Below are 57,671 nucleotides of genomic sequence, written 5' to 3'. Positions count from 1 at the left end.
AGTCGCCCATGCCATCGGAAGCGTGCTGAACATTCCCACACGCCGCGACAAGGGTTGGTTTCCCCACGCGCAGTGCGCTGCCGAACGCGGTTTTGAGCCCGGTTTCAGCAAGCGTGGCGGGCTCATCGTCGAAGTGTTCTTCCAGAGCAACCCCGAGGATCTGCGCAAGTACCTGGAGCGCTACTGGCTGGTGGCCAGTGCCATCGCGAGGGCCATCCAATGACCACGGAGCAGCTCGCCAACGAATTCGACGACGTGATCCGCGAGGCGGCCATCACTGATTCAAACCTGCGCATGGTCGAGCGGCTGGAAGCACTCAAGCAGACCGCGCTTATCAGCCTGGGCTGCCTGCCACCTGTCGGAGAGCGCCTGGAATTCACCCCCATGACCAGACTGGGCTGAACATGACCACGACCATCGTCTACTACCGTGCGGGCTACAGGTATCAGCTTGTTGAGGCATACGAGCAGGACGTTGCCGTCGACGGCATCTTCCCCATTGCACCCGGCGGCAATGAATACGTGCACCTCACGCTGGGCGGCGATCTGTACATCGCCAAAGGCTATGCCTGGGACGGCGCCAGCGGGCCCACCATCAACGACACCAGCTTCGTGCGGCCCTCCCTGGTGCACGACGCGCACTGCCAGTTGTGGAACCTGGGAGTCATCGACGACGCCGGCCGCGCAGCTGCTGACAGGCTGCTGGCCAAGATGCTGCGCACCGACGCGTTGATCATCGCCCGCCGCCAGCGCTGGTATGCCCGCTGGGCCCTCACCTTCATCGCGTACGTGCGCCCCTTGTGGGTTGAAGCAGCTGTGAGTTGGTACAGCCAGCACTTCGCCATGAAGGCACCCGAACAGATCCTTACCGCCCCCTGACCACCACCACCGAAGGAACCTCACCATGAAACGCTTTCGCATCATCCTGGCCGCTGCGGCGGCTTTCGCCTTGTCCGGCTGCGCATCCATCCCGGGCGGCTCTGAAATCGCTGCCGTTGCCACATCAGCGGTTGACGCACTCACCGGGCCAGACACCGATTACAAAAACTACCTGACCCATTGCAGGGCAGAAATCAACGCGCAGCGCTTGGCGATTGAAGCCGATAGCAAGGCCTTGCAGGCGGGCCTGAGCAGCTCGGACGAAAAGATCCAGTTCGGGTCGCTGATCCTGCTGGCCGCCAAGTCCGGCATGAGTGGTCCGCGCGTAGGCTGCTCAGTTGAGAGAAAGCGCGGGTTCACCGAGCTGATGTTCCAGAACTCGAACTTGCTCGATTTCGGACTTCGTCTGTACGAAGTAAACCGGGCAGACCACCGCTTCAAGCGCCAGCTCGATGCGGACAAAGAAATGTCCAGGGACCGTATGGACTTTCAGCGCGACATGGAAGAGCGACGCAACCGCTTGATCACCACGCTCACGGGTGACGAGCTGGAGCTGCGCGAGTCCCAGCAAGACTATGAGCTTGAACGCCGCCGGCTGGACCAGCAGGCCCCGCCCCCCATGCAGTAGATCGCCGTTGTCTCCTGTGGGGCCGCGGCCCCACCTTTGCCCGTCTGCCCTTTGCGGTAGGCGGGCTTTTTGTCGTTGCACCTTGGATCACGAGTTCGGTAGTATGCGTTTGGAGGTCCAAATGGCAACGAGTGCATCGAGTATTGATATATCCAAGCAGATCAACCAGGCGAAGGAAGATTTCCTGCGTGACGTTGACAAACTCCGCGCACTTGAGGCTATGGACCGAGCGCAGCTGGCCGCTGCATTCGAACGTCAGGCAGAGAAACTAATCAGAGAGGAGGTTCAACCGGTTGTTCAGCAAATGCTTGTCGCCATGGCGGTTCAGGCTGCGAGCATCAAGGTGCCACCGCCGGCTCCACCAACCGTTAGCTTCAACCCCGGCGGTGAGGGGGATTTACCCCGCCGGGTGGAGCGACTGGAGGGAAAGGTCGACAAGTTGGACGAGGGTTTGCAGCAAGTCAAGATCAGCATTGCGACCATCTTGGAGAAGCTAAACCACTTGCCTCTCCGGGTTGAGATGTATCTGGCCGGCGGTGCGGCCATGGCGGTACTACTGGGCGTGATGGCGAAAGGTTTTGGCTGGCTGTAGGCCTGGCGTGGCGCCCGGCGGTGGCGGTGCCACCCACCCTGGCGGTTGCGGCCGCCAAAAAGAGCACCCGCGTTCCTGTTGTGATCGCATGTGGGGAGTCTCAAGACACCAGGCGGTTTTGCCCTCAAGGCCAGGCGGCCAGCCTCCAAAGTGCGCGCAGGCGCTGCATGCTCTGTCTGGTGCCCACGCGGGCTGGGTGTTCTGGCTCATGTGTGGAATCTAATGACTGAAGGTTTATACAGTATTTCAGGCAAAAGAAAGCCCGGCAATAGCCGGGCAAAGGAGGTCATTGCGTGTTCAGCGCCCTGACCTCGGGGAGGGCCAGCATGCATCGCACGCCGGCGGCCGCAGTGTACAAGATGAGGTGGTACTTTTTGGAATAGGCGCCCTGCAGGGCGCATGAAACCTAAGCCCTCGCGCCGCATCTTTGGAATTCAAAACCACCCGCCAGACCGCATAAACGCTAGGTTCTGGCTTCGGCCTGTCACGCCGGGGGTCGCGGGTTCGAGCCCCGTCCACTCCGCCAGTAAGGCATCAAGCCGTTGAAGATGAAGAATCTTCAACGGCTTTTTTGTTTCTGACTTGCTGGATGCCCTCGAATCCGGTCAGCCTTCAGGAAGATTCGCGCCATCGATACCCAACTGTCGTCCCTATTGCTGAGGGTATCGCGTTGAATCCAGCCACCGAAGTTTCAGCAATCCCGTGGCCAGCAAGGTGCCGCACAGGATGACGACGCCACAACCCACCATCCAGATCGTGACGGACTCAGCCAGGAAAATCGCACCGTAGAGCAAGGCAAACACGGGGACGAGAAAGGTCACGGTCAGGGCTTTGCTCGGGCCCGCTCTGGCAATGATCCGGAAGAACAGCACGTACGCCAGCGCGGTGCACAGCAGTGCCACGGCCAGCATGGCCGTCCAGGCACTCGTGCTGACAGGCTGCGCTGGCCAGAGCAGGGCGGTTGGCAGCGCGAGCCCCATTGAGGCGCCAATCTGGCTGCCCGTGGCTGTGGCCAGAGGGTGTGCGCCATGAAGATAGCGCTTGGTGAAGCTGGCCGCCATGCCGTAGCAAAAGGTGGCCAGCAGCGCGGCACCCATGGCCAGCAAGGTGAGTGCTGTGTTGTCTGTGGCAGGGCGACCAGAGGCATCAAAGCCGGACTTGCCGAGCACCAGCAGACAGACTCCTGCAAAACCGAGCAGCAAACCTGCCATGCGGGATTTGCTTGGTCGTTCACGCAGCCAGATCCAGGCAACCAGGGCCCCAGAAAGTGGCACGGTTGCATTCAGGATGGAAGTCAGGCCGGTCGTGATGTGCATCACGGCGAATGCAAAAAGCGCGAACGGGAGTGCCGAGTTCAACAAGCCGACGAAAAGGATCGCTCCAGCCCTTTCGCGGAAGTCCGCCCAGACGCCTTTGACCAGAAACGCGGGCAGCAGAAATGCGGCGGCCAGACCCACTCGGAGGCCGGCCGTGGGCAACGGGCCGAATTCCGCGGCGCCCATGCGCATGAACAGAAACGATGCGCCCCACAGAGCGGCCAGCAGGAAAAACTCGGCAATCAACAGCGCAGGCATGTATCAGGCTTCGATCGTCAGTTCAAGCCACATCAAATCAGGGTGCGGCGTTGTTCCAGTTGCAGCAGCGCCTGTTTGCGGTGCAGCCCGCCAGCATAGCCTGTGAGCGAACCGTTGCTGCCTATCACACGGTGGCATGGCACGAAGATACATAGCGGGTTGCGCCCGATGGCAGTGCCGGCGGCCCTCACTGCCGCGGGCTTGCCCATGCGCTGGGCCAGTTCCCCATAGCTGATGGTGCTTCCCCATGCAATCTGCAACAGGGTTGACCACGCCGAGATCTGAAATGCCGTCCCGGCGGTCAGGTCCAGTGGCAAGTCAAATGTCTGGCGATCGCCATGAAAGTAGTTGTTCAGTTGTGTCGCAGCGGCGAGCAGCACCGGGTGTTCAGGCTGTGCCTCCCATTGGGCAATCATTGCGGCTGTCGGTCGGTGTGCCTGTTCGGTGAACCAGGCGCCGCGAAGGCCATTCGGGCTGGCCGCCAGCAGAATCGGGCCCAAGGGTGATGAAACGGTGTGTGTTGCAAGGATGGTCATGGTGTCAGACATTGGATGTGGCGTGCGAGGGGTGGTAGGTGCCGGCCCAGGCCCGGATCACTGCGTAGCTGCGCCAAGGTTGCCAGCGCTCGGCGAGCCGCTCGGCTGCGTGCCGTGCCGCCTGGTTTCGAGGTTTTTCCAGACCAAGCGCTTTGACAAGCGCCACATCGCCTTCCGGCCATGCGTCTGGCCACCTCAGTGCTCTCATGGCGATGTACTGTGCGGTCCATGGGCCGATGCCTGGCAAGCTTTGCAGCACCTGCAGTGTGTCTGGGGTCGTGCTGGAAGGGTTCAAGTCGACCTGGCCTGCCAGCACGGCCTGGGCGAGCGATTTCAGCGCAAGCTGACGTTGTCGCACGATGCCCAGAGTGCCCAGCACGTTCTCGTCTGCCTGTGCCAGCGCTTGCGCCGTTGGAAACAGGCGATTGATGGCTGGGTCGGGCGTGGCAATCGGGTCACCCCACTGCTGGACCACCCGAGCGGCCAAGGTACGCGCCGCGCCCACCGTGACCTGTTGTCCCAGCACCGCGCGGACCGCCAGCTCAAACCCGTCGAAACAGCCTGGCACGCGAAGTCCATTGCCGCTGGGGAAGTCGCGTTGAAGCACGGCATTGATCGGCGCAGGGTCTGCGTCAAGATCGAACAGGGTGCGCACACGTCGGATCACGCTGGGCAGTGCCTTTTGAAGTCCGTCGCTGACTTCAAGCAGCAGCAGGTGTGTGTCGACTTCCCATTTTCCGGCAATCCAGCCGACATGGGTCCGCCCGGCCACCGTCAGGCGAACGGTGCGCTTGAAGCTGCTTTCGGGTGACGTCTGGAAACTCTCGATACCATCGAGCTGGCGATCCTCAAAGAACTTCATCATGTGGCTTGCATCGAGTGGCGGTCGCCATGCAAGACGAACGCTCTGAGTTCCATCGACAGGCGCAATCGAAGTCGCAGGATCGCGGCGCATCTGTGTCGGGTTGATGCGGTAGTGGGCGACAAATGCCGCGTTGAAACGGCGCAAGCTGGCGAAGCCGCTGGCCAGCGCCACATCGCTGACAGGCAGACGCGTGTCGGTCAACAACTGCTTGGCCGCCAGCAAGCGGCAGGTTTGCAGGTATTGATGGGGCGAGACACCCAGATGCATTTCGAAAACCCGCCGCAGGTGTCGGTCGCTCACGCCCAGGCGCGTCGCCACGGCGGCGATTCGTGTTCGCTCTGCTGCCAGGTCCAGCCAGGTGCCTGGGTCATCCAGCAACAGGGTGGCCTGTTGGGCAAGAATCAGTGTGGCATCCGTCGTGGTCCAGTGCCTGTGGCGTGGTGCCAGTTCCGGTCGGCACCGCAGGCACGGACGAAAGCCGGCCTTTTCTGCCTGGGCAGCCAGATCAAAGAAGCGGCAGTTTTCGAGCCTGGGCGTGCGCACCCGGCAAACCGGTCGGCAGTAGATGCCGGTGGAAGTGACGCCCACAAAGAAGCCGCCGTCGAACCGCGCATCCTTCGAGCAAAGTGCCCTGTAGCGGGTGACATCCTGGGTTGGCGAAGGAGCACTCATGCGCCCATGGTACGGTTTCCGCTGACCGTCGGCTGGCCATTTCCGGACGCGTGAGCGGGCCTGCTGCAAGGGGGATCCTGTAAGGCAACCCACCTACAATGCTGGGTTACCACCGCATCGGGAAACCACCATATGCAAGTTGCATCGTCGATCTTCAAGGCCTACGACATTCGGGGCATCGTGCCCTCCACGGTAGACGAATCAGTGGCAGAGGCCTTGGGGCTGGCATTCGGTACCGAAGCCCGCCGACTGGGAGAGCAAACGGTGGCGGTGGGCCGGGACGGGCGCCTCAGCGGACCATCCCTTTCGGCTGCGCTCATCAAAGGGTTGGTTGCGGCCGGCATCGATGTGATCGATATCGGTCTGGCCACGACGCCGATGCTGTACTTTGCGGCGAACACCCTGTGCTCCAGCGGGATCCAGGTGACGGGCAGCCACAACCCGAAGGACTACAACGGCTTCAAGATGGTACTGGCGGGCAGGGCCATCTATGGAGAGACGATTCAGGCACTTCGCCGGTGCATCGAGACCGATGCAGGCCAGCACGCAGAGGGTGGAAAAGTGCGGCTGATCAATGTGGGAGCGGCTTACCGCGACCGCATTGTCGGTGACGTCAAGCTCGCGCGTCCGATGAAGATCGTGGTGGATTGCGGCAACGGTGTGGCTGGCGCATCGGCCCCTGCGCTGTTCCGGGCACTGGGATGCGAGGTGATCGAGCTGTTCAGCGAAGTGGATGGCAACTTCCCGAACCACCACCCTGACCCCAGCAAGCCCGAAAACCTGCGCGATGTGATGCGTGTCCTGCGCGAAACCGATGCCGAACTCGGCCTGGCTTTCGATGGTGACGGTGACCGGCTTGGCATCGTCACCAAGGAAGGCAACAACATCTACCCTGACCGGCAGATGATCCTGTTTGCCCAGGATGTGCTGTCCCGTGTGCCCGGAGGCGATATCGTCTTCGACGTGAAGTGCTCACAGCGCCTGGCCCCGGCCATTGAGGCCGCCGGTGGGGTGCCCCATATCTACAAGACCGGTCATTCGCTGATCAAGGCCCGCATGAAGGAGCTGGACAGCCCCCTGGGCGGCGAGATGAGTGGCCACATTTTCTTCAAGGAACGCTGGTACGGGTTTGATGACGGCACCTATGCCGGAGCTCGCCTGCTGGAAATCCTGAGTCGCAGCCCGGATGGGAATGCGGTGCTCAATGCGCTGCCCACCAGCCACAGCACACCGGAACTCAACGTGGCTTGTGCTGAAGGTGAGCCACATGCGGTTGTCGAGAAGCTCGTGGCGATGGCGCACTTTGAGGCCCCCGCCAAGGTGTCCACCATCGACGGCGTTCGCGTGGACTGGCCTGATGGCTTTGGTTTGATACGTGCATCGAATACCACGCCGGTATTGGTGCTGCGTTTTGAGGGCCACACGCCTGAGGCCTTGCACCGCATCGAATTGGCCATGCTGAGTCTGCTGAAAGCGGCAAAGCCGGACGCCATCGTGGGTGCCAGCGCTCACTGAGGCTTCGGGAAGGTTGTGAGCGATCCGATGCAGTCTCCTGGAGAGGCGGTCAGCGCCCTGGCAGACGTCACGGTGGTGGTGGTCACCCATGAAAGTGCGCATTGCATTGCCGAGCTTGATGGCCTGCTGGGCTCGTGTCCCCACGTGATCGTCTCCGACAACGCAAGCGCCGATGGAACACCGACGCTTGCGCGTCAGCGCTGGCCAAGGGCGCGCGTCCTTGAGCATGAGCGAAACCTCGGATTTGGCGCTGCCAACAACCGTGCGCTGGCCTTGGTGCAAACACCGTTTGCCCTGTTATTGAACCCGGACTGCGAGCTTTCAGCCGAGGGCCTTGGCACACTGCTGATGGCAGCGCGCAACATGGTCGACGCTGCCTTGTTCGCACCACAGTTGGCCAGCCCGACAGGCAAGTTGGAGGTCAACTACCGGTGGCCCAAGACGGTGTGGAATTCGATTGGGCCACCTGCCACTGGCATGACCTGTGTGGGCTTTGTGTGTGGCGCTGCCATGCTCCTGCGGATGGAGCGTTTTCAGCAGATCGGCTTTTTTGACGAGCGTTTTTTTCTCTATTACGAAGACGATGACCTGTGCCTTCGCCTGTTCCAGGCGGGCCTGGCCATGGTGTTGGTGCCGGAGGTCAAGGCGATCCACCGCTCCCGGAGTTCCAGCAAGGGCAGCAGACCTTGGCGGAACGAGTACAGCCGCGGCTTTCATCACGCCCAGTCCAAGTTGACCTTCACGGCCAAACACAGGTCGATCGCAGAGGCACTGCAACTGCGGCGCAAGTTGTTGGTCACCACCAGCGTCGCATTGCCAATTCGCATGCTGGCGTTTGTTCCCCGTTTGGTGGCCAGGATGCTGGGTCGCTGGAGGGGTCTGAAAAGTTGGAAAATCGATGATTGAGTCGCCTGCCAACCGGCTGTGTGTGGGCATTCTGACGCTGAATGAGGAGCGCCGGATCGCCCGGTGTATCGAGAGTGCCAGTTTCGCCGACCAGATTGTCGTGATCGACAGCGGCAGCACAGACGCGACGCGTGACATCGCTTCCCGCATGGGCGCGGAGGTGCATATGTTGCCCGACTGGCAGGGTTTTGCGGTTCAGCGAAACCGGATGCTTCCGTTGGTGCGATGCGACTATTTCTTTTTTCTCGATGCTGACGAGGTCATCACCGATGAGTTGCGTCGCGAAATACAACAAGCGGTGGCCTCGGGCGAGAACGCTGCGTGGAAGGTCTACTGGGACCAGGTTGCGTTTGGCAAGGCACTCAGCCGCATGGCGAAGACCGCCGGCGGCGTCAAACGCCTGTTTCGCACCCACAACGTTCTGGAGTTCAAGGGTGTGGTCCATGAATACGCGCAGCTGAGGGACGAGACGGTTCCCATGCACGTGTTCAAGGGCCGGTTGCTGCATTTTTCGCGCGACACTGTCTACGAGAGCCTGCTCAAGCTCGCTCAATACGCTCAACTGGGTGCGCGGCGCAGGGAGCAAGCAGGCAAAAGAGGGGGTATCTGGCGAGGACTGGGTTCTGCAGCCACCAACTTTGTACGGTTCTATGTACTCAGGCGCGGGTTCCTTTGTGGACCGCAAGGCTTCCTCTTTTGTCTGGTGGTGGCACTGGAGTGCTTCTTCAGGTACGCCATTCTGGAATACGACCCACCCCAAGAGGACACCGCCGTGGTCAAGCGGTAGGGGTGCGTCAGCTTCACGATAGGGGCCAAATGCTTAAGGGATTCCCAGCCCATCGACAGCAGACAAATGGCCGATGTACCGGTTGTTCCAGATATCGAATGGATTTTTGAGAAATGAATTCAGGTTGTCCAGACCAGAGCATGCGAGCGCTGCTGACTATTGCACCGGCGTATTGCCTCGTCTTTGCGTATTTCGCGTTTCCGCTATCGGTGGCCTTGGCCAACACAACGTTGGCGTTGACCGTGCTTTTGGCATGCGTACGGCTGACAGATGCACATGCCCGAGCGGAACTGGTCCAGATGTTGCGGAACCCGGTTGTGCTACCGGCGGCAAGTCTGGTGTTGGTCATGGTCGTGGCGACGCTCTGGTCGCCGGCGGACTGGAGCGAGTTTCGGGACTATCTTCGGAAATATTTCAAACTGGTCCTGCTACCCGTGTTTCTGTTTCTGCTTGCCAGCGCCGAAATGCGTAAGCGCTGTTGGCAGGCGTTTGCTGTCGCCATGCTTTTCACGCTCGCATCGACCTGGTTGAATGTCTGGTTTGAACTGCCTTGGTCGAGCACCAAGAACAAGGGTTTCGGCGTCGATCACACCGTGTTCAAGGATCACATCTCGCAAGGGATCATGATGGCCTTCTTCACTTGCACCGCGCTGTTTTGGGCCGTGAAATCGAAAGCCACTGTTGGCCGCGCGCTCTGGATTGGCGTGGCGGTACTGGCCGCGGCCAGTGTGTTGTTCTTGTCGGTCGGCCGAACCGGCTACCTGAGTCTGGTGCTGTCGGTGGTGGTTTTTGCAATCGTGGCCCTGGCTTGTCGCCCACGCATGCTGGGGGTGGTGCTGGGTGCCGGCTTGCTGATACTGGTTGTGGTCTTTGCCTCTTCGAGCCAGTTCCAGCAACGCACGCTTCAGGCATGGGAAGAAGCCCGAAACAGCAGCCCGTCGAACGTCACTTCGGTGGGCGCTCGAGTGCAGGTGTGGCATTTCTCGGTTCAGCAGATTCGCGAGCACCCATGGTTGGGCTCAGGGACCGGCTCGTATCCTGTATTTGCCGCTGCCCATTTCGAGAGCCCTGAAATGTGCGCCACCATTTGCCCGCATCCGCACAACCAGTTCCTATTCTTTCTGTTTGAACTGGGTCTGCTGGGTTTGCTGGTTTTTGCCTGGTTCTTGTGGGCAATCGTGCGGCAGTCATTTCGACACCCACCTGCACACAGGGCGTTGATGTTGTCCTTTATGGCCGTGATGTTGGTGTCCAACATGACACACAGTTCGTTCTGGCTGTCGACCGAAAGCCATTTTTTCATTCTCTTCACCGCGCTGCTGATGGCGTCAGCCGGGCTTCCAACCGAGCAGAAGCAAGCGGCCTGAATCTCAGGATTCTTGCTTTCTCTTCAAAAACGGCAAGCCCTTCAAGCTATTGTGCAGGTGAGTACCGCTATGGGTAGCGCCACGCGCCTTTAACGGCTTGTCGGACGGGCGCAGCTTCTGCTTCCTGCTCCATGAAAACCCAGTCGACGATATCGCTGTTGGATTCGTAGCCCGCTACCAGCTGTGCCAGCATGCTCTTCATGCGTTCCACATCGTTGGCGTCGAGTGCCGCTTCGAAGCTTCTGAGCTGCACCTGCAAGGTATCCCAGGGGATGAATTCCTCGTGGGCTTTCATGATCAGTGGGTGCGAGGTGGCCTTAGGATTGTCACCGATCAGCAGTTCCTCAAAAAGCTTCTCGCCCGGGCGCAATCCAGTGATCTGAATGGCTATGTCGCCATCTGGATTCTGGTCGTCTTTGAGGGTCAGACCAGAGAGTTCGATCATGCGCGTCGCGAGATCCATGATCCTGACTGGCTCCCCCATGTCCAGCACGAACACGTCGCCCCCTTTGGCCATGGCACCCGCCTGAATCACCAGCTGTGCGGCTTCAGGAATGGTCATGAAGTAGCGGGTGATGTCCGGATGGGTCAGGGTGATCGGACCACCATCCCGCACCTGCTGGCGAAACTTGGGCACCACAGAGCCAGATGATCCGAGCACGTTGCCAAAACGGACCATGGAGAAGCGGGTCTGGGAGCCTTTGTCGGCCAGGGCCTGCAGCGCCATTTCCGCCAGTCTTTTGCTGGCGCCCATGATGTTGGTGGGGCGCACAGCCTTGTCGGTGCTGATCAGCACAAAATCGCCCACATCAAACTCGGCTGCCACCTGTGCCACGGTGATGGTCCCGATGGTGTTGTTCTTGATGCCTTCCAGCGGGTTGTGTTCCACCAGCGGCACGTGCTTGTATGCGGCCGCGTGGTACACCGTGTCTGGCTTCCAGGTCGACATGATCTCGCGCATGCGATCTGCGTCCCGCACTGAAGCCAACAGCGGGACGAGGCGGGCTTGCGAACCGTCCAGGCGGGCATTGAGCTCCTGATGCACTTCGTACAGTGCGAACTCGCTCTGGTCGACCAGGAGCAGAGATGCGGGTTCGACCTTGAGGATCTGGCGACACAGTTCGCTGCCAATGGAACCGCCCGCGCCAGTGACCAGCACCACTTTGCCGGTGATGTTCTTGCCCAGCAGAATGTGGTTCGGACTGACCGGTTCGCGACCCAGCAGGTCGTCGATGTCCAGTTCCCGCAGGTCGGAGACGCTCACCTTGCCTTGCGCCAGCTCGCTCACGCTGGGCAAGGTGCGCACCAGCACATGCACTGGGCGCATCTCTTCAATGATTTCATTGCGACGATGGCGGCTGGCAGATGGCATCGCCAGCAGCACCGTGCTGACCTGCAAGGTGTCGACAAGGCTAGGGAGATCAGCGGGACTGTAGATGGCCAGGCCATTGAGCACATGACCATGGAGACGGTCGTCGTCGTCCATGAAGCCCACCACACGCATTTCGTGGCTGTTGCTCATGGCTGCCGCCAATTGGCGACCAGCATTGCCAGCGCCGTAAATCAGCACCCGTGGAATCGCGGCCAGTTTAAGCTGGTTCTGGTACAGGCCGCCCAGCCAAAATCCTGCAAGCGCCCGGGAGGTGCCAACGCCCAGCAGAAGCAGCATGGGCTGAATGATGCCAATGGTGCGGGGCACGCCAGGCACACCGATGGCTGTGAACAGGGTGGCGTAAAGAATGGCAAAGATGCCGATGGTCTTGACCACGGTGACCATCGCCGACAGGCCGGAATAACGGAAGATGGCGCGGTAAAAGCCGTTGACCACGAACAGGGGCAGGGCAATGGCCAGTGCCGCAAGCACGGCCCAGCCAGGCTGCCAATAGGGATCACCGGACAGCTTGACCCATTCGCCCAGGCGAAGGTAGTACGCCAGCCAGACAGACAGCACGCAAAGTGTGGCGTCCACTGAGAGCACGATCAGGCGTTTTGCCGGGCGTGGCATGCCCAGGATGGGCATGGCAAATTTTCTTAGGAACATGTGAGAGGGGTGTCCACGTGGTACCGGATGATACCCCCATGGATGGCCTGATGGCATCAGTCTTGCTTGGTTTTGACCATGATCCCACCGATCAGTTGAAACACCAGCAGCAGCAGCGCCACCAGCATGATCGGCTGGGTCGGGGCAAAGAATCGGGGCAAGTTCTGTGAAAGCAGGGTGTAGAAAGCCATCATCATGACTGGCAGCATGGTGAATGCCAGCAATCTGACATTGCGTTGAAGCATTCCCCAAACAAAGCATCCCAGCAACGCCAGAACACCCAGTGCGTTGATCACCTCGATGAAACCACTGCGCCAACGGCCTTCGGGCAGCAACGGAATTTGCAGCTGTGGGGGAATGCTCCACATGCCGCGCCAGAACATGAGGATCGACAGCTTCAGATGTGCCAGCGGTTCCTCTTTGAGCATGGGCAGGGCAATGGCTTGCAAGGCACGATCCGCCGCGTAGGTCGGATGGGGGTCGCCAGCCTGTTCCATTTCTCGAGACAGCTTGATGTACATCGCCGACGTCTTGCGGTACAGGGTGACGGCACGATCAGGGTCACCAGCTCCTTGGGCCCGCATGTCGTCGCCAGAAAACTCGGAGCGGCCTGCATACAGCCGGCTGACGCGCCCGGTGCGCAGCTTGGCGTCCTCTGGTGTGATCGCCAGTGAGGTGCCGGCGACCAGGTCTTGGTAGAGCCTGGGGCCAAAGAGCGTGAAGGCGAGCCGGAATTCTTCTGGCGTGATCCGGTTGAGCAAGGCACGCTTGTAAAGCACCCAGCCGCTGCGACCAGAGGAAATTTCGGCGCTGTCAAACAGGAGCTGGTTCCGGATCATCCAGGGTGCCGTGGTGCAGATCAGCCCCAGGGTCATGAAGCCTGCGGCCAGCCAGGGTCGGGCGCGCGCCCCCCGTTGCAAAAGCATCACGGTAGCCAAGACCACAATGGTGACCAGTGAGATGTAGAGGAACGCACTCTTGGTGAGGCACAGCAGACCCAAACCCACGCCGGTGGCCAGCCAGAGTGACCCTTTCTGGCGCCGGCCGGCCAGCAGCATCAAATAGCTCGTGCCCGTCATCAACACACCCGTCACCAGTTCGGTGTAGAGCGAGTCGACGACGTAGGGGTTGTTGAAAAAGAAAATGAAGGCGGAGCCGGCCGCCAGACCGCCCGCCCATCGGCTGGTGGTCAGTTCGTTGAACAGCAGCCAGGTGGCGATCAGACCCAGAAACACCCATCCCAGGTTATGCAGCTTGACAAAGCGCGCGGGCTCGCCGGAACGCAGATTGTCAAGCGTCATGTAGTCGTGGTTTCGCCCCGAAGCCTTTAAATACAAAGCCGTGACCACAATGGGCAAGGGTTCCCTGAAGTTGGTGGGTTGAAAGCCTGCCGTGGAGGCCATGGAAAATTCGCCGTGCTGGTACAGATGAACCGCTATCTGCAGGTTCTGGCCGGCGTCTCCCTTGATGTTGCTCGTGGAAATGTGTTGTCCGGCGAGCAGGCTCCAGTAGCCTGCCAGCAACAGCATCGCCACCCACCAGAAGGGCTGAATGCGTTGCTGAAAGGCCTGCATGAATCTGGCCACGGCCTGGTACGGTTGTGCCTTCGTGAGCATGATGTCAGCGCTTGACCGCGCACGCGTACACGTTTTTGCCGAACCATGGCCAGCACACTCGGTCAAGCAAGCGGCTCACTGGAAATATCCAGCGGTCGTACAGGCGCAGCATGCGGGGGTTGATGTCGCCCTGGCCGCCATCGGCCAGGCGGTAGATCAGGGCAGCCAGAAAACCCACGCTGTCGGCGTAGCGGACCACGTTCAGATCAAAGCCGGCGCGTTCCATCTGCCCACGCAGGCCTGCCATACGGTACCGCCGGTGATGCCCCACCTTGCGATCCATGCTGCTGAACAACACTTTGAATGCTGGTACATAAACCAGCAGTTTGCCCCCCGATGCCAGTTTGCGGTGCCAGAGTGCGAGGATGCCGTCGTCGTCCTCGATGTGCTCCAGCACGTTCAGGCTGTAAATGCCCGCCAGGCTCGCATCTGGCACGGCATCGAGTGCGCCGGCCACGCGCAGCCCCTTTTGCCTCAACAGGTCGGAGAGCACGGGATCGGTTTCTATGCACGACACGTCGAATCCTGCCTGTGCCACCTGCGTCGCGAAGGTGCCGCCACCTGCGCCGAAGTCCACCAGAGGGCCGTCTTTTTTGCTGAACCAGTTCAGAATCAGTTCGGTCAGGTACCGGTTGTAGTTGCGCGCGTCGGTCATGACGTCCAGATTGTCTCGACCGCTGTATTCGATGGTGGTCATGTGTCGTGAAGCTTGAAAACGAGGTGCCGGCTGGCCACATAGTTGAACACCAGCGCGACCAGCGCGGCTGCCGCCAAGGGTAGGGAGGGGACCGCGCGTGATGCCGGGAATGCGGCAATCAGCAGCGTGAACAGGCCGAGGTTGATCATAGCCCCGACGATCTGGATACCGGAATAGCGCACGACCCCACCCCCGGGATGAGGCGCATCGGATGCAAAGGTCCAGGCCTTGTTGAGCAGCCAGGTGGTGGCCACAGCCACCGGAAAAGAAACCAGCCGCGCCGAAAGGGGTGGCCAGCCCACATGCATCAAAGTGGTCAGGATGCCCGCGTCCACCACAAATCCCACCGCACCCACACAGGCGAACCGCGGGAACCGCGATGCGCTGAGCCGCACCCACACCCGGCGCCAGAGGGCCATGGGGGTCGTGGGTGACGCGCTCGGAGACGCACGGATGTTCATGGCCGGTCGTTGAGAAGGTCGCGTTCGTACTGCAGCTTGGACTGGTGGGCCATGGAGTCGAGAATCAGCCCCACCGAAAGCAGCAACCCCGCTTCAATCTGCAGGCCGGTGGCCAGGATGGCCAGCGGCACCTTTTCGATGTAGCGCTGGGCAATGAACTCCGCGATGACCACCCAGCCCGCCGCCAGCCCGAGCAAGGCACACAGGGAAGCGGCGGTGCCAAAAAAGAGCAGTGGGCGGTAGTGCCGCATGATGTTCCAGATGGTGGCCAGCACACGCGCGCCATCCCGGAAGGTGTTGAGTTTGGAGACGCTGCCGGCTGGCCGATCGCGGTAGCGCACGGGCACCTCCAGCACGCGAAAGCGCTTGTCCAGCGCATGCAGGGTCATGTCGGTCTCGATCTCGAATCCCTCCACCAGAATCGGGTAGTGCTTGACGAACTGGCGGCTGAAGGCCCTGTAGCCGCTCATCACATCGGACAGGTCGGCACGAAACATGGTGTTGACCAGGTTGCGCACCAGGCGGTTTCCGAAGCCGTGCAAGGGTCGCTTGTTTTCGGCGGCGTACTGGCCGTCGGTGTGGCGGTCGCCGACCACCATGTCTGCTTCACCCCGGCGCACTGGATCGATCAGCTGGTGTACCTGCTCGGCGGGGTAGGTGCAGTCAGCGTCGCTGAGCACATAGATGTCGGCTTCCACCTCCAGAAAGGCGCGGCGCACCGCATTGCCCTTGCCTGGACGCTTCTCCTGCAGAACGCCTCCCTTGCAACGCAAGGTCTGGAAAGTGCTTTCGGCGATGGCCCGGGTGTTGTCGCTGCAGCGGTTGTCGACCACCCAGATGGCGGCTTCAGGCAATGCCTTGTGGAAATCCTTGATGGTGGCAGCGATCGTTTCCGCTTCGTTGTAGGCCGGCAAAACGACGGCAACTTGTGGCGCTCTTGAAGATCGAGCCTGCCATTCCATGTCACTTTGAAGGCCGATATCGAGCATTTGTGTCGTTGTATTTGTGCGGAAAGGGGGCTGGATGGTTGCGGCTTCTATCGCCGCCAGTGTGTGATGCCGTCCCGCTTCAGCACACTGAAAGCCACCTTGGCCGCCAATTGTAGGTAAAACCCCATGGACAGACGTTGCAAACACTCCACATCGAGCTTCAGCTTGTCCGGATGAGGTGCACATCGCGAGCTCCACGGGGTAACGGCACGACCACGGCAGCCCCCACGAAGCCGTTGGCGCCTGTAACCGCGATCATGATGTGACGCGGCCTGCTTTTGCCGAGCGTGACGGCTACCCCTCCATCACTTTGCAAAGGCCGCTGTCTTGTTCCTCTTGATCGCCATGAACGCCCAGCGAGTGGCGCGATCGGCGATCAACAGGGGCGGAGCGCTCGCTTTTTGGGCAATCCAAGCATCATGTGGATTCTCCTGGTGGCTACATCAGGTCTCGTATGAGCCCAGTCAGCACCGATCTGGCTAGGAATAAGGGGGCACCGTCTGGAGCACAAACAATCACCTGAGCTGCAAAGCAAGAGCAAAGCGTCTCCATTGGATGCAGGCACTAGAATCCTGCTTTCGAAACGGTCTGACCCGCACCATTTAAAGTCGGTCCTTGCGCCCGTTTGTTGTTAACCAGCTTTAAGAAATATGCCTAATGTGAAACAGCTACTAATAATCCTAGGCATTATTCTGGTCTCTGCGGCGGCTGCTGTTGTTTCAGAGCTTTCTTTTTCCAAATGGGAGCGGATGAAAAATGGTGAAGCATTTGCGGGCAACCTCATGCATAACATCAGCTATGTCGAGGGTTTCGAAATAGAAGGGACTGAATCATACAAGTCCCAGAGCGAAGGTGCAAAGCTTGTCCTGAACCTAGATGGTGCTTACCTTGATCACATCTTGCTCCATGTAGGACTGCATGTAAATACGCCCATTGCGTTGAAATTCTATAGCGAAAATAAGCCAGAGGGTGTTACGCTTACAAGACCTTGGCAAGAAAGGCTAAAGACTACTCCTTACAATTTCATGAGAACTGCGGTCTTCAGAGTTGAAGATAGCCCTAAGCAATTGGAGATAACTGCACAAGGAGCCGGCTTGGTCATTGCCGGTATCGTTGCGGTTAAAAAAGAAAAATACAATGTCCGAAGAGGCGGAATGATGGGGTTCGGATACTTCATCTTTCTGGTTGGAATATGGGCGCTTTTTTTCCGCAGTTTGGATGTTGGTAGAGTTCTGGTGTTGGTGCTGCTGGCTGTAAGTGGCTCAATGGCTTTGGGGACGCAATTGAATTTTGTGTCCTGGGATGAATCCATTCACTATCGCAGGGCCAACCTGCAATCCTGGCAGGCGATGGTGCCGCAGACCGTACATGACGTTTTCTCTCGTGCGTATGTTTTGCCATTTTCCTACTCCTACCGTGAGCAGAAACAAATAAATGAATTTTTTAATGCGCAGAAAATACAGCAGACAAGTAATGTGATTTCGCGAAATTCAACAACTGCAGATCATGCAACGGACAGGTGGTTTCACTGGTATCGAGAAATCGGATACATCCCCCCTGCTGTCGGCATGTTTTTCGGAAGACTTTTTGAGTTGCCGAATCATGCTGTTTTTCAAGTGGGGCGCATATCGAATTTGATCTTCTACATAGGCATCATTTTTTTGACTGTCAAGGTTTTGCCTTTCGGTAAAATAACCTTCGCTGCTATCGCTTCATTGCCTACCCCTGTATTCATTGCAGCGCATTACAGCTATGACCCCTGGCTGACCTCACTAAGCTTCTTGAGCTTTGCTTTGTTCTTAAATGCGCTACAAAGCAAAACAGAGAAAATTTCGTTTTTGCAGAAAGTTCTCCTTATCGCTGTTCCTTTTGCTGCGGTCGGGCCGAAAGCTATATACTGTTCAATAATACTGCTTTCCTTGCTCATACCAAATGATAGATTTGGCGGCCTTCGTCAAGCAATAGTGTTCAAGGTGGCCGCATCTTTCGCGTTCTTGTTTGCCTTTGCCTCATTCGCGCTGCCGTTCTTGGTTGATGGGCCAGGCCGCGGAGATAGCAGAGGCGGGGCGGGCGTCAACTCAACCGATCAAGTGGCTTATGTGCTTGCTAACCCAATGGTGTACATCGGCAACCTGTTGGAGTTCATGACGGCATATTTGAATCCACTCAACATGCGTGGGCTCAGCGTAGATTTCTCTGGCTTAGGTCTTATAGATGGGTTTTATATCCTGTTGGCTTTGGTCGCCGTCGCGCTTTGGATGGACTTTACTGAACCGAAGCCTGTGGTTGCTTTGCCAGCGACGACCCGTGTCATTATCTTGATGGGGTGTCTTTTCACCGTAGCCTTGGTTGCTACTGCCCTGTACATATCATATACAGCGGTCGGAAGTCCGCGATTCTCGGGAGTGCAATCCAGATACCTACTCCCGCTGCTTGCCCCTGTTTTGCTTCTGCTTATTCCAATTTCGAGACACCCCAAAGCGGTGCTTAGCACTACTCAAAAGGGCGCGTTGATACTGACGCCAATCGGATTGCTCACAGTTTTTGGTATATGGACAACCACGGCATCAAGTTTTTATTAAATACCGCTAAGGTGAAAGATTCCAAAAAGGATTATGTGCGATTCGGACGATCGGTGAGACCAGATGTCTTTCAGACCCGGTGCGTCGCATGAGTCGTCCTGAGTAAACTTGATTCAGGATGGTTGCCCTTGCATACGGCTTGGCATGCACAACTTAGCAGATAAAAGTAATGCAATCAATTGCGGTCATTATTCCAACATACAAAGCCCGAAATCACATTATGGATGTGATCGATCAGATTGGGCCTGAAGTTTCCCGAATATACGTTGTTGACGATTGCTGTCCTGACAACTCCGGCGATTATGTCGTCACCAATTGTATGGATCATCGCGTCTCCGTGATCAGGCATGAAGAAAACCAGGGGGTTGGCGGTGCCGTGATGACCGGATACCAAGCGGCCATTGAAGACGGGATGGAAATACTGGTCAAAATCGATAGTGATGGGCAAATGGACCCAGCATTGATCATGTATTTTGTGAACCCAATTGCTGAAGGCGACGCCGACTATACAAAAGGCAATCGTTTTTTTGATCTGGAGAAGGTGCATTCAATGCCGAGATCGCGTATCTTCGGTAACGCAATGCTTTCGCTTATGAGTAAGCTTTCTTCCGGTTATTGGAACATTTTTGATCCGACAAACGGCTATACGGCCATTCATGCTGACGTCGCTCATCATCTCCCCTTTAATAAGATTAGCAGGCGGTATTTTTTTGAAACGGACCTCCTTTTCAGGTTAAATACACTCCGTGCGGTCGTGGTTGATGTGCCAATGCATGCAAAATACGGTTCCGAAGTCAGCAATCTTAAGATATCCAGAATAATCTGGGAGTTTTTTGTGAAGCATGTGCGCAATTTTTTCAAACGGATTTTTTACAATTACTATCTTCGTGATATGTCGCTTGCGTCAATAGAGCTGCCTGTTGGCCTGCTTTTACTTGGCTTTGGCTCTTTGTATGGTTTTTATCATTGGATGCATTCAGCGCAGGTAGGTCTTCCCACTTCAGCCGGAACGGTGATGTTGTCAGCACTGCCCATTCTCGGTGGAATTCAATTGTTGTTGGGATTTATTGGTTACGATGTATCATCGGTGCCAATACGTCCAATTCACAGAAGTCTGAAGGCCCCGAGGCGTTACAAATCGGACTCGGTCGCGCGTGTTGAAGTCGATAAGGAACTCTAAAATGACTTTGCTTCAATTTTTGCTCATCTTGTTCACTGTTGTCCTTTTGTCTATAGGACAAATTTTATTCAAGTTGGCGTCTGAAGATGTCGTATTGACGCCTTCTGAAATTCTGCCTTCGCTTGTAAGTGTTAAATTGGTAGCCGCCTTCGTTGTTTATTTTGTTGCTACGATACTCTGGATCATTGCCCTTAAGGGTGTGCATTTGCGTGTTGCGTACCCATTTGCTGCGTTGGCTTTCTTTATAGTTCCTACGCTTGCGCACTTTCTGCTAGGCGAGTCACTCAGCTGGAATACATATGTTGGAGCAGGCATTATTGCGCTGGGTGTATTGGTGTCTGTTGTCAGGTAGGTGAAGTAAATCTATGCATAGTAAATTCTGCCCTGTGTGTAATTGTTCGATGCGCGCTGGGCTTGCAATCTGGCATTTTGAATGTGACGGCTGCGGATATGAAATGGCTCGGTTTCAACCGGCCATTAATGAAGTCTTGGCGCATGAAAAAATAGATGAAACTTCTCGTGCAACGGGGTTGCAAGCGTTACGGGTCGAGAATTTCAATCGGTTATTGGAGGTGATCGTTCAAAGTGGTCCCAGGACTGGGCGACTTCTAGATGTTGGCTGTGCTCACGGCTGGTTTTTGGAGGCTGCGAAAAAACAAGGGTTCGATGCGGTTGGAATAGAGCCTGATCTGAATATTTTCAAGGTGACAACACAACGCGAATTGTCAGTGAGGCAGGGTTATTTTCCGGATGTGCTGGGCGAGGCAGAGCGGTTTGATGTCATTGTTTTTAATGACGTTTTTGAGCATATACCAGACATGATCGCAACCCTAAACGGGTGCAAAGAGCATCTCACACCAAATGGAGTACTTGTTTTAAATCTCCCCAGCAGTTCAGGGTTTTTTTACAGAATAGCTCGTCTGTTGATGAGATTGCATATTAAAAGTTTTTTTGAGCGTCTTTGGCAAAAAGGCCTTCCATCGCCTCACTTGCATTACTTTAGTGCTGCGAATATTCAATTGCTTCTTCATGCCAATGGTTTCGAAGAAGTGGGGAGGGGTCGGCTTGCTAGTATTCGGCTTAAAGGCTTGTTTACCCGCATTTCTTACACCAAAGAACATGCCCTGCCGGTTCGATTGCTGATGTGCTTAATCATTGCGATCATTTTTCCGTTCACATTGGTCATGCCGAGCGATATTATTTATTCGATTTCCAGGAAAAATTGAGATGGCGGTGACTTGAGTCACGCCGGCCATCCACAACTGGTTCATGGTTCTGGCCTCTAACATGGGGGCGGCGCTTGACCACGTCACGGGCTGGTGCCTGACGCTTGGCGCCGTGGGTGGTCACGGTGGACCCTCGTCGCTTGCTGATGCCTTGAATGCTGGCCGCTCGCATAAGGTGCGCCACACGTTGGTGGCAGATGCATTTGACCGATCGCAGGCGCGCCTCAATGCGCGATGCCGTCGCGCCGCAGAACACTCAAGGCAGTACGAACCAGTATTTTGAGATCCAACGCCATGGAGCGGCGCTGCAAATACTCCACATCCAGCTTTACCTTCACCGGTATGGGCAGTTCGTCACGACCATTGATCTGGGCCCAGCCGGTGAGCCCTGGAACCAACTCGTGTACGCCGTGCTGGGTTCGCAGCGCGATCAGGTCGTCCTGATTGAACAGCGCCGGGCGGGGCCCCACCAGACTCATGTCGCCCTTGAGAATGCTCCAGAGCTGCGGCAGTTCGTCCAGACTGCTCTTGCGCAGGAAGGGGCCGATCGGTGTCAGATAGGTGTCTGGATCTTGCAGCAAGTGAGTCGCAACGGCGGGCGTGTCCACCCGCATGGTGCGGAACTTGGGCATCTTGAAGATGCGGTTGTGCTGGCCCACGCGGTCGCTCCAGTAGAGCGCCGGGCCCTTGGAGGTGGCGCGCACCAGCACGGCCAGCACCGCCAGCGGTATCAGCAGGACCAGGCTGGCCAGCAGCGCCGCCAACAGGTCGAACAGGCGCTTCATTGAACGCTTCCCTTCACCATCTTCTGCAGGCCTTCCTTCACGCTTACCGGGGGTATCCAGCCCAGCGTTTCGCGGGTCGGCCCCAGGTCTATCTGCAGCGAGCCCACCAGCCGCGCCACTTCGGCTCGCTGCCCGGTCAGCCATGCGGCCAGCCGCAGCAGGGGCACTGGTACCGGCAAAAGCCTGGCCGGCTGGCCGAGCGCCCATGCCATCTGGCGGATCAGGTCTGGCGTGGACAGGTCTTCACCGTCCGACACCAGGAAGGTGTGGCCTGAGGCCGCAGGATGGTCCGTGCAACGCACCAGCAGATCGCTCAGGTTGTCCAGCGCCACCATGGAGCGTTGATTGCGCACGCAGCCCAGCGGCAGCGGCAAGCCCCTGGCCACCAGACGCACCAGACGCGCGAGGTTGGCGCGCACGCCTGGGCCATAAACCAGGGGCGGGCGCACCACCACGCCCTGCATGCTGGTGGTACGGCACACGGCCCACAGCGCCTGTTCCGCCTCCCATTTCGATTGACCATAGGCGTCCTGGGGGGCGGGCAGGTCTGACGCCCGGTAGGGCGCGCCAGACAGCGTTGCTTCACCGTTCACCTTGATCGAGCTCACCAGCACCATTCGCCGCACGCCGGCCTGTGCGGCCTGCTCGGCCAGGCGGCGGGTGCCTTCGGCGTTGACACGGCGGAACGCCGCGAGGGCATCGGCCTGCGTTTCCTTCATCACATGCACCCGGGCGGCGCAGTGAATCACGCAAGTCACGCCCTGCAGGGCATGGGACCAGTCGGTTTCTGGGCCGATGCTGCCCACGGGCACGGCGGTTCCGGTAGCGTGCCGTACCAGTGGCCGCACGGCATGACCATGGTGCGCGAGTGCCGCAACCACGGCGGCCCCCACGAAGCCGTTGGCGCCGGTGACCGCGATCATGGGCGCGGCAGGGCCTGTGCGCGTGCCGGTGTGCTCTTGCCAAGCGTGAAAGGCAGATACCGCTCCATCACGAACACCGCTGGCACCAAGCAAAGAGCCGAGACGCCCAGCACGATCAGGCCCAACCCGACATCGTTGTCGATCAACTGAATGGACACGCCCAGGATGCCGCTCATGACCACCTTGACCGACTTGATGATCAGCATGTGGATCAGCATGATGGACAGGCTGTAGCGACCAATGAATGCCAGCCAGCCACACCACGGATCAGCCACGTTCACCAGCAGCACCACCATCAACGTGCCGCTGAAGGCAAACAGCATGAACCACAGAGGGTTGCCAAGAATGCCTTCGCCAAAACCGATGAAGCCATTGACCTGGCTGAACAGGCCGATCACGAAGAGCGCTGCCAGCAGCCACCAACGGGTGGACTGGCTCATGGCTTGCAGGAGGCGTTCGGTCTGAAACCGATAGCCGGCCTGAAAGAAGATCAGCGCAGTCAGCGCGGCCACTCCACTGAACGGCAGCGTCACGTGACCTGCCAATGCCAGCCCCAGACCCGTCAGCAGCAAGATGGCCACCCACTGGCCTGCCGGGCGGCGAATGTAGGTGTTGACGAGGTAGCCCAGCATAAAGGTCCAGAACAGGGCCATCACGAACCAGACCGGGCCGTTGATGATGCGGCCCATGCCAATGGTGCCAATGAAGATGCCCGTCAGTGGCTGCCACAGGCCGTAGTCGAACTGGGGCACTTGCAGACCCTGGTGCTGCGCCAATAGGTAGCCCGCCACATAGAACACGTACCCCAGGAAGGCGTACCAGAAGTAGGGCACGATCAGCGTACGCAGCTTCTTCTGCACCACACCGCCCAGCGGCCCTGCAGCAGGCCTGAGCGTGAGGCCAGAGATGAAGAAGAACAGGGGAACGTGGAAGGCGTAGATGTACACGTACAGCGCCGAAGGCGTGACGGTGGAGTACACGTGCCCGAAGAAGATCAACAGGATGCCCAGTCCCTTGGCTGAGTCGATCCACTGCTGACGCTCTGCGCCCGCGCGGACCAACGCTGGCGGCGCTACCGGGGTGCTGACGCTGCGTGTATGGAGATCAGATGCAACTGGCATGGCCTTGGTGGGGGGGTCAGCGGGGCTGATCCCGGCTTTCCAAGGTGAGTGCACGCACTTCTTCCAGCAGCTTGCGGTTCGCTGAAAGCAGGTCTGCCACAAAGGCTACCAGGATGGTGTGAAAGCCAATGATCATCAGCGAGCTGGCCAGAATCAGGCTCTGGATGTGCCCGTCATAGCCGAATTCGCTCGTGAGCCACTTGTAAAGAAAGCGCAGGCCAATGAGAAAGCCGATGCCAAACAGCGTGACCCCGATGGTGCCGAAGAACCTGAACGGCCGGTAAATCACGAAGACCCGGATGATGGTGACGATGCTGCGCTGGATGTACGACGGTATGCTTTTGACCAGCCGCGAAGGGCGAAGATCGCCATTGACCCGAATGGGCACCGACGTGATGGCCATGTTCTTCTGGCCCGCCTGGATGATGGTTTCCAGCGTGTAGGTGTAGTCGCTGAACACCACCAGCCGGCGGGCCGCAGCACGGCTGATGGCACGGAAGCCGCTGGGTGCGTCCGGGATGTCGGTCTTGCTGGCCACGCGCACCACCCAGCTGCCCAGTTTCTGCAGCAGCTTTTTGATGGGGCTGAAATGCTCAATGGTCTGGATGGGCCGTGCACCCACCACGATGTCGGCCCGGCGCTCGAGAATGGGCTGGGTCAGCAGCGGAATGTCGTCTGCGTTGTACTGGTTGTCTGCATCGGTGTTGACGATGACGTCTGCTCCTTGCTCCAGACAGGCCTGCAAGCCGTTCATGAATCCACGTGCCAGACCCTGGTTGCGGGTGTGGCGCACCACATGGTCCACCCCGTTGGCCTTGGCCACTTCCACCGTGTTGTCGGTGCAGCCGTCGTCAATGATGAGCCATTCCACCTTGTCGAAACCCGGGACTTCGCGCGGCAGGGCCGACAGTGCAATGGCAAGCGTGCCCGCTTCGTTGAAGCACGGGATCTGGATGATGAGTTTCATGAAATCAAGTGATGGCTATCGCAGGGAACGACGAAAGGGTCTGGAGACGACCGGTCCCCTATCGGTTGCTCGCGCACCGAATGTGCAAACGGATCAAACGACTGAAGCCCTGGGCGGCCATGCCAACCCGAAGTCTTCATATTCCAGCGTCAGGTTGGGATTGTAAGCAGGGTCGTGGTCCAGCCAGTCGGCCCAGCGCTCCCGCATCAGGGCCGCTTCGCGTTGAAAGCGCGCCTGTTTTTCGGGTGAATCTTCAAAGCCACGCGAAACCGATTCGTGGTGAATCATCTCTGCATGCGGGGTCCAGACGTTGCGGTAGCCAGCGCGGCGAGCCCGCAGGCAGAAGTCGACGTCGTTGTAGGCCACAGCCAGCGCCTCGTCAAAACCGCCCACTTCGTCAAATACCGCGCGGCGCACCACCATGCAGGCCCCGGTGACCGCGCTCATGGTCTGGTGCAGCACGGCACGGTTCAGGTAGCCTGGCTCACCCTTGGCCAAGTGCTTGTGTGCATGCCCGGCCACCCCCTGAATGCCCAGCACAATGCCGCCGTGCTGCAAGGTGCCCTCGCCGTACCACAGGCGAGCGCCTACGGCTGCCACACCATCCTGCAAGGCCCAGCCCACCATCTCTTCCAGCCAGTCTGGCTGGGTGATCTGCATGTCGTTGTTCAGCAAGCACAGGATTTCACCTTCAACGGCCTGTGCGCCCAGGTTGATCAGCCGCGAGAAATTGAACGGTGCGTCGTCCCTGAGCACCTGCACCCGCGGGTCGTCCATGGCTTCCAGATAGGCCAGCGTTTCGGGTTTGACGCTGCCGTTGTCCACCACCATCACGCGAAGGTCCGGGTAGGTGCTTTGCTGAAGCAGGGATTCCAGGCAGACCGACAGTACGCCCACGTTGTCGCGCGTGGGAATGACGATACCGACCCTTGGGGGAGGCTCTGGGAGAGTGAAGCGCACTCGGCACGCACCGGGCAGGGTGGGATGGGGCAGGGCTTCGCACTTAAAACCCCTACGGGACAAGTGCGCCTGCACGATAGCTGGCACGGATTCACGATCATCTGGCGGCACACCTTCGGCATCTATGCAGCAAGGAAGCAGAATTTCAGCGCTTTGGTCTGGCTTTGCAGGCTTTGGAAGTCGATGGCTCAGGATGTGAGGCACATGGGCAATGGCCAGCGAAGGCGCCTCCCAGCGTTCGCTCAACCGGAGCAGCAGATCGTGTCGATGTCCTGCGCGCAATGTCCCATTCCAGCCAGTGATGTCAATGAGATCCTCCAGCTTGAAGAGGACGAGTTGACCCAGGTAGTCAAGCGACAGCAGCAGGTCCAAATTGGCTTCACATCGAAATGAGGGAGAGCTTCGTTGGCCTTGTTCATCCTTTTGGTCCTCGTCCGCGAACAGGACGTGTGCCTCTGGATGCGCCTGCAGGTGTTTTACCGCAGTCTGTAAGGCATGCGCTCGCAGCTGAACCCTGGCGTCAACCCAGGCCACCCACTCGCCGCTGGCGTGCTCAAGGGCGGCATTCAAGGCGTTTCCTGGCACCGTTAGACTATCCTCAGAAATAATCAATCGAATGCGATCTTCACTTGCTAGCCAATTCTTTAAACCCTCAAATGCTGCTGGTCCGCAAACAATAATCCATTCCCAGTTTGCATGGTGTTGCCTTGTCAAGCTGTCTCGAACAGCCTGCATCCCACGCATGTCTGCCGTGACGAAATGCGGGGCAGCAAACACCGAGAGCATCGACACCCGTAGGCGGCTACAAACTTCTGATACATCATCTGTAAGTGGAGTCAGCTGTTCGGATGACACGTAGTCAAACCGAGAGATCCATTCTGCATAGTCATGTCTATCGATGATCGCGCCCTGTATGTGCACTCCCTCAGAATTCTGGGCGGTCGGACCTTCTGAGACGCTTGAGTCTTGCGCAACGTCATGTTGGGACAAAGGTGAGCCAGGTAGGATTTGCTGGTAGTTCTCTGTTTGAATAGCAACAATGGCCTCGGGGCGTCGGAGGCGTATGCTCATCCACCGCAGCGGCTTGGTGACGCGCCAACTCATAGAGTTTTCGTAACTCCTTTGCATTGCAAGTAACCGAATTCCACGGTTCTCGATCTCACTCAAGGCTGCCAGATTCTGTTCACGGAGGATATCAATTTCCGCGCGAAGTGCTTGAGCTAGCACTTCACAGGCATGCAGTTCTTTTTCTTGTTCAAAAGATTGCTGCTCCAATTTGGCTATTTTGATCTCAAGCAAAGACAGTGCATGCATGAGGGACTGTGCCGAGGGGATGTGGTTGGTCATGCCATGGGAGTGTTTCAGATAGACAAAATTTCTAGAGAATCACTGAAAAACGCTGTAGGAATTTGAAAGTTCAATAGTGAGTTCTTGCGTCGGGCCATAAGCAAGCCAAAGACCTTTAGCCTGTAATGAGCTATGCAAAACTTGATGATTTGTCTGACTGGCAAAGCTATGCAATCCAGCATAAGTCATAGCGTTGAAGCGGTAGGCTAACCGAAACAGTGTGAGCACAACTGCTGGTCGCACATGGTCCAGAGGTTGACCAAGCAGGAGTGTAGGTTGTCGGCGCCATGATCACGCGCATGTGGACTGTCACGTTGAACGTGAGGCTGCCAACACCAGGGTGGCGATGCACGCCAACGTATCCCTGTTGTCGGGGATTCGATCGTAAGTCCGACAGGATGCCCAAAGCAAGTTCTTGGACGAGATGAGCCTGTTGGACCAGAGGTGCTACTGACACTGGCCCACATCCACCGCAAAGGCCATGGGCACCGCGTGTCAACTGAGACCATTTACAACTGCATCTACGCCCAGCCCTTGGGCGACCTCGGGCGTGAGCTGATCGCCACCTTGCTTTCCCATCGCGGTACCTTGCCGGTTGGGTGTTGCACTTGATTATTGATTCCGCCCATGAAACCCAGGGTATTGCACTTCGAACTTGAATCCGCCCAGCTATGAGGACAGAACCGACGTTTGCCTGGAGTGAATGATTTATTTCTGTGACTTTGTTAGTTTTTTTCGTATCCATCTGAGCGGCTTGGTGATTCTCCAGCTCAGCGTGCTTTTCAGTACCTGTAGTTCGTCCTGTATTCTCTCTTCCAGCTTGTGCATCATGTGATGTTGCATGGCAACGGTATTTGCGATGCTGTGCTCCCGACTCATAGCCGACAGCCGAGAACCCATGATCTTGAAGAAGGACTCGGTCAGCGCCCAGCGTTCGTTGGCCGTGTCCGCATCATTCAACTCGAGGAAAAATGGATCGACACTATCCCCGGCAAGCAGAACTCCCAACCCTGCAGAGTTGAGAAAGGTGTAGGAGGGAAACTCGGACTTCAAGTCGCGCCAGTGCGTGCTTGCCACATTGCTCTCCACAGAAACACCGTGCAGCATGATGACTCCGCTGTGCGTCAGCTTTTTCCTGGCTAACGCCAAGATGTTCTGCAGTGGCTGGGTCAGCTCAGAGCAGTTGATGATAACCAGATCACATGCCTGGTCTTCGAGCGAGGACAAGAATGCCGTTACATCGGCGCTGACCATCGAAAAATGCGCTGCAACTTCTTCAGGCAGCGATGCTGAGAGATCTTCGCCTCCCTGATTGAACGATGCCCATATCTTGTAGTCTTTGCTTCCGGCCTTTTCGAGAGCTCGCGCTATGGTCGGTGGCAGGTCCGGCCATCTCATGCCGGCGATGGCTATCGACTGAGGTCGCTGAATTGAAACATGGCATGAAATATAAGGAAGGTGCTCGGTCAACGCGTCGGTCGAGACGTTGGCGGCCCAATCAAGACCAGACTCTCCCATGAGACGGTGAAGAAAGAACTGTTCTTGTTGCTGTGGCAGCGAATCGTGCCGGATCGAATCAATGCAAGAGGCTCCCGAGATCGCCCGCTGCGTGGCTTCCAGGAACTTTCGTCCATAGACGCGGTCGGGCTCCAGATGGCAACCCTCGGCCCATTCGTTCCATGCGTTGATGAACACGAATCGCTGTTCGCCGGGATGCTCGCTGCGGGTTTTTTTTATGGTTTCATTCAGCCAATATTCGTAGTTCTCTGGTGTTCCATTCAATACCACAAAAGCCCTTCGCCCTCTTCGTGCGGTATTGTCCCAAGAAGGGAACACACACCTATAGATGTTGGGATCGCGGTAGCTCCGATTGAGGAAAAGCCCTGCAATGGCTTCATACTGCACCACAGTGCCTTCAAACCCCGAGGACACCTGAAGGTCCTGCTTGGGCACCAAGCCTGAAATACCTTCAAGATTGTGAGGTGGAAACTCAACCCCGCTGTCAAATCCGTAGGCCGTGTGGCTGAGGTTGCCGTGGGATAATGCGCAGCATACGTGGATTTCACCAATACCGACTTCTCTGCAATGATTTCTCCAGATTTCAATGCTTTTGAAGCTGTCAGGCAAGTGCTGTGGCCGATAAACAATCAGGATAGGCTTTCCGTCCTGCCGTATGTATCGCTCGTCCTTGAAGAAGGGGACAATGCTCTTGATGAAATCAAGATCATCGGTTGGTGCATACTTTTGGGCAATGAGAATTTCGTGTTCAGCTGCATCCCATTGCCTTGTCCAGTTTTCATTGGCCCAGCACAGGCAAAATGGCATGTCATGATCTCTGTCAGCCAACATGGCATCGACAGGTTGATTCAGGATTCGTGTGCCGGAAAACCAATAGTAGTGATAGCAGAATCCATGTAAGCCATATTGTTTGGCCAGGGCAATCTGCTCAAGCCTTGTCTCTTTGAGACGAAGATCGTAGAAGCCTAGGTCGGTGGGTAAATGAGGCTGGTAATGGCCACTGAACAGCGGTTTTGATTTTGTTACATTGGTCCATTCTGTGAAACCCTTTCCCCACCAGAGATCATTTTCTCTGGTTGGATGGAATTGCGGGAGAAAGAATGCAATCAACTTTACTTCATTGTTGACTGGCTCTGAGGCGTCATTCATTTGAGCGTCTTGATATGTGTTGTTCATGCCAGCATATGGGCTGTCTGTAGATGGGGAAAGATATCAATTCTTTCACCGTTCGATCATGACAGTTTCATGGCAGCGCTGTTCTGGGTCATGGAAATAGTCTGGAGAGCGTTCTCAGCACTCTGCCTGGAAAGCGGATGGTTTTCCCCATGCGACTGTTCCATTTGTAGCCTCGAACGTATTCGGGTGGGGCGTATGGGTCTTTCCATCCTTCCACAGGGATATCGAAGAGGCTGATGGCTGGTTCTTCGGCGTCGATGGGTGCGGCCTTTAACACAACCTGATAGACAAGTGAGAATGGATTGCTCAACAATGCTTTTTGCTTGTTGCTGTCCATGGCATTCCATAGATCCGCGAACTCCATATTGGAGGGCGGTGTAATGACGAATTCGGCATGGATTATTTTGAGTCCGGCCGCTTCTATGAGATTGTGGATATTCTGCAGCGAAAAAAACCGGATATGAGTTTTGTCGAGCAAGCCCCACTCTCCATATCGGAAGTTGTTAGACAGGAGGCAACAACCTATTCCCAAGTGACTTGCATGCGGCAGCGATAGAACGATTCGCCCGCTTCCGTTCAACAGTGTCACCATCGATTTCAGGGCCTGCAGCGGATCGTAGAGATGTTCAAGCACGTCTGCAGCTAGCACAATGTCAAATTCATTCCCGGCCAAAATTTCGTGCCAGTCGGCCTGATTCAGGTCGCAGCTAAGCACCTGCTTGCAGTGTGGCCTGACTTTTTCTATGGCTTCTGGGTCGATTTCCAATGCCGTAACCGAATTCTTTCCGACCTCGGTCAATACCCTCGTAATGGAACCGGGGCCCGATCCAACTTCCAGCACATCTCGGCCTGTACCGACCACCCTGGCAACCCGTGCCGGGGCAATTTTTCCATTGATGTCGAACGAGTACTCATACTTGTGCCTGGCGCTGTCATTCTCCGAAACGACTTGAGGCGGATCTTGCAAGTTTGGTGTGGAAAGATCGGCGGCATTGCTCATAATGGACTCTTTTGGAACTTCAACTTTTCTTTCGGACAAGCTTTTTATGGTTTGTTTGTGCGCGGCGATCAACGATCTAAGGGTTTTGGTTTCCATATCATTTTTATCGACGAACATTTGAAGGTTCTCCAATTGTTCCTTCATCGTCACATTTCGCGCTTCCAATATTTCTGCATACTCGGCCTTTAAGGTGTAGGCGGAACTCAGGTGCTTCACTTGGTCAATAAGCTCTGTTGTCCTTTGCAATGGATGCTGCCTATACAGTGGCATCATCAGCCAATAATCGATCTCTTTGAAATCTCGGGAGTTCACGAGAATGGAGATGTTTCGCTCTATTTCTAAGTAGCTTTTTATCGACTCATCATCGATGGGATAATCCAGCAACGCCAGGAGTTGGGTGATGAATTGCTTGCGTGTCAGATTCGGATCATCCTCGCACGCGGCGAACTGCGAAATTTTTCCGGTCATCCATAAAAGTCCCCGGAAAAGCAGAAATTTCCTCGTGAGAGGGGCGTTATAAATCCACTCTTGGTCTATCAGCACCGGTTTCCCGTCGGCAGCCAGAATGATGTTCTCGGGTGTTGCGTCATACAAGCTGGATGCAATGACGTCGTCACTGCGGGGGCAACCCAGTTCGTGTGAAAAACGATCCACAGCGTCCGCGTAGAGGCGAACGATCCTTCCTGCGTCCTTTACGGTCCAGTTGTCTTTTGAAAGTACGCCTTCAAACAATGCCAAGAGCGATGTTCCACTGGTGTACTCAACGGTAGTAGGAAAGACGTGTGTCAACGGCCCTCCGGCTGGCGATGGCGCATCGGGACAGATTTTTTCATACTCGATTTGCACCTGGCTGCCAGCTGTTTTCAGGAACGATGCTTCTTTTTTGAAGTGATTCCTCCTGCCGGTGCTGTAGTAGTGTGCGATTGCGCGGTTATTCTTCCGGACAGAACCATTTTCACGCGCAACAACCAAGAAGGAGTTGGATAGGTCGGGTGCCAGTTGGTTTCGGATGATCATCGGCCAGGCCAGCCGTTGTGAGAACGCCATGGCCTCCGGAAGATTCTCGTCAGAATCGACGGTCTGCGTGATCAAGGCCGCAGTGTTGAATTCTGCAGTGTGAAAGGCCGCGTCTTCGAGGATCGCCAATGGCATTTTGTAGTCAGGGAACGGATAGAGGAAATCCGTTTTGGGAAATCCTGCTGAGTGAAGCAGCTGCGTCAGCTCTTCTTTTCCATACGTGCGAGGACCGTTGTCAACATACTTGTCCTCGATGCCAAACATCGGCTTCCATACATGGTCTTCATATGCTCCGGCAAGGTATTTGAGTCCCAATCTGTTCTCGATAGCGATCACCAATGCGCCACCTGGTTTCAGCAGCTTCGATATCTGCCGAATCATGGCTTGAGCGGCGTTGGGGCCGGCGGCAAAGATGCTGGCATACTCCAAGACACCGATCAGGGTGATGACATCGAATTGGATTCCGATGGTGAAATCTTGAAAACGTGAAGCCACAACCTCAACATTCTTCAGGTCCCGTGTTCTGCTTCTTGCAATTTGCGCTCGGCGCTTGCTTCCCTCCAGCGCGACGACCTCCACCCCCAGTTCGCCTAGATACCTTGTGATTGCTCCACAGCCTGCGCCAATTTCCAGTATGCGGCCTGCCAGGATTTCCTTCAGCGGGCGCATGAGATTTGCCCTGGTGGGTGACAGGTGATAGCGCGAGGGCCAATCGATGCAGTGACGCGACAACTCTTCCGAATGCAAACTCACGTCTTGGCTGCTTTGGACAGCCAGGGCAAGTCGCGACTCCACATCGTCGCCATCACTATATGGGATGGAGTTGTAGTCCGGCCGTTCCCAGACGGCATTCTCTCCGGACGCCTTTTCGAAGCCGGATTTGATAAGTTCATTGATCATATGCATCGTGACCGAGTGAGATTTCGAGCCTTATGGGAAGTGCCGTCATGGCGGGTTGGGACCAGACGTGTCTCTCCATGTCGAGTTGATAGTGAGCTGCAAGAGATGAATTCATGCTCTTGGTTCGGATGCGCTCAATTCCATGTTCAGGTTCGCCAGCCCATAGAAGTTCGAATGAGGATTGACTTGGAAATGGATGGCGTCATAGCGGCGGTCATGGGGAACCACTTCATCCTTTTCCCGGCTCGCAACGCCGATGGAGATGAAGTAGTTGCCTGGCGCGAGGTGGCAGATGAAGCGGGACTCGACAACAGCCACCTGGCCCGCGGTGCCAGACGCGGTAAAGGCGTGGGTATCCTGCTTTTCGGAGTTGGTGCCGTAGACCGCCACCCCTTCATGGGTCTTGATGGTGATGCCAAGAATGGGTTCAACGATGTCCTGCAGAAACCGTATCGCCACCTTCAGCACAACGGCGCTGCTTGTGTCCACGTGTTCTGGATAGCTTTTTGAACCCGCCGCCAGTGTGTAGTCGAGAATCTTGGCCTTGCCGTCACCCCACCGGAATTCGTGAGGGTTGTATCCGGGATGTGACGAAAATGTGTCTTCGTTCAGACTCAACTCGGTCTGCGCTACCTGACCAGGGTCGAGCGCTGGATCGGGTTCCGCTGAGATCGTAGGGCTTGCTTTCCTTCCAAAGATCACCTCATGGTAGACGTTGACGACGTGCTTTGGCGATCCAGCTTCGTGGATTTTTCCTTGTTCGATCAGGATGGCGCGGGTGCAATGCGTGACGATCTGCTCGCTCGAATGCGTGACCAGCAGGATGCTGGTGCCACGGTTCTTGAGTTGCTTGAGTCGTTCGAAGCACTTGGCCTGGAATTTGATGTCGCCGACCGCAAGTGCCTCGTCGACCACCAGGATGTCGGGATCGGACAGTGCCTGCACCGCAAACGCCAGTCGCACGGCCATCCCGCTGGAATAGGTCTTGGTGGGCTGGTTCAGGTGGTCGCCGATGTCGGCAAATGCGATGATCTCATCGAGCTTCGCGGTGGTCTCGTCTTCACTCATCCCGAGCACGGCCGCATTCATGTAGATGTTTTCAAGGCCGCTGAACTCCGGGTTGAATCCTGATCCCAGTTCGAGCAGGGCGGCAACACGCCCTTGTGTATTCACTTCCCCGGACGTGGGGCTCAATGTGCCGCAGATCATCTGCAGCAACGTGGATTTTCCACTGCCATTGCGGCCAATGATGCCGACGGTTTCCCCCTTGGGTATTTCAAAGGAGACGTCGTTCAATGCCCAGAACTCGCGGTAGTACTTTCTGGGCTCGAGTCCTGCGAGCCTCCTGAGTCTCGGAAATGCGTACTGTTTCAGCCGATCCTTGGGGTGGTCGTAGATCAGGTAGCACTTGCTCAGGTTCTGGACCTTGATCGCGGTATCAGAGGACATCGGAGAATCCTCTGCGGGTCTTCTGGAAAAACATGAAACCCAGCCACGCCGAAGCCAGCCCGATCAGCCCATAGAGCGTCAAGCCCGCCAGGTTGGGTGATTGTTGGTGCAGCATCACGGCGCGCACCTGCTCGATGATGAAGGTGACGGGGTTGGCCATGAACAACCATTCCATTTTTGCCGGTACGGAAGACAGCGGGTAGAACACCGGGCTCAGAAACAGCATGGCCGTGAGCGCTGGAGCAATGATCTGGGAGACGTCGCGCAGATAGACGCCCAGCGCCGAGACGAACCAGGTGAGACCCAGGACGAGCAGAACCAGGGGTATCAGGATGAGCGGCACGCACAGGATGCCAGCGCCGAGTGTCCAGCCAGAAAAAAACACCAGCACCGTCAGGACCAGGCAGGCGACGGCCAGATGAAACAGCGCCGCGTTGACGGCGACGATGGCAAGGACTTCCAGCGGGAAGATGACCTTCTTGACGTAGTTTGGGTTGCTCAGGATGAGCTGTGGCGCCTTCGCCAGGCATTCCGAAAAGAAGTTGTAGATCAGCAAGCCAGCAAAAAGCGCCGCAGCGAAATCAAGGCGACCTGCGACCTGGGCACCTGCCCAGCGGGCCTGGAATATCTCGCCGAAAACGAAGGTGAAAACCGTGAGCATGAGCAAGGGGCTCAGGAGAGACCAGAAGACACCAAAAATGGATCCCTTGTAGCGCCCCGAAATCTCCCTCTTCGTTAGCGAGGCGATTAATGCCCGGTTCGACCAGATGCTTCTTGCCAACCCCAGAGGCGACACGCTCGGCTGGAGGTGAGGGTTCAAGCAAACACCTCTCCGGCGGCCAGTGTTGCGCCGGCCTGATCCTTAGCCGAAAGAAGTGGGGCCTGGTCGATCGGCCAGTCGATGCCGATGTCCAGGTCGTTCCATTTAATGCTGCGCTCAAATGCCGGGGCGTAGTAATTGGTCGTCTTGTAGAGAAACTCTGCGGTCTCGCTCAGTACCACAAAGCCATGGGCGAAGCCTTCGGGCACCCACAGCTGGTGCTTGTTCTCGGCGCTTAGCAGCGCGCCCACCCATTTTCCGAACGTGGGCGACGAGCGTCGGATGTCCACCGCCACGTCGAACACTTCGCCTTGAGCCACCCGCACCAGCTTGCCTTGCGGTTGCTGAATCTGGTAATGCAGGCCGCGCAGCACGCCTTTGGTGGACTTGGAGTGGTTGTCCTGCACGAAGCTCACTGCATGGCCCACGGCTTCTTCAAAGCGGGCCTGGTTGAAGCTCTCGAAAAAGAAGCCCCGGTCGTCGCCAAAGACTTTGGGTTCAAACAGGATGACTTCTGGAATGGCAAGCGGAGTGGCGTTCATGATGATCAGACTTGGGCTTCTTTGAGGATTTGCAGCAGATACTGTCCGTAGCCATTTTTGGCCAGTGGCTTGGCCAGGCCTGCCAATTGCTCGGCGCTGATCCAGCGGGCGCGGTAGGCGATTTCTTCTGGGCAGGCCACCTTCAGGCCCTGGCGCTTTTCCAGGGTCGCGATGAACTGGCCGGCTTCCAGCAGGCTGTCGTGCGTGCCGGTGTCCAGCCAGGCGTAGCCGCGGCCCATCAGTTCCACGTGCAGTTCGTTCTTGTCCAGGTAGAGGCGGTTGAGGTCGGTGATCTCCAGTTCGCCTCGGGGCGAAGGCTTCAGGTGCTTGGCCATCTCCACGACCTGGTTATCGTAGAAGTACAGGCCGGTGACCGCGAAGTTGCTTTTGGGCTGCGCGGGCTTTTCTTCCAGGCTGAGCACTTTGCCGCTGGGATCAAACTCGGCCACGCCGTAGCGCTCGGGGTCGTGCACGTGGTAGGCGAACACGGTGGCGCCATCGGGGCGTTCGCTGGCACTGCGCAGCAGCTCGGCGAAGTCGTGTCCGTAGAAGATGTTGTCGCCCAGCACCAGCGAAGAGGGGCTGTTGCCGATGAACGATTCACCGATGATGAAGGCTTGGGCCAGCCCGTCCGGGCTGGGCTGCACGGCGTACTGGATGTTCAGGCCCCACTGGCTGCCGTCGCCCAGCAGATCAGTAAAGCGCGGGGTGTCTTGCGGTGTTGAAATGATGAGGATGTCGCGGATACCGGCCAGCATCAGGGTGCTGAGCGGGTAGTACACCATGGGTTTGTCGTACACCGGCATCAGCTGCTTGCTCACTGCTTGCGTGACGGGGTACAAACGGGTGCCGGAACCGCCCGCCAGGATGATGCCTTTTCTTTGCATGGGGGTCTTCACAGGATTTGTTGAAGGATGTGGCTCACGCCTTGCTGCCAGTGAGGCAGTTGCAGGCCAAAGGTGCTCTGGAAGAGCGAAGTGTCCATACGCGAGTTTTGGGGGCGCTTGGCTGGCGTGGGGTATGCCGATGCCGGGATCGGCAGCACCCGTTCGGGTGTGGCCTTGATCGCTTTGCCCGCCTTGACCGCTTCGCCAATCACGAACCGGGCGTATTCGTGCCACGATGTTTCGCCACCGGCCGCCAGGTGGTAGGTGCCGAAGGGGAATGCGTTGGTGCCTTCGCGCTGGAGCTGGCGCGCAAGGTGCGCGGTCACGTCGGCCAGCAGGGCGGCGGAGGTGGGCGCGCCGAACTGATCGGCCACCACCTTGAGCTCGTCTCGCTCAGCTGCCAGCCTGAGCATGGTCTTGGCAAAATTGCCGCCATGTGCGCCCACCACCCAGCTGGTGCGCAGGATCACATGGTGCGGTGTGGCCTGGGCCAGCGCGCGTTCGCCATCGAGCTTGGTCTGCCCGTATACCGATTGCGGACCCACCGCATCGGATTCCTTGTACGGCGTGGCCTGGTTGCCATCAAACACGTAGTCGGTTGAAAAGTGGATCACGGCCGCGCCCAGACTCTCGGCCTCTTCGCCCATGACGCCTGGCGCCACCGTGTTCACCGCCCTGGCTTTCTCCTTCTCGGACTCTGCACGGTCGACCGCCGTGTAGGCCGCCGGGTTGACGATCAATTGTGGTTTGACAGACTGGATAAGGGCACGCAAGGCATTCGCGTCAGACAGATCACAGTCTGCCGAGCCAACCGCATGCACCGTGCCCAGCGGCGCCAGCGCGCGCTGCAGCTCGAACCCCACCTGGCCGTTCTTGCCCGTCAACAGGATGTTCATGCGGTGGCCCCGTACTGCTTGCCGATCCAGTTGCGGTAGTCGCCGCTTTGCACCGCCGCGACCCAGGCAGTGTTATCAAGGTACCACTGCACGGTTTTGCGGATGCCGGTCTCGAAGGTTTCGGCGGGCTTCCAGCCGAGTTCCTGGTGGATCTTGTTGGCGTCGATCGCGTAACGGCGGTCGTGCCCGGGACGGTCCTTGACGTAGGTGATCTGGCTGGCGTAGGGCTTGCCATCGGCACGGGGGCTCAGTTCGTCGAGCAGCGCACACACGGTGTTGACGATCTCAATGTTGGGCTTTTCGTTCCAGCCACCCACGTTGTAGGTTTCACCGATGCGACCGGCTTCAAGCACCCGGCGGATGGCGCTGCAGTGGTCTTTCACGTACAGCCAGTCCCGGATCTGCATGCCGTCGCCATACACCGGCAGCGGCTTGCCAGCCAGAGCGTTGACGATCATCAGCGGAATGAGCTTTTCGGGGAAGTGGTACGGGCCGTAGTTGTTGGAACAGTTGGTGGTCAGCACCGGCAGGCCGTAGGTGTGGTGGTAGGCGCGCACCAGGTGGTCGCTGGCGGCTTTGCTGGCCGAATAGGGGCTGTTGGGTTCGTAGGCCGTGGTTTCCGTGAAGGGGGCATCCCCCGCACCCAGTGTGCCGTAGACCTCGTCGGTGGACACGTGCAGAAAGCGGAAATCGGTCTTGGCTGCACCCTCCAGGCCGCCCCAGTAGGCCCGCACCGCTTCCAACAGGTGAAAGGTGCCGACCACGTTGGTCTGGATGAAGTCTTCGGGCCCATGGATGGATCGGTCCACATGGCTTTCGGCTGCAAAATTGACGATGGCGCGTGGCTGGTGTTCCGCCAGTAGCGCGTCAACCAGCGTGCGGTCACCAATGTCGCCGTGCACGAACACGTGGCGGGCATCGCCTTGCAGGCTCTCCAGGCTTTGCAGGTTGCCTGCGTAGGTCAGCTTGTCGAGGTTGACGACTGGCTCGTTGTTCTGGGCGAGCCAGTCGAGCACGAAGTTGGCGCCAATGAAGCCAGCGGCTCCGGTCACGAAAATCATCAAGAACTCCTGTAGGGTGTAGGGCAAAGATGCCCCGCCTCAATGCGAAGAATGGGGTTGGGTCTACTAACCACGATCTACCGTGGTGTGAGGCAGCCGCCAGAGGTGTTTGGCAAAAAAACGGACCATGCTGGCGGCATGCCATGCCATGTAGCGAGGCTTTCGGCGGCTGGCTCGTTGTGCGGCATGTACAACCACTGCGCTCGGGCTCACCGCGACTTTCCAGCCTGTCTTCCAGAGGCGTGCGCAAATGTCCACATCTTCGTAGTAGAGGTGGAATTTATCATCGAAGCCTCCCACAGAGCGAAATGCGGATGCCCGGAACACAAGGAACATGCCTGCATTCCAGTCCACCGGTATGGGTTTGTTCTGCGGCCCTGGCACAAGTGGCATACGGCCATCATGACCGCCAAGTGCCTTGCGCAGCAGCCCGGCAGGTGCCGGAAATTGCCGGGCGCTGTCTTCTGCTTGTCCGCTGGGGTTGATCACCCGGGGCGCGATCACGCCGATGCTGGGATCCTCGTGCATGCAGCTGATCAAGGTCGGAAACGGATCCTGTGTCAGGCGAATGTCTGGATTGGCAACGCAGAAGAACTCTTCTTCGCAGTAGCGGAACGCCTGATTGTGATTGGCACCAAAACCCAATGGATGGGCATTGGTGATGTGCTTGACCGGCAAGCCGCCGGTCAGAAAGGCCTCTTGTTCAGGGATATTCTTTGTAAGCACAAGTTGCTGCGGATGCGTGGCATGGTTCAAGTCGTCCAGCAACAGGTTGGCCAGGCCGGCTTGACCGTGGCTGACGACTGAGAGGCAGAGGCTCATAGGTGCCGCAATGTCTTGAAGAGCAGGCGCTGCAGCGGAGGAAAATGAATGCCCATCCCGCAGGCGAATCGGACCGTGATGCGCCCACCCAGCGGCAGCCGATGCCCAAAATAGTCCTTGAATGCCTTCGCCTGGCGGGCGGTGTTCTGGAACGCTTCATTGTGCTCGTCGTCGAACATTCGCTGGGACATGATCACCAGCACGCGCATGACGTGATAGATGTTCTTGGGTAACGAGGCCAGACCGGGCTTCATTTGGTAGCGATGGCGCTGCGTCCATTCTTTGGCACCAATGGTGTTGTTGCCGTGTTGGCGATAGTCCGCCAGGGTCTCTTCCAGATACACCCGGCGTCCAAAGGCACTGGCCACGAGCGATATCCACCAGTCGTGCATGATCGCTGCGGGTGGCACCGGGGTGCTGAGCTCCAGCAATGCCCGGTTCATCAGGGCGGTGCAACCCGTGACCGTATTGCTGATGAGCTGGGCAGCCAGGCTGTCGAGCTCCGGGCGCAATCCCTGGTACGAAGCCATGGATGGCGCAATTTCGCGACCGTTCTCATCAACGACCCGAAGGTCACCGTGGACCAGCGCCGGCTCAGATGTGTGATTCGTTTCGAGCGACAGCATCTCATCCAAAAGACGCGCGAGTTTTTGCGGGTGCCAGATGTCGTCTTGGTCAGCCAGGGCAAAGTAGCTGATGAGGCCGGTCTGAGCGGCGTTTTCCGTCAAACGCAGGGCTGCTTCCATCAGACAAGAAAAGCTGCCTCTTGCCCCAAGGTTGCCGAGGGAGTCCTGCAACAGGACAAATCTTTCGGGGTGGAGACTGGCGTACTCTGCGACGATCTGGGGTGAGTCATCGCGAGACCCGTCGTCACGGCACAGAATGAGGGTGTTTTCGAAACTCTGCGCCAGGATGGAGTCCAGCTGCGGACGCAGGAACTTCGCACCGTTATACAGGGGCAACAAGACGACGATGCGCGCATTGACCTGCGTGGGGTGGGGGGTAAGGCGGGCCTGAATCGTCATGTGAGTTGCTTTACATCGCGCAGCGCCCGCCGCAGACTTAGCCAGAATGCTTTTCTTTCCCGAGAAACCGCCAGAAGATACAGAGACTTGAGGACAAAGCGGGTGGTGTCCTTGATGCGCCATACCGTTGGGGTGTAGGGCTGTTGGTGCAGATGAAGACGGTTGCGGGTGGAGTAGTAGTAGCGCAGCGCACTGTGCTGTACCACGATGCCGTGGCGGACCAGCGGATTGCTGCTGTCTTCTCCTATGCGGTGCTGCAGGGTGGCGTGATCTGTGCCATAAAGCTCGAAGCCGCTGGCACGGGCACGGAAGCACCATTCAAGATCGACGTTGTCAATAAAGTAGTCGCTGCGCATGGCACCGATGCGACCAAGTGCAACCATTGAAATGAGCGAACCTGAAGTGATGAGAAAGGCGGTTTCGATCAGGTCTGCATCGGCGCGCACGCGCGTTTCCTTCTTTTCCAGCAGACGATGAAAGGTCCTGAAGGGCATTCTTCGCCCGGAACGGGGCTCCACCAGACGGGGGCCAATGGCGGCGACGTGGTCAGGCTTCACCCGTTGCGCTTCACCCCATGCGCGCAGCATGCGACTCACGAAATCAGGGCCAATGCTGCTGTCCTGGTCAAACAACAAGGCCAGCTCGTGCCCATGGATCTTTACCTTGTCCAGAGCCACATTCAGCGCTGCGGCCTGTCCAATGTTGCGCCCATTCTCGATGAAGCCCAGTGCGTGCAATTTGCCGTTCAGAACCGCCTGAATCTCGCCTGAGTTTGAGGAGCCGTTGTCGATGACGATGAAGTCGCAGCCTGCGGCGTCCAGTTGCTCCAGCAGCGGGGTGAGCACCGGAAGCTCCGGTTGGTAGGTCACCACGATGGCGCACACACGGGGTTCGGCAAAGGGCGCACCCAAATGGGCTGGTACTTCGGTCATTGAAGACGCCAATTCAGGGAGAAGTCTCCGTCGGGGGACAGGTTGCGGTTGTAGGCGGGGTCGGGCAGTCGACGAGTCCACTTGGCTTCCCAGGCTCGGCGGCGGGTGCCAAATGGGCCCAGCTCGGTCAGTAAGTTTGCGCGGCCGGCAAACCGCAGGTCGTTGAAGCGTATCTCCACCTCGGGCGTCCAGACGTTGGCAAGGCCCTGGTGATGAAGCGCCAGGGATTTGTCGACCAGGTCGAGCCGCCCGCCAAAGGCGGTGCCGAAGGGAGCCGGTCCGCTCAGCAGTTCACGCCGGGCAACGACCAACGCGGGTGAAACCGCCGTGAACGATTGTTGGAGGATTGCACGGCCGGCGTAGCCCGTCATGTAGGTGAACAAGCCCTTGTGGGCATGCACAGCGCGCATGTCATCGGTGAAGAGGATGCCGCCGTGATCAAAAATGTCCTTGAGTCCGGCTCCATCGACAACTCGAGGTGCCGCAAAGCCCACTCTGGGTTGGCCTGCGATGCGGGCCAGTTCCTCCAGCCAGGCTTCGCTGGCTTTGATCAGCGGCATGGTGAGAATGGCAACAAAGTGGCCCTTGGCATGCGCCATCATCGCGTTGAGCCTTTGTGCCGGTGAAGCACTGGCGGGCACAGGAACCACTTGAATGCGAAGCGGTTCGCGCGCGTCGGTGGGCTGCAGCTGATCAGTGGACAAGCCGCGTGAACTCGCTACGACAATGTCGCAGGTCACGTCTCCCGCACACGCAATCAGGTCGGTCAGCATGGATCTGAGCTGGTCGGCGGGGTAGTCAAAACTGACCAAAATCGTGGCCGTTCGGGACTCTGGACGCCATGCATACCTGACCCGGTTGAAAGCCGGGAGGTATGTCGATGCAAGCACCTCTCCCGCAACGCCCATGCGTTCAAGGTGATCTTCCATGGCTTTGCGCGCAGCCGTGGATGTGTAGGTTTTTTCCGATTGCGCCAGGGCGGTACTGCCCTGTATGGCGCGCCAGTGGTACAGCACCTCAGGAATGTGAACCACCTGGGAGGGTTGGATTTTTTCCAGTATGCGCAGCGCAAGATCCCAGTCTTGCGAACCTTCCAGGCCCTCGCGAAATCCTCCCACATCAGTGACAAGACTGCGCCTGTAGACCCCCAGATGGCTGATCAGGTTGTGGCCGATGAACAGGTCGTAGTTGAAGTCGGGTTTGAAATATGCCCCCAGCCGCCGGCTGCCTGACTCGTCGATGCGGTCCTCATCAGAGAAGATGATGCCTGCATCCGGATGCTCCTGGATGCATGCAACGACCCTTTCCAGGGCATGGGGGGGTATCAGGTCGTCCTGATCCAGCAGAACGATGAATTCCCCCGATGCCAAGGCCAATGCAGAGTTGCTACAAGCGGATATGTGGCCATTGCGCTCGCGGAGGTGAATGCGAATGTTGGTGTGCTGTTTTCGCAGGTCTTCCAGGTAGGCCGTCAGGCTCTCGTCGTTGGACGCATCGTCGGCGATACACAGTTCCCAGTTGGAATATGACTGGGACATCACAGAATCTATTGCTTCTTTGAGCAAATGAAGAGGCGGGCGGTACACCGGAAGCACCACCGACAGCAAGGGGCCTGCACGATCAAAAGAGGGGGGCGAGTCTGTTGGTGCGTGCTTGCGACGCTGTTCGAACCATGCCGCATAGTCGTTGCGGTCGTTTGCGCCCGAACCGGGGCCAGGATTGTTCTCGTAATTTGCGAGGTGCCGAAAGTAGCCCCAGCCATAGGCGCGAAACTCGCGCCACCATTCGCAAGCCTGTGGATACCAGCCGCCCCTTCTGGCAACCTCGCCTGGCAGAAGCCGCCACCCATGCCGGAGCCCGAGGATCCACATGGCAGGGGCTCTGATCACGGCAGACGCTCGCCAGATCGTGGATCCTTTCACGGCAGCCAGTTCTGTCTTGATCCGCTCGAGCTCCTGCTCCAGAGCAGAGATTTCTGCGCGCAGTGCGCGTTCTGATTTGGATATCTCGCTGGCAGCCTCTTCTGCAGCCGAAGATTTCAATTTCTGGGCGGATGCATCGATATTCGGCGCCTCCCTAGACATTTTTCTGTTCCGCATGTTCAGAAAAGCGCAGGGTCAGAGAAAAGAGAGCGATGAGAACCGCCGAGAACAGAAGAAAAACATAAGAGAAAATCTTGAACCATCCAGCGTCTTTGGCGATATTCAGATGCAGAACCAACGTTTGCGTTGTTGCTGTTCCATTCACCATCACAGTCGGACTTCCGGGTTTTGAGCTGAATACCGCACTGACGGCAGAGCCGGGCGCACTGTCAATCCCCTTGATTTCCAGATAGACGGTTTGCTCTTGCAACGTGTTGAAAGGCACTTGGTCGAAGCAAATAGAGCGCAACTTGTTGTCTTCCACGTCCTGAGCTTGCAGAGATACTGATTGCAATGTCTTGTCTGTCAACAGAGTCACCAAAATGCTGCCGCGATTCTTTCTGTTGGCATAGTTGACGAATTGCAGATCGACACACACAGGGAAATGAAGCTCATTGGGACGCAGCTCGCTTTCAACCGGGGTAATCATCTGAAGAAAAACACTTCCCGCTACGATTTCAGGTGAGGGCTGCATGCCGGGCCAGTTTGCCGGAAGCGTGTTCGCGGGCTTATAGTCAAATTGATCAATGTACGGCTTGCTGAAAATGGTGAATGCCGCCATCATGATCAATGCCACGAGAAAAAAATGGAGTCTTAAAGAAGGTAAAGCCTTCATAGACGCACTGCCTCAAAAAATGGAATGACATGCTGCACATAGGTATATGTTTCAGCCAGCACCAGCAAGATGAGCACCCACAAAAAATGCTGGCTGCGAAACTTTATTGACTGCAGTGCTATGGCAGCCGACACCAACATGATCGGCAAGTAGGAGAAGAAGTATCGACCCTGCACACCTCTCATTTCGCCAATAATCACATAGGCTATGTGCGCTTGCCTGATGAACAATATGCCGAACAGTAAAAATACCAGCAATCCGTATTGCACAAGCCGTGTGCGCGCATTTGACGTGGAGGCCAGAACAACCAGAGAAAGAGGGGCCAAAAGAACAGGGAGCAGCGTCAAAAAGCTGACCATGTATCCGGCAAAAAAGCCTGGTTGCCGATACAGATGCAGGAAGCCTGCGATGAAAAACAATGCACCTGCGAAAACAGCCGATATGCCGAGAAGCGGCATAAAAAACCCCGGAGTTCTTGCCAACGAATTTTCAATGAACGCGTGCAAAGATGGGTCGCGTTGGCCAGGGTCCCTGAGTATCTGCTTCTTTGGAAAGCTCTTCAAGATATAGAGGGCCACCACAAGTGCGACGGCTGCGGTGATCATCAAAAATCCAAAAAACGGTTCGTTGTTGACGTGCGTGATTTGGGTGCCAACACAAAGGTGAATCAGTTCAGGCGTCTGGCAATAGCCAGAAAAACCAAAGAGAGCATAAAAGTGAACCCAAATGAAGTAAAAAAATGGTTCGCTACTCAAAAATTGAAGAACGGTTGCGTCTGGAAGGGCCAGCGGGGGCGTGTCGATACCGATGTAGAAGGGTGTTCCGAAATTGACAAAATTCCTGAGCATCCACCAAGCAGGTGCTGCAAATGCAACCATTGAAATGCCCACTGCGTGAAGTAGCCAGCGACGCCAAGGGACCTCAAGCTCGTACAGCATGATGGCTACGTAGCCTGCAATCATGATCCAGGCGGTCATTTTGGTTGCGCCAGCCATCGTTAACCACAACGCAGTGGAGTATGCATCTGCGATTCGCTGGTGCAAGACGAAACGCACCAGATGCAGGGTGGCCAAGGCACACAGCAGAAGAAGAAATATATCGTTCGTGATGCCCGCTGACAAATTGCTCAGCGTGGGGATAAATGCTATCGATGAAGCCAGCAGAATGCTTTGATTTTTTTGTAGCCCCAGATCCTGAAATGTTCGGAAAAGAACCAATACCGCCAGACCCAGTGACAATGCTGATACCAGTCTGGTAAACCGAATGTGGTACCAACGATCATCTGTTGCTGCCCTGGCCAACGCGTAGGGAATGGCTGCTGCTGCGTAATACAGGGGTGGGTGTTGAACGATGTAATTGTTTCGCGGAAGTACGGGAGACTCTGCTTTGTTTGGCGGCGCATCCATCCAGAGATCGTTTGGAATGGTTGAGCGGCCGAGCAAGGGAAAGAAATTTCCCGATGCAATGTCCTTGACATACGCGTAATGTCCAGACTCGTCGGGAATGTCAGCCGGCGGTATGACAAAAAAGGCGAGAAAAACCGATTTCATCGCAATCAGAGCGGCAATCAAGAAGGGAAGTCGCCATGATTTCATATTGTCCTGCCATACAGAATGCTAAAGTCTGTTGCGCAATCATTTTCTGTGTTGTCTGTCCTGAATCTGCAATAGAGATTTGTCATTGGCAAGCACGCGGCTGGGTGCTTGTTTCAAAGCTGACGTATGGCGTTTATCTGGCAAGCCTTGGTTCGAGGGCGGCAGTCTTCAAGAAGCTCGAGATTGTAAACCGCTGGATTTCAAAGCGACTTTATTGATTCGCATCATGATCGCCCGACAGATGACGTGGCCAGCGACGGGAAAGCACGCCGATCAAAAAAGCCAGACCGTCGCCGCCCACGCTGACCAGCCGCATGCTGAGGCCCAACCCCACGGCCACGCCTGGTCCTACCAGGGGGCTGAGCAAGACCACCATCATGGCTTCGCGAACGCCCAATCCTCCTGGTGCACCTGGCACGACATAACCCACCAGCCAGGCCGCGGTAAACAGGCAGGTCAGGGGCAGCCACGGCACTTCCTGGAGCTGAAAGAACCACTCGGCTTGCAGTTTCAGGCTGGCGCCCAACAGAAGAAAGCAGAACACCATCAGGGCCGAAACAGTCAAGGCAGTGACGGCTTTGGGTGGCGACACCAACTGGCCCCCGCCCACGCGCCGGCTGAGTCCTGGCGCAAGGCGGTTAACCAGCTGGATGCCTGCCCAGGGCAGAGCCAGCAGGAAAAGTGTGGCCAAAACGAATTCCAGCAGACCCAGCGAGGTGAATTGTGAGCTGGTGCCACTGTCCAGGTAAAAGATGAAGGCCATGGCCGAGAAACCTGCCCCTATGGCCAATGTCCAGGCGGTTTCTATCAACAAGGTGCTGGCAGTGATGCCGATGGGTACCCCGGCTTCGCGCGCCAGTACCGCTCTTCCTGCAAAGTGCCCAACATTGCCGGGTAGGTACTTGCCAATCTGAGAAATCGCTACGATCTGAATCGCTTTGGACAGGGGCAACGGCTGGGCCTGGTCGCGCAAAAGCAGGTGCCAGATGGCGCCGATCAGAAGTGCGGTAGCTGCAACGGCGAGGATGCCGAAGAGCAGGGCGGTGATGGCTTGGGGCCCCCAGGCAATGGGAGGAATGTCAGCCGTGCGGCGATGCAGTTCCCGTAAAAAATACAGGGCGGCCACCCCCACAATGACGTAGGAAATCCAGCGGAGCACATGCCGTGTTGGTCGATTCTCTTTCATGGCGACTTCGACGGGGACCGTTTGGGCGAAGTGCTCGCTCGCCCTTGGCATCGGGCCGAGTTCGAGCATTTGTGCTCGATCCACAAGCGAGGATTCGGCCTATACAAATCAGGTGGTCGATTCGTTGATCAGATCGGCGATGCGTTTGCCGCTCAGGATGCTGTGGTCCATGTTGTAGTACTGCCAGTCACCAAAGCGGCCGCAGGGGTGGATGTCCAGGCTCACGAGGTAGTCGTGAATGGTCTTCACGTTCTTCTCGTAGTCCAGGTCGTAAATCACATAGGCGGGGTCGACGGTCAGCACGTCGGCGGCAAGCACTTCGTCGTCCGGGCGCATGATCTTGGCCTTGACCAGGCCATCGATGGTGGCCTGGATGAGCGCCTCGCGACCTTGAACGCGCAGGGGCCGGTGCTTGGAGTAGGAGATCTCGCAGCAGACCGAACTGGTGCCCGGTGGGCAGGTCTTCTCAGACGCGTTGCGTGGGAAGCTGATGCGGTGGAAGATGAACTCTTCGGCCTCGTGGAAGTACAGCCAGTGGTAAGGGCTGATGTCGGGACGGTTGATGCCGATGTTCACGCACTCGATCTGGTTGAACTGCAGGCCGTTGATGGCATCCATCACGCGCTGCGGGATGTCGTCCATGAAGTGCGGAAGGTGGGTCAGCGACAGCGTGTAGACCAGGTTCTGGTAGCCCACCACCTTGCCGGTGTCGAAGGTGACCTGCTTGCTCTTCGGGTCGATCTTCGTGACGGTGTGGTTCAGGTGGATGTTGTTCACACCTTTGGCCAGTGCCACGGGCAGCGACTCGATCGCGCCTTCGATGGGGTACCAGAACTCCTGGTTGAAGCCGCTGCGGTCGTCTTCGTGCTGAAGCGCACCGCGCAGCACGGACTCGAAGTCGGGTTCTGGCACGCGGCGGTCGATCCAGCTGAAGTTCATGTGCTTGGGGTCGATGGTCCAGATGCGCTCTGCGTACGGAATCATCAGCTGTTCGGCGATGCCCTTGCCGAAGCGCCAGTACATCCATTCGCGGTAGTTCTGGGGCTTGGGGCGATCGGGGTCGCGCAACACATCCACAAGGCCGCTGAGGCATTCGATGATGTCCTTGGCAGGCAGGCCATGCAGGTGGGCTTGGTAAGGGAACTGTGTGTACAGGTCGTACTTGCCGTGGTAGATGAAGGCCTTGCGCTTCTTGATCTCGATATTGCCCTTGAGCAGGGTGTGGATCAGTTCGTGCGCGTACGGATTGACCGTGTACAGGATGTGAGGGGCGTAGTCGAACAGGAAGCCGTTGACCTCTTCAGAGCGGCACAGGCCACCGACTTCGTGCAGCTTCTCGTAGACCTGATAGTCGCCGTCTTTGAGGTGGTAGCCGGTGCTCAGGCCGGTGAGGCCAGCGCCGAGAATCAGGTTTTTCGTGTGTTCCATTCGGGTTCCTTTTTTTGGGTGTCTGTTTGGAGCTCAGGTGGAGCCCAGCGCGCCATAGGGGCAGCGAGTCGGTTCAGGTTGGGCGCTTGAGCACGCTGCGGATGATGCGGTCCAGGCTGTTGCCCAGTTGTTCGATGGTGCAATTGGCCTGGAAGGAAGCGTAGGCTTTCTTTGCCATTTCTTCCCGCAGCATCGGATTGGCCTGCAGTTCGAGAATGGCATTGGCCAGGGCCTGCGGATTCGCAGGCTCCACCAGAAACGCGTTCTCACGGTGTGTGAAGAGTTCCTGGATGGGTTGATTTTTGCGGGTGATCAGGGGTTTGGCCATGCCAATGGCCTCGATGGCCTTGTTGGTCATGACCAGCTGGGCCCTTGCATTGTCGCCAAAAATGCCCAGGCACACATCGGCACGGGCCATATACACGGCCAGGTCGGCGTAGGACACGGTGTCGACGAAGGTCACGTTTTTCAGGCCGAGGTCGCGACCGAGTTGCATGTCTTCATCGTAGGTGATGCCCTTGCCGATGATCTGGAAGTGCACGTTCTGGTCTTCCAGCAGCTTGGCAGCCTGCAGGATGATGCGCACGCCATGAAATGGCGAAAACTCTCCATGGAAATGAACCAGGAAGCCATCGTGTGGTCGGTCGGCTTCGCGGGGATAGATGGCCGAGTCGTCCACGGCGAGAAACAGGCGCTCCAGCTTGTGGGTGTCGCTGCCGATGACCTTGCCAAAGTGCTCGATGGCGTGGTGGGTGTCCAGGATGGAAACGTTCGCCATCTTGTACGACAGCCAGTCGCTGAATGCGTAGATGCGCGCCATGAACGTTCCAGGCCGTGTCTTCTGGCGATCGAACACCATGGTCTCGTAGGTACCGATGTACATGTCGAAGACGATTGGCTTCCAGGTCAGCAGCCGGATGAACGGGACCAGCAACTGGCCATAGAAACCGACCAGCACCACGTCACACTGCGGCGCCTTCAGCAGGGTGTTCCAGAGCAACCGCGGATAGTTCTTGAACGACCGGTCGGGCGGGAGGCAGGTGATGACTTCATGACCCTTTTCGCGCAACGCGCGCAGCACGATTCGGGTCCGCGAGTAGGTCTCTTCCCGCCCCGCTACATAGAGAATTTTCATGTTCTGAAGAAATCGCCGTCCGTTGGACTGTGAAAAATGAGTGATTGGTGGTCGATTGCCGAGAACGGAGATGCGAACGATCTCAGAATTTCATGTTCGCCTGCAGGCTCACGCGCTGTCCCTGCTTCAGGTCGCCCGTATCGGTGGCGTAGAAGGCTTGCACGTTGAGGTTCGGCGCGAGTGACACGGCAGCATTGAAACCGATCTGTGTGCGGTTGATCTTGGGTCGGGTGAACATTTCGCGCTGTACAGCGCCATAGGCGCCGAATCCGCCAGTTTCCTGCATGGACACGCCCATGGCATCTCGGTGCAGGCTGACGAGGTGGTTGATGCCTGCACCCAGGGTCATGCTGCGACGCTTTCCCAGATCAATCGGATCGGAGCGGAGGTCGAGGCCAAAGCCGGAAAGCCATTCGCTGGATTTGCTGGACGAGTACCTGACGTCGGTGGTGTAGATCGACTGCGCAGTTTGCGCGTCCAGCTTGTGGGTCAGGTGGGTGAGCGACATCCATGGCGAAAGCGTCATGTTGCCGAGGCGGGTCGAATGGCGCAGGCGTTGTTCAAACGACCAGGTGGAGCCGGCACCGGCATTGGCCACGCGCAGGTCGAGCAGGTCGTCGTATTTGTAGCTGTCGAACTTCGTGCGCAGGAAGGTGGCCTGGGTGGTGAAGTCAAAGCCGCGCACCGCCTGGTGCCAGAACATCGTGGTGGCGTTGAAATCCGACTTCTGTGAGAAGGGCGTGTTTCGTTCGCTGAAGTAGCGAGGTGTGTGGCTGGTGTTGATGGCCATGCCAAACCGGTTCGAGTTGTTGCCCAGCTGTTGTTCGGGCTGGAAGCTCAGGGCCACGCCGCGTGTGTTGCTGTCTGTGAGGTTGAACTTGCCTGTCAGATCGACCCGGGCGGGGTTGGTCGACCCCGGGAACATTTCGTAGCGCGCTGGGCGGTAGGCCTCTTGCTCAAGATTGCCCATGGCGTGGACGGCGAAGCCCGATTTCGCTGCGTTTGGTCCGCTGTGGTTCAGCAGCAGCACACGGTTGTCGATGTCTTGATTCAGGCGCAACGCTGCTTCAGCGCCTGCATTGACCGTGCTGGCCCACTCCCAGCCGCGTGTGAGGTAGTGCTCGAAGGTGCGGGACATGACATCCTGCCCACGGCTGCCGAAATGGTTCAGATCGAGGTAGAGCGTGTCAATGAACGAACGTGCGTAGTCTCTCGTGGTGACATTGACGAAGCCGAAACGGGCTGGATCTTCGTAGATTCGATTGAACACGGTGAAGAGGTCGACGGCAACGATATTCGGATTGGCGTTGGCCTGCTCTGCTATGAAGTTGTTCCAGGCCACCACTTGGCTCGCGGTTCTGGGGTCGTTGCGTGGGTTGCGGCTCCAGTCATGGATCTGGGTGACAAAAATCCGGTTGTTTCCGTTGGTGGCACCCGCATTGATGAGGGTGTTGATGCCATCGAAGTAGCCTGCACGGGCAGACCGCAAGCCATCGGTGCTGCCATTGATGCCGATGTCGTTGTAGCCGAAATAGACCACGGACAGATCGCCATCGCCAATTGGGTTGTTCCCCCTGAGGGCCGAATTGACCTGGCGATCAAATGCGGTGGTGGTGCCTTTGGCCGCACGTGCCCCTCCAAGGGCGTAATTGTCGACCCTCTCGGCCCTTCCACGTTTCTGAAGCTCTGTGGCCCAGTTGATGGTGCCGCGTGTGTCGGTGTAGTCGAGCGCTGAATAGCTGTCGCCGAACACCCGCAGCGTTTTCACCTTGACTTGATCAAACGATGTCGCCTCCGGGGCGGCAAACGGGTTGCTGGCCAGGGCGCCCGGGGGCGCTTCGCCTGGGGCTTGGCCGCCGCCCGAGCCGGCGCATCCCGTGAGGGCGATACAGAGCATCACGGCAGCGTACAGGGCGGTCTGACGGAGGGGTGACTTCATGACGTGGATCTCGCGAAAAAAAGCTGGGTTTGGATGGCCGACCGATCAGGATTGCCGAGATCAGTCGCTTTCAAAAAGATCGCGTGTATACACCTTGTCCCTGACGTCCTGAAGGGCAGGTGTCATGCGATTCGCAATGATCAGGTCGGAGGTGCGCTTGAATTCGTCCAGATCGTTGACGACCCGTGATTGGAAGAACTCCGGTTCGTCAAGGGCGGGCTCGAAAACGATCACCTCGATGCCCTTGGCCTTGATGCGTTTCATGATGCCCTGGATGCTGGAGGATCTGAAATTGTCGGAGCCCGACTTCATGATCAGCCGGTGCACACCCACGATGCGGGGCTGTTTGCGGATGATGCATTCGGCGATGAAGTCCTTGCGGGTGGTGTTGGACTGAACGATGGCCTGAATGAGGTTCTGTGGAACGTCCTGGTAGTTGGCCAGCAATTGCTTGGTGTCCTTGGGCAGGCAGTAACCACCGTAGCCAAACGAAGGGTTGTTGTAGTGGTTGCCAATGCGAGGGTCAAGGCTGACACCTTCGATGATCTGCCGGGTGTCCAGGCCGTGCACCACGGCGTAGCTGTCGAGTTCGTTGAAAAAGGCCACTCGCATGGCCAGGTAGGTGTTCGAAAACAGCTTGATGGCTTCGGCTTCGGTCGAATCGGTGAACAGCACCGGTGCGTTGTCAGTGAGGGCGGCTTTTTGCAACAATCCGGCAAATTGCCGCGCCTGCTCACTGTTGTCGCCCACGATGATGCGCGAGGGGTGCAGGTTGTCGTGGAGGGCCTTGCCTTCGCGCAGGAATTCGGGGACGAAGATGATGTTCGGGGTACCCAGCGTCTTGCGAAGGGCTGTGGTGTAGCCCACCGGTACGGTGGACCGGATGATCAGCGTGGCATCGGGGTTGATCGCCAGCACCCCACGCGCCACGCCTTCGACCGACTCGGTGTTGAAGTAGTTGGTCTGGGGGTCGTAGTTGGTGGGGGTGGCAATCACCACATAGGTCGCCCCCGCGAAAGCCTCGGCTTTGTCCAGCGTTGCCTTGAGCTTCAGGGGCTGGGTTTTGAGGTGGTGCGCGATGTCGTCGTCGACGATGGGGCTGCGTCCGGCGTTGATCGCTTCAACGCGGGCAGGAACAATGTCAAGGGCCACCACCTCGTTGTACTTTGCGAGCAGGACAGCATTGGACAAGCCCACATAGCCGGTGCCGACGACTGCGATTTTCATGGGGAGGACCTTGTCTTCCCGCTCGGGCTGCCCAGTCTCTGGCGCACCCCAGCTGTCGCCTGGGTGGTGAGCAATCGCAGTGAAGAGCAAAGAGCGCGCAAGGTTGAGCTTTCAGGATGGAAGGCACGCGGATCCACTCGACGCCCCGCACGACCCGTGCGAAATGACAACGGGCGGCATGGCGCCTTTTTTCCAAGTATCTGCGGTAGTAGTTCCTCAAAAAACACGGCTCCTTGGGAGGAGCCGGGCGTTCTGTAGTGAGCGTGTGCGAGGCAGTGGCGACCAGATCCTGTCGGATCCCCTCCGCTTCTGCCCCAAATTAATGCACAAGTCGGACGCTACCGGGCTTATGCCGACCATAAACCCGTGATTTTGCCACACGGTTTCGAGTTATTCTGTCGTATTGAAGTCGATGCGGAGGGCAATCCGCCCTCTGCCTCCCCCTGTCAGGACCTTCAAGGATCGGGGGAAGGCATGCCGTGCGAGTGGTATCCCTGCAACAGGTTTGCCCAGTCGGCTTCATTCCAATGGAATATCGGGCGCTTGCCCTTTTCCTTGCGCAGGGAGCGCTGCAGGCGGGCCAGGTTGGCTTGCTTCCATGGGTTGCCTGGCCGGATCTCACAACGATCAAAGTCAACCACCCAGGCCAGACCCCTGGCGTCGAGCAGCAGGTTGTGGCAGTTGAGGTCGGCGTGAAAAATCTGCCGGTCATGCAACAGCCGGATGGTCCGTCCCAGGGCATGCCATTCACCCGGTTCCAGCTGGCGTTGCGACAGGAGTTGCGCAACGTTCTGGCTGTCCGGTATGAGTGCGACCAGGATGTCGGCCCGGTAGAACCAGCCACTGGGACTGTGGCGGGCGGCCAGCGGCACTGGCACTGGCAAATCCCACGAGCGCATGAATCTCAACAAGCTGAATTCCCGCATGGCCCTGCTGTGGTGGGCGGGTTTTTTCCAATACTGGTCTTCACTGAGCCGTGCAATGAATCCGCCTCTGCGGTAGTGTCTGAGCACAGCTTCATTGCCCGCAATGTTCACCAAGTGGGCTTGGCCACGGCCGCTTCCGGTGGCGAGCGAGCGGTGTGCCCTGTGTGGCTGTGGAGGGGAGAACTGTTCTTGACCAATGGAAGGCAGGCGATCGGGGTCGAACCACAAGGTTTCGTGCTGCATTCCTGTGCATTGCAGGGGTGCAGGTGGATGCCCCAGCAGCGGCACCAGGCGCTGCATGCATCTTTGCGTGGCGCCTTGGTGCAATTGCATGAATTCGGTGGCTCGCAACGCTTTCTGGCTCAGCCCATCGGTTTGCGCGATCCAGACCTCTGCCGTTGCAAGCAATTCATCAGCGCTGGCGACCCGCTGGCCTGCGCCCGCAGTTTCGATGGCCTCGAACAGGGTCTGGGCGTTGCGGATGTGGGGTCCAAAGAGCACGGGCTTGCCCATGGCCAGCGCTTCCAGCGGATTGTGCCCGCCGATGGGTGCCAGCGTGCCGCCGATGAAGCACACGGTGGACAGCCGGTACCAGTGCGACAACTCGCCCATGGTGTCACCCAGCAACACCTGGGTCTGGGCCGATGGGGTTTCGCCCCGGCTGTGCCGCGCATGGATCAAGCCCAGCTTTTCCAGCTTGGTCGCCACGGCTTCAAAGCGCTGAGGATGACGTGGCACCAGGATCAGCAGAGCGCGTGGATGGAGGGCTTGCCAGGCAGGCCAGGCCGCCAGCAGGGCTGTTTCTTCGGCTTCGTGGGTGCTGCCGGCCACGATCACGGTGCGACCGTTGAGCCAGGGCGGTGCAGGCCGCGCCTCTGCGGGTGGGGTGGGTGTGTCGAACTTCAGGTTGCCGGTGTCGACCAGTCGCTCGGTGGGTATGCCCAGTTCCTGCAGGCGGGCCATGCTGGCGCGGTCTGCGGCCGCCACCAGCGTCAACTGCGACCAGATGGGCGCCATCAGACCCGGCCAGCGCTGGTAGAGGCGCAGGGAGTGCTCGGAGAGCCGGGCATTGACCAGAACGACCGGGATGGCGCGCTGCCGGCATTGCAGCAGCAGTTCGGGCCAGAGTTCGCGCTCCAGCAGCACCAGCATGCGGGGTTGCAGGCGGTCCAGGAAGCGGCCGCAGGCACCCGGGGTGTCCAGCGGCGAAAACACATGCGCAATCGCCTCGCCCCAGTGGTCGCGCAGTGTGGCAGCGCCAGTGGGTGTGTGGGTGCTGACCATGAGGGCGTGGTCGGGCCAATGGGCCCGCAGCGCCTGAATCAGCGGGCGGGCGGCCTGCACCTCGCCCACGGATGCGGCCTGGATGAGGATGCACCCCGAAGTCGCCGGATGGGTGCACAGGAAGCCCAGTCGCTCGCCCATGCGGTGGCGGTAACCTGGCTCCTTGCGGCCCCGCCACCACAGCCATGCCAGCACAGGCAGCATCAGCAGGCGGCTGAGCACGCGGTACCCCCGCTGCCAGGGGGTTGGGTCTTTCACCGCCAATGGTCGGCAACCCACTGCGTGGGCATGACGCGGCGGTACCACTTGCCGCTCACACCGGCTATCGCATCGGGGGGGTTGGGTTTGCCGTGGAAGGCAATGATGCGGGCGCCTGACGGGATCTGCGGTGGTGCGAACCAGCCCATGAGGCCGCGCCGCAGGCAGTGCCGCTTGAAGCTGCGGCACCACGCTTCGGGCCAGTAGCTGAGCTTGCCCTGGCGCGAGAGATAGCCTGTGATGAATTCCTGCTCATTGCGCACGTCGGCAATGGACGCTGGGTAGTTGTTTTTCAGGTGTTCAAGGGCGTCGGTGTGCGCGCCGATCGTGTAGAGGTAGGCCGACGTGTTCCCGGTGCCGTCGGACTTGTCCCATTCCTTGATGACGATGAAGTCGCCTTTTTGATCAAAGAAGGGGTCGAGACTGTCGAGGATGACGATGTCGAGGTCGAGAAAAAGCGTTCGGCCTTGAAGGTCGTACAGGGGATTGGCGAAGCTGGTGAGCTTGAGCCAGCCGTGGGCGAAAGTCCATGGCTTGCGTTGATCAAATTCGTCGAAGCCGATGGCCGGGATCGGTTTGACTTCGATCTGGGGATCGATCCCCGCTGCATCATCGGTCAGGCACACAAAGCGGAAAGGACGCCTGAGATTGCGCCCGACCATGTTGTGCAGCTTGTTGACGTACTCCGGGCCGTATTTTTTGCCCCACTTGATGCACAGCACATTCACTGCTTGCATGAAAACCCTTCACTGATCGCAGGCAAGACCGCGCTTGGCGCATGCGTGCCGGGCAGTGTAGCTCGCTTTTACTGGGCGAGCAGGGCGTTGATGGCTTGCAGGTCTGCGGGGGTGAGTTGACCGCTGGCCTGCTTGAGTCGCAGCTGACCCAAAAGAACGTTGTAGCGGGCCTGTGCCAGATCGCGCTTGGTCTGGAACAGCTGGCTTTGGGCGTTGAGCACGTCGATGTTGATTCGCACGCCCACCTGATAGCCGAGCTGGTTGGCCTCCAGCGCGCTTTGGCTGGAGGCCTCTGCGGCTTCCAGTGCCTTGACCTGGCCTTGGCCGGAAAGCACGCCAAAGTAGGCGCTGCGGGTGGCCTGTGTCACACCGCGTCTGGCGGCTTCGAGGTCGGTGCGGGCCTTTTCTTCGAGCGCCAGTGTTTCCTTGACCCGATTCTGGATCGCGTAGCCGGCAAACAGCGGCAAGTTGAACTGCACGCCCACACTGGCGGTGTTGGTGCGCACATTGCCAGCGGTCGGAAACACCGTGGAAGGTCCGCGCGCGACCTGGTACTGGCCCACCAGATCGAGTGTGGGCTTGTGCCCTGCCTCGGCCTTGCGGGTTTCAAGCTGGGCAACTTCCAGGCTTCGTGTGGCTTGAAGAAGGGTGGGGTGTGCCGCTTCGGCCTGCGCGACCCAGGCTTCCGGATCGGCCGGGCTGATGGCCGGCAACGCGACCGGTATTGCCAAGGGCCGGGGTGTCACGCCATTCTTTCCCACGAGCTGGTCCAGCGCGAGCCGCTTGACCCGGAGGTCGTTCTCGGCAGCAATTTCCTGCGCCAGCACAAGGTCGAAGCGGGCTTGCGCTTCGCGCGAATCGGTGATGGTGGTGGTGCCGACTTCAAAGTTGCGCTTGGCAGCAGCCAACTGCTCGCCCACGGCGGATTTCTGTGCCTGCACAAAGGCCAGCGTGTCAACGGCAGCCAATACATCGAAGTAGGCGGTGGTGGTTCGCAAGACCAGGTCCTGTTCGGCCTCAACCAGTTGCGCCCGGGCCACATCGATCAACAATTGTCCCTGTTCGAAAGCCAGCCTGTTGGCCGGGCGGTAAAGGGGTTGGTTGGCCGAGAGCGTCACGTTCTGGTTGTTGACGTTGCGGCTTGACCCGATACCTGCGGTGTCGACGTTGCCCCAGCTTGCACCGGCGGACAGACCCGCCTGGGGCAGGAGCCCTGCTCGTGCCTGTTCTGCGCGTGCGAGATTGGCATCAAACTGTGAACGTGCAGAAAGGTAGCTGGCATCAAAGCCACGGGCATCCTCGAACAGTTCCACCAGATTCTGTGCCTGCGCGCCCATTGTGCCGAGCGAGAGCAGGGCAGCGAGGGCCGAGCGACCCAGGGCAGACCGGGTGCGAGTGGGCTGTGGGCTGGCTGAGTAGGGCGTCATGACAGGAACCTTTATGAAAGAAAGACTGAATAACCCATGGCGGGCGGACCCAGAGCGGCGCGGTCGCGCCTGAAGAGTTCAATACTGCGGCACCGAAGGATCTTTTTCCTGTGACCAGGCGTGAATGCCACCGTGGATGTTGACCACTTCAGTAAAGCCCTGTTCCATGAGGAAACGCACCACCTGTGCACTTCGCGCCCCATGGTGGCAGAGGCAGGCGATCGGCCGCGAACGGTCCAGTTCCATGTAGCGCGCGGGCACAGAGCGCATCGGCATCTTTGTCAACTCGAAGTCATTGGGTGTCACGGAAGCGGTCTGGAATTCCCAAGGTTCGCGCACGTCCAGCACGACCGGCAAAGGGCCTTCAGGAGCGCGCGCCCTGGCATGCTCAAGCCACTGCGCGAAGTGGGACGGCTGGATGGCGTTCATGGCTGGGGCTGCCTTAGAAATGGAAGCGGGAGGGTTCAGGGAAATGCAGGAGCCTGGGCGCTACCGTGTCCCAGGGCTGGGCG

50 protein-coding genes (2 of these 50 only partly in view) are annotated in these 57,671 nt (G+C 57.9%); 13 read left to right on the top strand and 37 right to left on the bottom strand.

The genetic code is table 11. The annotated features are described in order from the left end of the window. The 5 genes from Q7V46_RS05195 to Q7V46_RS05175 form a co-directional block, all read left to right on the top strand. Window positions 1-223: the end of an N-acetylmuramoyl-L-alanine amidase gene (locus tag Q7V46_RS05195; RefSeq protein WP_304912450.1), read on the top strand. Its footprint begins 299 nt before the window's first position; only the last 223 of its 522 coding nucleotides appear in the window; its start codon lies off the left edge, out of view; the stop codon is at window positions 221-223. Beyond that, window positions 220-402: a hypothetical protein gene (locus tag Q7V46_RS05190; protein WP_304912449.1), complete on the top strand. Its 183-nt coding sequence runs from the start codon at window positions 220-222 to the stop codon at window positions 400-402. Before Q7V46_RS05195 ends, Q7V46_RS05190 begins: the two co-directional genes overlap by 4 nt. A 2-nt stretch (window positions 403-404) precedes the next feature. Then, window positions 405-878, top strand: a complete 474-nt coding sequence (locus Q7V46_RS05185) for a hypothetical protein (protein ID WP_304912448.1) — start codon at window positions 405-407, stop codon at window positions 876-878. Window positions 879-903: 25 nt separating this feature from the next. Further along, window positions 904-1,506, top strand: a complete 603-nt coding sequence (locus Q7V46_RS05180) for a hypothetical protein (RefSeq protein WP_304912447.1) — start codon at window positions 904-906, stop codon at window positions 1,504-1,506. A 121-nt stretch (window positions 1,507-1,627) separates the two neighbouring features. Further along, window positions 1,628-2,098 carry a hypothetical protein gene (locus tag Q7V46_RS05175; RefSeq protein WP_304912446.1) on the top strand — a complete coding sequence of 157 codons (471 nt, stop codon included), beginning with the start codon at window positions 1,628-1,630 and terminating at the stop codon, window positions 2,096-2,098. Window positions 2,099-2,748: 650 nt separating this feature from the next. On the opposite strand, the gene Q7V46_RS05170 is transcribed toward Q7V46_RS05175, so the two are convergent. The 3 genes from Q7V46_RS05170 to Q7V46_RS05160 are packed head-to-tail and all read right to left on the bottom strand — an operon-like array spanning window position 2,749 to window position 5,745. Next, complete coding sequence (locus Q7V46_RS05170; protein WP_304912445.1) at window positions 2,749-3,672, bottom strand: DMT family transporter; 924 nt, start codon at window positions 3,670-3,672, stop codon at window positions 2,749-2,751. A gap of 32 nt (window positions 3,673-3,704) precedes the next feature. After that, window positions 3,705-4,208, bottom strand: coding sequence for a methylated-DNA--[protein]-cysteine S-methyltransferase (locus Q7V46_RS05165; RefSeq protein WP_304912444.1), 504 nt, complete (start codon window positions 4,206-4,208; stop codon window positions 3,705-3,707). 4 nt (window positions 4,209-4,212) lie between these two features. Beyond that, window positions 4,213-5,745: a DNA-3-methyladenine glycosylase 2 family protein gene (locus Q7V46_RS05160; RefSeq protein ID WP_304912443.1), complete on the bottom strand. Its 1,533-nt coding sequence runs from the start codon at window positions 5,743-5,745 to the stop codon at window positions 4,213-4,215. Window positions 5,746-5,877: 132 nt separating this feature from the next. Between Q7V46_RS05160 and Q7V46_RS05155 the strand changes: the two genes are divergently transcribed. The 4 genes from Q7V46_RS05155 (at window position 5,878) to Q7V46_RS05140 (ending at window position 10,320) form a co-directional block, all read left to right on the top strand. Further along, on the top strand, window positions 5,878-7,260 hold the full coding sequence (locus Q7V46_RS05155; RefSeq protein WP_304912442.1) for a phosphomannomutase/phosphoglucomutase: 1,383 nt from the start codon (window positions 5,878-5,880) through the stop codon (window positions 7,258-7,260). Between the two features lie 27 nt (window positions 7,261-7,287). Then, window positions 7,288-8,166, top strand: coding sequence for a glycosyltransferase family 2 protein (locus Q7V46_RS05150; protein ID WP_304912441.1), 879 nt, complete (start codon window positions 7,288-7,290; stop codon window positions 8,164-8,166). Then, a complete protein-coding gene (locus tag Q7V46_RS05145) occupies window positions 8,159-8,953 on the top strand; it encodes a glycosyltransferase family 2 protein (RefSeq protein WP_304912440.1) in 795 nt (264 codons plus the stop codon). Before Q7V46_RS05150 ends, Q7V46_RS05145 begins: the two co-directional genes overlap by 8 nt. Before the next feature lie 140 nt (window positions 8,954-9,093). Next, on the top strand, window positions 9,094-10,320 hold the full coding sequence (locus Q7V46_RS05140) for an O-antigen ligase (protein ID WP_304912439.1): 1,227 nt from the start codon (window positions 9,094-9,096) through the stop codon (window positions 10,318-10,320). Between the two features lie 67 nt (window positions 10,321-10,387). Here the strand turns inward: Q7V46_RS05140 and Q7V46_RS05135 are convergent, their stop codons facing one another. The 5 genes from Q7V46_RS05135 to Q7V46_RS05115 are packed head-to-tail and all read right to left on the bottom strand — an operon-like array spanning window position 10,388 to window position 16,124. Then, on the bottom strand, window positions 10,388-12,361 hold the full coding sequence (locus Q7V46_RS05135) for a nucleoside-diphosphate sugar epimerase/dehydratase (RefSeq protein WP_304912438.1): 1,974 nt from the start codon (window positions 12,359-12,361) through the stop codon (window positions 10,388-10,390). A 56-nt stretch (window positions 12,362-12,417) separates the two neighbouring features. Then, window positions 12,418-13,977 carry a hypothetical protein gene (locus Q7V46_RS05130; RefSeq protein WP_304912437.1) on the bottom strand — a complete coding sequence of 520 codons (1,560 nt, stop codon included), beginning with the start codon at window positions 13,975-13,977 and terminating at the stop codon, window positions 12,418-12,420. Between the two features lie 4 nt (window positions 13,978-13,981). Further along, window positions 13,982-14,674, bottom strand: coding sequence for a bifunctional 2-polyprenyl-6-hydroxyphenol methylase/3-demethylubiquinol 3-O-methyltransferase UbiG (locus tag Q7V46_RS05125; protein ID WP_304912436.1), 693 nt, complete (start codon window positions 14,672-14,674; stop codon window positions 13,982-13,984). Beyond that, window positions 14,671-15,135 carry a GtrA family protein gene (locus Q7V46_RS05120; RefSeq protein ID WP_304912435.1) on the bottom strand — a complete coding sequence of 155 codons (465 nt, stop codon included), beginning with the start codon at window positions 15,133-15,135 and terminating at the stop codon, window positions 14,671-14,673. The genes Q7V46_RS05125 and Q7V46_RS05120 overlap by 4 nt, the downstream gene beginning before the upstream one ends. After that, window positions 15,132-16,124: a glycosyltransferase gene (locus Q7V46_RS05115; protein ID WP_304912434.1), complete on the bottom strand. Its 993-nt coding sequence runs from the start codon at window positions 16,122-16,124 to the stop codon at window positions 15,132-15,134. Before Q7V46_RS05115 ends, Q7V46_RS05120 begins: the two co-directional genes overlap by 4 nt. Window positions 16,125-16,783: 659 nt before the next feature. Here Q7V46_RS05115 and Q7V46_RS05110 point away from each other — a divergent pair. The 4 genes from Q7V46_RS05110 to Q7V46_RS05095 all read left to right on the top strand — a co-directional run bounded on the left by Q7V46_RS05110 (window position 16,784) and on the right by Q7V46_RS05095 (window position 21,112). Then, window positions 16,784-18,706, top strand: coding sequence for a DUF2142 domain-containing protein (locus Q7V46_RS05110; RefSeq protein ID WP_304912433.1), 1,923 nt, complete (start codon window positions 16,784-16,786; stop codon window positions 18,704-18,706). Window positions 18,707-18,875: 169 nt separating this feature from the next. Continuing rightward, window positions 18,876-19,886 (top strand): glycosyltransferase family 2 protein, encoded by a 1,011-nt coding sequence (locus tag Q7V46_RS05105; RefSeq protein WP_304912432.1) that lies wholly within the window; start codon window positions 18,876-18,878, stop codon window positions 19,884-19,886. Window position 19,887: 1 nt separating this feature from the next. Beyond that, window positions 19,888-20,238 carry a hypothetical protein gene (locus Q7V46_RS05100; protein ID WP_304912431.1) on the top strand — a complete coding sequence of 117 codons (351 nt, stop codon included), beginning with the start codon at window positions 19,888-19,890 and terminating at the stop codon, window positions 20,236-20,238. Window positions 20,239-20,251: 13 nt separating this feature from the next. Continuing rightward, a complete protein-coding gene (locus Q7V46_RS05095; protein WP_304912430.1) occupies window positions 20,252-21,112 on the top strand; it encodes a bifunctional 2-polyprenyl-6-hydroxyphenol methylase/3-demethylubiquinol 3-O-methyltransferase UbiG in 861 nt (286 codons plus the stop codon). A gap of 224 nt (window positions 21,113-21,336) precedes the next feature. On the opposite strand, the gene Q7V46_RS05090 is transcribed toward Q7V46_RS05095, so the two are convergent. The 29 genes from Q7V46_RS05090 to Q7V46_RS04950 all read right to left on the bottom strand — a co-directional run. Then, window positions 21,337-21,897 (bottom strand): sugar transferase, encoded by a 561-nt coding sequence (locus Q7V46_RS05090; RefSeq protein WP_304912429.1) that lies wholly within the window; start codon window positions 21,895-21,897, stop codon window positions 21,337-21,339. Continuing rightward, window positions 21,894-22,820 (bottom strand): SDR family oxidoreductase, encoded by a 927-nt coding sequence (locus Q7V46_RS05085; protein WP_304912428.1) that lies wholly within the window; start codon window positions 22,818-22,820, stop codon window positions 21,894-21,896. The genes Q7V46_RS05090 and Q7V46_RS05085 overlap by 4 nt, the downstream gene beginning before the upstream one ends. After that, window positions 22,817-23,941: an acyltransferase family protein gene (locus Q7V46_RS05080; protein ID WP_304912427.1), complete on the bottom strand. Its 1,125-nt coding sequence runs from the start codon at window positions 23,939-23,941 to the stop codon at window positions 22,817-22,819. Before Q7V46_RS05080 ends, Q7V46_RS05085 begins: the two co-directional genes overlap by 4 nt. Window positions 23,942-23,957: 16 nt before the next feature. Then, window positions 23,958-24,908, bottom strand: a complete 951-nt coding sequence (locus Q7V46_RS05075) for a glycosyltransferase family 2 protein (RefSeq protein ID WP_304912426.1) — start codon at window positions 24,906-24,908, stop codon at window positions 23,958-23,960. 93 nt (window positions 24,909-25,001) lie between these two features. Beyond that, complete coding sequence (locus tag Q7V46_RS05070) at window positions 25,002-27,215, bottom strand: glycosyltransferase family 2 protein (RefSeq protein ID WP_304912425.1); 2,214 nt, start codon at window positions 27,213-27,215, stop codon at window positions 25,002-25,004. Between the two features lie 708 nt (window positions 27,216-27,923). Then, the gene (locus Q7V46_RS05065; RefSeq protein WP_304912424.1) at window positions 27,924-29,909 is read right to left on the bottom strand and encodes a glycoside hydrolase family 99-like domain-containing protein; all 1,986 of its coding nucleotides are present in this window, start codon (window positions 29,907-29,909) and stop codon (window positions 27,924-27,926) included. Window positions 29,910-29,997: 88 nt separating this feature from the next. Beyond that, the gene (locus Q7V46_RS05060; RefSeq protein WP_304912423.1) at window positions 29,998-32,826 is read right to left on the bottom strand and encodes a methyltransferase domain-containing protein; all 2,829 of its coding nucleotides are present in this window, start codon (window positions 32,824-32,826) and stop codon (window positions 29,998-30,000) included. Between the two features lie 111 nt (window positions 32,827-32,937). Beyond that, window positions 32,938-34,275: an ABC transporter ATP-binding protein gene (locus Q7V46_RS05055; protein ID WP_304912422.1), complete on the bottom strand. Its 1,338-nt coding sequence runs from the start codon at window positions 34,273-34,275 to the stop codon at window positions 32,938-32,940. Further along, window positions 34,265-35,071 carry an ABC transporter permease gene (locus tag Q7V46_RS05050; protein WP_304912503.1) on the bottom strand — a complete coding sequence of 269 codons (807 nt, stop codon included), beginning with the start codon at window positions 35,069-35,071 and terminating at the stop codon, window positions 34,265-34,267. Before Q7V46_RS05050 ends, Q7V46_RS05055 begins: the two co-directional genes overlap by 11 nt. A 20-nt stretch (window positions 35,072-35,091) precedes the next feature. Beyond that, complete coding sequence (rfbC, locus tag Q7V46_RS05045; protein ID WP_304912421.1) at window positions 35,092-35,637, bottom strand: dTDP-4-dehydrorhamnose 3,5-epimerase; 546 nt, start codon at window positions 35,635-35,637, stop codon at window positions 35,092-35,094. Between the two features lie 5 nt (window positions 35,638-35,642). Beyond that, complete coding sequence (rfbA, locus tag Q7V46_RS05040) at window positions 35,643-36,524, bottom strand: glucose-1-phosphate thymidylyltransferase RfbA (protein WP_304912420.1); 882 nt, start codon at window positions 36,522-36,524, stop codon at window positions 35,643-35,645. An 8-nt stretch (window positions 36,525-36,532) separates the two neighbouring features. Next, entirely contained in the window at window positions 36,533-37,420 is an 888-nt protein-coding gene (gene rfbD, locus Q7V46_RS05035; RefSeq protein WP_304912419.1) for a dTDP-4-dehydrorhamnose reductase, read from the bottom strand. Next, window positions 37,417-38,481, bottom strand: a complete 1,065-nt coding sequence (rfbB, locus tag Q7V46_RS05030) for a dTDP-glucose 4,6-dehydratase (RefSeq protein WP_304912418.1) — start codon at window positions 38,479-38,481, stop codon at window positions 37,417-37,419. The genes rfbD and rfbB overlap by 4 nt, the downstream gene beginning before the upstream one ends. Before the next feature lie 66 nt (window positions 38,482-38,547). After that, window positions 38,548-39,237: a glycosyltransferase family 2 protein gene (locus Q7V46_RS05025; RefSeq protein WP_304912417.1), complete on the bottom strand. Its 690-nt coding sequence runs from the start codon at window positions 39,235-39,237 to the stop codon at window positions 38,548-38,550. A 62-nt stretch (window positions 39,238-39,299) separates the two neighbouring features. Then, on the bottom strand, window positions 39,300-40,328 hold the full coding sequence (locus Q7V46_RS05020) for a glycosyltransferase family 2 protein (protein ID WP_304912502.1): 1,029 nt from the start codon (window positions 40,326-40,328) through the stop codon (window positions 39,300-39,302). Then, window positions 40,325-41,260: a glycosyltransferase family 2 protein gene (locus Q7V46_RS05015; RefSeq protein WP_304912416.1), complete on the bottom strand. Its 936-nt coding sequence runs from the start codon at window positions 41,258-41,260 to the stop codon at window positions 40,325-40,327. Before Q7V46_RS05015 ends, Q7V46_RS05020 begins: the two co-directional genes overlap by 4 nt. Then, a complete protein-coding gene (locus Q7V46_RS05010) occupies window positions 41,257-43,131 on the bottom strand; it encodes a glycosyltransferase (protein WP_304912501.1) in 1,875 nt (624 codons plus the stop codon). Before Q7V46_RS05010 ends, Q7V46_RS05015 begins: the two co-directional genes overlap by 4 nt. A 205-nt stretch (window positions 43,132-43,336) precedes the next feature. Then, the gene (locus tag Q7V46_RS05005) at window positions 43,337-43,978 is read right to left on the bottom strand and encodes a hypothetical protein (protein WP_304912415.1); all 642 of its coding nucleotides are present in this window, start codon (window positions 43,976-43,978) and stop codon (window positions 43,337-43,339) included. Between the two features lie 35 nt (window positions 43,979-44,013). Continuing rightward, window positions 44,014-45,588, bottom strand: a complete 1,575-nt coding sequence (locus Q7V46_RS05000; RefSeq protein ID WP_304912414.1) for a glycosyltransferase family 39 protein — start codon at window positions 45,586-45,588, stop codon at window positions 44,014-44,016. A 235-nt stretch (window positions 45,589-45,823) separates the two neighbouring features. Beyond that, complete coding sequence (locus tag Q7V46_RS04995; RefSeq protein ID WP_304912413.1) at window positions 45,824-46,798, bottom strand: lysylphosphatidylglycerol synthase transmembrane domain-containing protein; 975 nt, start codon at window positions 46,796-46,798, stop codon at window positions 45,824-45,826. Between the two features lie 108 nt (window positions 46,799-46,906). Continuing rightward, entirely contained in the window at window positions 46,907-48,226 is a 1,320-nt protein-coding gene (locus Q7V46_RS04990) for an NAD(P)/FAD-dependent oxidoreductase (RefSeq protein WP_304912412.1), read from the bottom strand. Window positions 48,227-48,299: 73 nt separating this feature from the next. Continuing rightward, complete coding sequence (locus tag Q7V46_RS04985; RefSeq protein WP_304912411.1) at window positions 48,300-49,361, bottom strand: glycosyltransferase; 1,062 nt, start codon at window positions 49,359-49,361, stop codon at window positions 48,300-48,302. Window positions 49,362-49,443: 82 nt separating this feature from the next. Further along, window positions 49,444-51,300, bottom strand: coding sequence for a GDSL-type esterase/lipase family protein (locus Q7V46_RS04980; RefSeq protein ID WP_304912410.1), 1,857 nt, complete (start codon window positions 51,298-51,300; stop codon window positions 49,444-49,446). Window positions 51,301-51,360: 60 nt separating this feature from the next. Continuing rightward, window positions 51,361-52,527 (bottom strand): nucleotide sugar dehydrogenase, encoded by a 1,167-nt coding sequence (locus tag Q7V46_RS04975; RefSeq protein ID WP_304912409.1) that lies wholly within the window; start codon window positions 52,525-52,527, stop codon window positions 51,361-51,363. A 455-nt stretch (window positions 52,528-52,982) separates the two neighbouring features. Then, window positions 52,983-54,995, bottom strand: coding sequence for a 3-deoxy-D-manno-octulosonic acid kinase (locus Q7V46_RS04970; protein ID WP_304912408.1), 2,013 nt, complete (start codon window positions 54,993-54,995; stop codon window positions 52,983-52,985). Then, complete coding sequence (locus Q7V46_RS04965) at window positions 54,992-55,732, bottom strand: glycosyltransferase (protein ID WP_304912407.1); 741 nt, start codon at window positions 55,730-55,732, stop codon at window positions 54,992-54,994. The genes Q7V46_RS04970 and Q7V46_RS04965 overlap by 4 nt, the downstream gene beginning before the upstream one ends. A 68-nt stretch (window positions 55,733-55,800) precedes the next feature. Beyond that, the gene (locus Q7V46_RS04960; protein ID WP_370690283.1) at window positions 55,801-57,159 is read right to left on the bottom strand and encodes a TolC family outer membrane protein; all 1,359 of its coding nucleotides are present in this window, start codon (window positions 57,157-57,159) and stop codon (window positions 55,801-55,803) included. Between the two features lie 78 nt (window positions 57,160-57,237). Next, window positions 57,238-57,588, bottom strand: coding sequence for a rhodanese-like domain-containing protein (locus Q7V46_RS04955; protein ID WP_304912406.1), 351 nt, complete (start codon window positions 57,586-57,588; stop codon window positions 57,238-57,240). Between the two features lie 13 nt (window positions 57,589-57,601). After that, window positions 57,602-57,671: the 3' portion of a protein-L-isoaspartate O-methyltransferase gene (locus Q7V46_RS04950; RefSeq protein ID WP_304912405.1), read on the bottom strand. The gene runs 635 nt beyond the window's last position; only the last 70 of its 705 coding nucleotides appear in the window; its start codon lies off the right edge, out of view; it ends in the stop codon at window positions 57,602-57,604.

The organism is Hydrogenophaga sp. (assembly GCF_030651625.1).
GTDB lineage: Bacteria > Pseudomonadota > Gammaproteobacteria > Burkholderiales > Burkholderiaceae_C > Hydrogenophaga.
This window is presented reverse-complemented; position numbering and strand designations above follow the sequence as displayed.

Excerpts from the sequence above, each read along its gene's own strand:
- Q7V46_RS04955 (WP_304912406.1), bottom strand. The coding sequence starts at position 57,588 with ATGAACGCCATCCAGCCGTCCCACTTCGCGCAGTGGCTTGAGCATGCC.
- Q7V46_RS05015 (WP_304912416.1), bottom strand. The coding sequence starts at position 41,260 with ATGACCGAAGTACCAGCCCATTTGGGTGCGCCCTTTGCCGAACCCCGT.
- Q7V46_RS05120 (WP_304912435.1), bottom strand. The coding sequence starts at position 15,135 with ATGAACATCCGTGCGTCTCCGAGCGCGTCACCCACGACCCCCATGGCC.
- Q7V46_RS05180 (WP_304912447.1), top strand. The coding sequence starts at position 904 with ATGAAACGCTTTCGCATCATCCTGGCCGCTGCGGCGGCTTTCGCCTTG.
- Q7V46_RS05100 (WP_304912431.1), top strand. The coding sequence starts at position 19,888 with ATGACTTTGCTTCAATTTTTGCTCATCTTGTTCACTGTTGTCCTTTTG.
- Q7V46_RS05145 (WP_304912440.1), top strand. The coding sequence starts at position 8,159 with ATGATTGAGTCGCCTGCCAACCGGCTGTGTGTGGGCATTCTGACGCTG.
- Q7V46_RS05140 (WP_304912439.1), top strand. The coding sequence starts at position 9,094 with ATGCGAGCGCTGCTGACTATTGCACCGGCGTATTGCCTCGTCTTTGCG.
- Q7V46_RS05135 (WP_304912438.1), bottom strand. The coding sequence starts at position 12,361 with ATGTTCCTAAGAAAATTTGCCATGCCCATCCTGGGCATGCCACGCCCG.
- Q7V46_RS04980 (WP_304912410.1), bottom strand. The coding sequence starts at position 51,300 with ATGAAGTCACCCCTCCGTCAGACCGCCCTGTACGCTGCCGTGATGCTC.
- Q7V46_RS05055 (WP_304912422.1), bottom strand. The coding sequence starts at position 34,275 with ATGTCCTCTGATACCGCGATCAAGGTCCAGAACCTGAGCAAGTGCTAC.
- rfbD (WP_304912419.1), bottom strand. The coding sequence starts at position 37,420 with ATGAACATCCTGTTGACGGGCAAGAACGGCCAGGTGGGGTTCGAGCTG.
- Q7V46_RS05175 (WP_304912446.1), top strand. The coding sequence starts at position 1,628 with ATGGCAACGAGTGCATCGAGTATTGATATATCCAAGCAGATCAACCAG.
- Q7V46_RS04960 (WP_370690283.1), bottom strand. The coding sequence starts at position 57,159 with ATGACGCCCTACTCAGCCAGCCCACAGCCCACTCGCACCCGGTCTGCC.
- Q7V46_RS05020 (WP_304912502.1), bottom strand. The coding sequence starts at position 40,328 with ATGACGATTCAGGCCCGCCTTACCCCCCACCCCACGCAGGTCAATGCG.
- Q7V46_RS05115 (WP_304912434.1), bottom strand. The coding sequence starts at position 16,124 with ATGCTCGATATCGGCCTTCAAAGTGACATGGAATGGCAGGCTCGATCT.
- Q7V46_RS05130 (WP_304912437.1), bottom strand. The coding sequence starts at position 13,977 with ATGCTCACGAAGGCACAACCGTACCAGGCCGTGGCCAGATTCATGCAG.
- rfbB (WP_304912418.1), bottom strand. The coding sequence starts at position 38,481 with ATGATTTTCGTGACCGGAGCCGCTGGCTTCATTGGCGCCAACTTCGTG.
- Q7V46_RS04965 (WP_304912407.1), bottom strand. The coding sequence starts at position 55,732 with ATGCAAGCAGTGAATGTGCTGTGCATCAAGTGGGGCAAAAAATACGGC.
- Q7V46_RS04995 (WP_304912413.1), bottom strand. The coding sequence starts at position 46,798 with ATGAAAGAGAATCGACCAACACGGCATGTGCTCCGCTGGATTTCCTAC.
- Q7V46_RS04975 (WP_304912409.1), bottom strand. The coding sequence starts at position 52,527 with ATGAAAATCGCAGTCGTCGGCACCGGCTATGTGGGCTTGTCCAATGCT.
- Q7V46_RS05155 (WP_304912442.1), top strand. The coding sequence starts at position 5,878 with ATGCAAGTTGCATCGTCGATCTTCAAGGCCTACGACATTCGGGGCATC.
- Q7V46_RS05090 (WP_304912429.1), bottom strand. The coding sequence starts at position 21,897 with ATGAAGCGCCTGTTCGACCTGTTGGCGGCGCTGCTGGCCAGCCTGGTC.
- Q7V46_RS05185 (WP_304912448.1), top strand. The coding sequence starts at position 405 with ATGACCACGACCATCGTCTACTACCGTGCGGGCTACAGGTATCAGCTT.
- Q7V46_RS04985 (WP_304912411.1), bottom strand. The coding sequence starts at position 49,361 with ATGAAAATTCTCTATGTAGCGGGGCGGGAAGAGACCTACTCGCGGACC.
- Q7V46_RS05010 (WP_304912501.1), bottom strand. The coding sequence starts at position 43,131 with ATGTGGATCCTCGGGCTCCGGCATGGGTGGCGGCTTCTGCCAGGCGAG.
- Q7V46_RS05170 (WP_304912445.1), bottom strand. The coding sequence starts at position 3,672 with ATGCCTGCGCTGTTGATTGCCGAGTTTTTCCTGCTGGCCGCTCTGTGG.
- Q7V46_RS05070 (WP_304912425.1), bottom strand. The coding sequence starts at position 27,215 with ATGACCAACCACATCCCCTCGGCACAGTCCCTCATGCATGCACTGTCT.
- Q7V46_RS05095 (WP_304912430.1), top strand. The coding sequence starts at position 20,252 with ATGCATAGTAAATTCTGCCCTGTGTGTAATTGTTCGATGCGCGCTGGG.
- rfbC (WP_304912421.1), bottom strand. The coding sequence starts at position 35,637 with ATGAACGCCACTCCGCTTGCCATTCCAGAAGTCATCCTGTTTGAACCC.
- Q7V46_RS05065 (WP_304912424.1), bottom strand. The coding sequence starts at position 29,909 with ATGAACAACACATATCAAGACGCTCAAATGAATGACGCCTCAGAGCCA.
- Q7V46_RS05075 (WP_304912426.1), bottom strand. The coding sequence starts at position 24,908 with ATGAAACTCATCATCCAGATCCCGTGCTTCAACGAAGCGGGCACGCTT.
- Q7V46_RS05160 (WP_304912443.1), bottom strand. The coding sequence starts at position 5,745 with ATGAGTGCTCCTTCGCCAACCCAGGATGTCACCCGCTACAGGGCACTT.
- Q7V46_RS05165 (WP_304912444.1), bottom strand. The coding sequence starts at position 4,208 with ATGACCATCCTTGCAACACACACCGTTTCATCACCCTTGGGCCCGATT.
- Q7V46_RS05085 (WP_304912428.1), bottom strand. The coding sequence starts at position 22,820 with ATGATCGCGGTCACCGGCGCCAACGGCTTCGTGGGGGCCGCCGTGGTT.
- rfbA (WP_304912420.1), bottom strand. The coding sequence starts at position 36,524 with ATGCAAAGAAAAGGCATCATCCTGGCGGGCGGTTCCGGCACCCGTTTG.
- Q7V46_RS05150 (WP_304912441.1), top strand. The coding sequence starts at position 7,288 with ATGCAGTCTCCTGGAGAGGCGGTCAGCGCCCTGGCAGACGTCACGGTG.
- Q7V46_RS05125 (WP_304912436.1), bottom strand. The coding sequence starts at position 14,674 with ATGACCACCATCGAATACAGCGGTCGAGACAATCTGGACGTCATGACC.
- Q7V46_RS04990 (WP_304912412.1), bottom strand. The coding sequence starts at position 48,226 with ATGGAACACACGAAAAACCTGATTCTCGGCGCTGGCCTCACCGGCCTG.
- Q7V46_RS05060 (WP_304912423.1), bottom strand. The coding sequence starts at position 32,826 with ATGATCAATGAACTTATCAAATCCGGCTTCGAAAAGGCGTCCGGAGAG.
- Q7V46_RS05190 (WP_304912449.1), top strand. The coding sequence starts at position 220 with ATGACCACGGAGCAGCTCGCCAACGAATTCGACGACGTGATCCGCGAG.
- Q7V46_RS05105 (WP_304912432.1), top strand. The coding sequence starts at position 18,876 with ATGCAATCAATTGCGGTCATTATTCCAACATACAAAGCCCGAAATCAC.
- Q7V46_RS05080 (WP_304912427.1), bottom strand. The coding sequence starts at position 23,941 with ATGCCAGTTGCATCTGATCTCCATACACGCAGCGTCAGCACCCCGGTA.